General features: G+C 44.5%; 59 protein-coding genes (2 of these 59 running past the window's edge). 22 read left to right on the forward strand and 37 right to left on the reverse strand.

Annotated features, from left to right (window positions below; translation table 11 throughout):
• The 5 genes from AC59JT_RS03745 to AC59JT_RS03765 form a co-directional block, all read right to left on the reverse strand.
• A protein-coding gene (locus tag AC59JT_RS03745) for a TonB-dependent receptor domain-containing protein (RefSeq protein ID WP_497396268.1) crosses the window boundary here: on the reverse strand, positions 1-1,866 show its 5' portion. Its footprint begins 447 nt before the window's first position; 1,866 of the gene's 2,313 nt are visible here — the first part of the coding sequence; its start codon is at positions 1,864-1,866; the stop codon falls past the left edge of the window.
• Between the two features lie 115 nt (positions 1,867-1,981).
• Entirely contained in the window at positions 1,982-2,353 is a 372-nt protein-coding gene (locus AC59JT_RS03750; protein WP_497396269.1) for a hypothetical protein, read from the reverse strand.
• A gap of 187 nt (positions 2,354-2,540) precedes the next feature.
• Positions 2,541-2,903, reverse strand: a complete 363-nt coding sequence (locus tag AC59JT_RS03755) for a hypothetical protein (protein ID WP_497396270.1) — start codon at positions 2,901-2,903, stop codon at positions 2,541-2,543.
• A gap of 59 nt (positions 2,904-2,962) precedes the next feature.
• A complete protein-coding gene (locus AC59JT_RS03760; protein ID WP_497396271.1) occupies positions 2,963-3,865 on the reverse strand; it encodes a hypothetical protein in 903 nt (300 codons plus the stop codon).
• Positions 3,866-4,007: 142 nt separating this feature from the next.
• A complete protein-coding gene (locus tag AC59JT_RS03765; RefSeq protein WP_497396272.1) occupies positions 4,008-5,006 on the reverse strand; it encodes a fatty acid desaturase in 999 nt (332 codons plus the stop codon).
• A 184-nt stretch (positions 5,007-5,190) separates the two neighbouring features.
• Between AC59JT_RS03765 and AC59JT_RS03770 the strand changes: the two genes are divergently transcribed.
• From AC59JT_RS03770 to AC59JT_RS03780, 3 genes are all read left to right on the forward strand, one after another.
• Positions 5,191-5,604 carry an EamA family transporter gene (locus AC59JT_RS03770; protein ID WP_497396273.1) on the forward strand — a complete coding sequence of 138 codons (414 nt, stop codon included), beginning with the start codon at positions 5,191-5,193 and terminating at the stop codon, positions 5,602-5,604.
• A 50-nt stretch (positions 5,605-5,654) separates the two neighbouring features.
• Positions 5,655-6,812 (forward strand): MFS transporter, encoded by a 1,158-nt coding sequence (locus tag AC59JT_RS03775; protein WP_497396274.1) that lies wholly within the window; start codon positions 5,655-5,657, stop codon positions 6,810-6,812.
• Between the two features lie 71 nt (positions 6,813-6,883).
• A complete protein-coding gene (locus tag AC59JT_RS03780) occupies positions 6,884-7,078 on the forward strand; it encodes a hypothetical protein (protein WP_497396275.1) in 195 nt (64 codons plus the stop codon).
• Here AC59JT_RS03780 and AC59JT_RS03785 read toward each other — a convergent pair whose 3' ends face one another.
• Complete coding sequence (locus AC59JT_RS03785; RefSeq protein WP_497396276.1) at positions 7,079-8,734, reverse strand: ArnT family glycosyltransferase; 1,656 nt, start codon at positions 8,732-8,734, stop codon at positions 7,079-7,081.
• A 253-nt stretch (positions 8,735-8,987) separates the two neighbouring features.
• Between AC59JT_RS03785 and AC59JT_RS03790 the strand changes: the two genes are divergently transcribed.
• Genes AC59JT_RS03790 through AC59JT_RS03800 form a run of 3 tightly spaced genes read left to right on the forward strand, consistent with a single transcriptional unit; the run spans position 8,988 to position 11,196 of the window.
• Positions 8,988-9,521, forward strand: coding sequence for a DUF2911 domain-containing protein (locus AC59JT_RS03790; protein ID WP_497396277.1), 534 nt, complete (start codon positions 8,988-8,990; stop codon positions 9,519-9,521).
• Positions 9,522-9,568: 47 nt separating this feature from the next.
• Entirely contained in the window at positions 9,569-10,666 is a 1,098-nt protein-coding gene (locus AC59JT_RS03795) for a DUF3810 domain-containing protein (RefSeq protein WP_497396278.1), read from the forward strand.
• Between the two features lie 50 nt (positions 10,667-10,716).
• Complete coding sequence (locus AC59JT_RS03800; RefSeq protein WP_497396279.1) at positions 10,717-11,196, forward strand: hypothetical protein; 480 nt, start codon at positions 10,717-10,719, stop codon at positions 11,194-11,196.
• Positions 11,197-11,199: 3 nt separating this feature from the next.
• Here the strand turns inward: AC59JT_RS03800 and trxA are convergent, their stop codons facing one another.
• The 8 genes from trxA to AC59JT_RS03840 all read right to left on the reverse strand — a co-directional run bounded on the left by trxA (position 11,200) and on the right by AC59JT_RS03840 (position 20,615).
• Positions 11,200-11,496 (reverse strand): thioredoxin, encoded by a 297-nt coding sequence (trxA, locus tag AC59JT_RS03805; protein WP_497396280.1) that lies wholly within the window; start codon positions 11,494-11,496, stop codon positions 11,200-11,202.
• A gap of 360 nt (positions 11,497-11,856) precedes the next feature.
• A complete protein-coding gene (locus tag AC59JT_RS03810) occupies positions 11,857-12,228 on the reverse strand; it encodes a response regulator transcription factor (RefSeq protein WP_497396281.1) in 372 nt (123 codons plus the stop codon).
• Positions 12,229-12,254: 26 nt separating this feature from the next.
• Entirely contained in the window at positions 12,255-14,525 is a 2,271-nt protein-coding gene (locus AC59JT_RS03815; protein WP_497396282.1) for a PAS domain S-box protein, read from the reverse strand.
• Between the two features lie 86 nt (positions 14,526-14,611).
• A complete protein-coding gene (locus tag AC59JT_RS03820) occupies positions 14,612-17,644 on the reverse strand; it encodes a glycosyltransferase family 117 protein (protein ID WP_497396283.1) in 3,033 nt (1,010 codons plus the stop codon).
• A 352-nt stretch (positions 17,645-17,996) separates the two neighbouring features.
• A complete protein-coding gene (locus tag AC59JT_RS03825) occupies positions 17,997-18,230 on the reverse strand; it encodes a hypothetical protein (protein WP_497396284.1) in 234 nt (77 codons plus the stop codon).
• Positions 18,231-18,273: 43 nt separating this feature from the next.
• Positions 18,274-19,497: a metallophosphoesterase gene (locus AC59JT_RS03830; RefSeq protein WP_497396285.1), complete on the reverse strand. Its 1,224-nt coding sequence runs from the start codon at positions 19,495-19,497 to the stop codon at positions 18,274-18,276.
• A 99-nt stretch (positions 19,498-19,596) separates the two neighbouring features.
• Positions 19,597-20,256 (reverse strand): Pr6Pr family membrane protein, encoded by a 660-nt coding sequence (locus AC59JT_RS03835; RefSeq protein ID WP_497396286.1) that lies wholly within the window; start codon positions 20,254-20,256, stop codon positions 19,597-19,599.
• 23 nt (positions 20,257-20,279) lie between these two features.
• The gene (locus AC59JT_RS03840; RefSeq protein WP_497396287.1) at positions 20,280-20,615 is read right to left on the reverse strand and encodes an MmcQ/YjbR family DNA-binding protein; all 336 of its coding nucleotides are present in this window, start codon (positions 20,613-20,615) and stop codon (positions 20,280-20,282) included.
• 73 nt (positions 20,616-20,688) lie between these two features.
• Here AC59JT_RS03840 and AC59JT_RS03845 point away from each other — a divergent pair, with 73 nt between their 5' ends.
• Positions 20,689-21,462: an enoyl-CoA hydratase/isomerase family protein gene (locus AC59JT_RS03845; protein WP_497396288.1), complete on the forward strand. Its 774-nt coding sequence runs from the start codon at positions 20,689-20,691 to the stop codon at positions 21,460-21,462.
• 236 nt (positions 21,463-21,698) lie between these two features.
• Here the strand turns inward: AC59JT_RS03845 and AC59JT_RS03850 are convergent, their stop codons facing one another.
• The 3 genes from AC59JT_RS03850 to AC59JT_RS03860 all read right to left on the reverse strand — a co-directional run bounded on the left by AC59JT_RS03850 (position 21,699) and on the right by AC59JT_RS03860 (position 24,433).
• Positions 21,699-21,998: a hypothetical protein gene (locus tag AC59JT_RS03850; protein ID WP_497396289.1), complete on the reverse strand. Its 300-nt coding sequence runs from the start codon at positions 21,996-21,998 to the stop codon at positions 21,699-21,701.
• A 122-nt stretch (positions 21,999-22,120) separates the two neighbouring features.
• On the reverse strand, positions 22,121-22,969 hold the full coding sequence (locus tag AC59JT_RS03855) for an endonuclease/exonuclease/phosphatase family protein (RefSeq protein WP_497396290.1): 849 nt from the start codon (positions 22,967-22,969) through the stop codon (positions 22,121-22,123).
• 144 nt (positions 22,970-23,113) lie between these two features.
• Entirely contained in the window at positions 23,114-24,433 is a 1,320-nt protein-coding gene (locus tag AC59JT_RS03860) for an MFS transporter (RefSeq protein WP_497396291.1), read from the reverse strand.
• 61 nt (positions 24,434-24,494) lie between these two features.
• On the opposite strand from AC59JT_RS03860, the gene argH reads away from it, so the two are divergent.
• From argH to AC59JT_RS03875, 3 genes are all read left to right on the forward strand, one after another.
• Positions 24,495-25,832 carry an argininosuccinate lyase gene (gene argH, locus AC59JT_RS03865; protein WP_497396292.1) on the forward strand — a complete coding sequence of 446 codons (1,338 nt, stop codon included), beginning with the start codon at positions 24,495-24,497 and terminating at the stop codon, positions 25,830-25,832.
• A gap of 132 nt (positions 25,833-25,964) precedes the next feature.
• Positions 25,965-26,168 carry a YwbE family protein gene (locus tag AC59JT_RS03870; RefSeq protein ID WP_497396293.1) on the forward strand — a complete coding sequence of 68 codons (204 nt, stop codon included), beginning with the start codon at positions 25,965-25,967 and terminating at the stop codon, positions 26,166-26,168.
• A 2-nt stretch (positions 26,169-26,170) separates the two neighbouring features.
• Complete coding sequence (locus AC59JT_RS03875) at positions 26,171-26,863, forward strand: DUF1345 domain-containing protein (protein ID WP_497396294.1); 693 nt, start codon at positions 26,171-26,173, stop codon at positions 26,861-26,863.
• A 49-nt stretch (positions 26,864-26,912) separates the two neighbouring features.
• On the opposite strand, the gene AC59JT_RS03880 is transcribed toward AC59JT_RS03875, so the two are convergent.
• The 11 genes from AC59JT_RS03880 to AC59JT_RS03930 form a co-directional block, all read right to left on the reverse strand.
• Positions 26,913-27,134, reverse strand: coding sequence for a PspC domain-containing protein (locus AC59JT_RS03880; protein ID WP_497396295.1), 222 nt, complete (start codon positions 27,132-27,134; stop codon positions 26,913-26,915).
• Between the two features lies 1 nt (position 27,135).
• The gene (locus AC59JT_RS03885) at positions 27,136-28,422 is read right to left on the reverse strand and encodes a DUF2851 family protein (RefSeq protein ID WP_497396296.1); all 1,287 of its coding nucleotides are present in this window, start codon (positions 28,420-28,422) and stop codon (positions 27,136-27,138) included.
• 98 nt (positions 28,423-28,520) lie between these two features.
• Positions 28,521-29,585, reverse strand: a complete 1,065-nt coding sequence (locus tag AC59JT_RS03890; RefSeq protein WP_497396297.1) for a M20 family metallo-hydrolase — start codon at positions 29,583-29,585, stop codon at positions 28,521-28,523.
• 62 nt (positions 29,586-29,647) lie between these two features.
• Positions 29,648-30,565, reverse strand: a complete 918-nt coding sequence (locus AC59JT_RS03895) for a DUF72 domain-containing protein (RefSeq protein WP_497396298.1) — start codon at positions 30,563-30,565, stop codon at positions 29,648-29,650.
• A 124-nt stretch (positions 30,566-30,689) separates the two neighbouring features.
• A complete protein-coding gene (locus AC59JT_RS03900) occupies positions 30,690-32,285 on the reverse strand; it encodes an amidase (RefSeq protein ID WP_497396299.1) in 1,596 nt (531 codons plus the stop codon).
• Between the two features lie 138 nt (positions 32,286-32,423).
• Positions 32,424-32,843 (reverse strand): BLUF domain-containing protein, encoded by a 420-nt coding sequence (locus AC59JT_RS03905; protein WP_497396300.1) that lies wholly within the window; start codon positions 32,841-32,843, stop codon positions 32,424-32,426.
• Positions 32,844-32,959: 116 nt separating this feature from the next.
• Positions 32,960-33,721, reverse strand: coding sequence for an MBL fold metallo-hydrolase (locus tag AC59JT_RS03910; protein ID WP_497396301.1), 762 nt, complete (start codon positions 33,719-33,721; stop codon positions 32,960-32,962).
• A complete protein-coding gene (locus tag AC59JT_RS03915; RefSeq protein ID WP_497396302.1) occupies positions 33,718-33,990 on the reverse strand; it encodes a hypothetical protein in 273 nt (90 codons plus the stop codon). The genes AC59JT_RS03910 and AC59JT_RS03915 overlap by 4 nt, the downstream gene beginning before the upstream one ends.
• 20 nt (positions 33,991-34,010) lie before the next feature.
• On the reverse strand, positions 34,011-34,784 hold the full coding sequence (locus tag AC59JT_RS03920; RefSeq protein ID WP_497396303.1) for a hypothetical protein: 774 nt from the start codon (positions 34,782-34,784) through the stop codon (positions 34,011-34,013).
• A gap of 16 nt (positions 34,785-34,800) precedes the next feature.
• Positions 34,801-35,469, reverse strand: coding sequence for an outer membrane lipoprotein periplasmic chaperone LolA1 (lolA1, locus tag AC59JT_RS03925; protein WP_497396304.1), 669 nt, complete (start codon positions 35,467-35,469; stop codon positions 34,801-34,803).
• Between the two features lie 60 nt (positions 35,470-35,529).
• Positions 35,530-38,106 carry an FtsK/SpoIIIE family DNA translocase gene (locus AC59JT_RS03930; RefSeq protein ID WP_497396305.1) on the reverse strand — a complete coding sequence of 859 codons (2,577 nt, stop codon included), beginning with the start codon at positions 38,104-38,106 and terminating at the stop codon, positions 35,530-35,532.
• Between the two features lie 89 nt (positions 38,107-38,195).
• On the opposite strand from AC59JT_RS03930, the gene AC59JT_RS03935 reads away from it, so the two are divergent.
• A complete protein-coding gene (locus AC59JT_RS03935) occupies positions 38,196-38,843 on the forward strand; it encodes an ankyrin repeat domain-containing protein (protein WP_497396306.1) in 648 nt (215 codons plus the stop codon).
• Between the two features lie 9 nt (positions 38,844-38,852).
• Here the strand turns inward: AC59JT_RS03935 and AC59JT_RS03940 are convergent, their stop codons facing one another.
• Positions 38,853-39,395: a hypothetical protein gene (locus tag AC59JT_RS03940; protein WP_497396307.1), complete on the reverse strand. Its 543-nt coding sequence runs from the start codon at positions 39,393-39,395 to the stop codon at positions 38,853-38,855.
• Positions 39,396-39,484: 89 nt separating this feature from the next.
• On the reverse strand, positions 39,485-40,219 hold the full coding sequence (locus tag AC59JT_RS03945; protein ID WP_497396308.1) for a DNA-formamidopyrimidine glycosylase family protein: 735 nt from the start codon (positions 40,217-40,219) through the stop codon (positions 39,485-39,487).
• A 127-nt stretch (positions 40,220-40,346) separates the two neighbouring features.
• Here AC59JT_RS03945 and AC59JT_RS03950 point away from each other — a divergent pair, with 127 nt between their 5' ends.
• Complete coding sequence (locus tag AC59JT_RS03950) at positions 40,347-41,318, forward strand: TonB family protein (RefSeq protein ID WP_497396309.1); 972 nt, start codon at positions 40,347-40,349, stop codon at positions 41,316-41,318.
• Here AC59JT_RS03950 and AC59JT_RS03955 read toward each other — a convergent pair whose 3' ends face one another.
• Positions 41,319-42,164, reverse strand: coding sequence for a transglutaminase-like domain-containing protein (locus AC59JT_RS03955; RefSeq protein ID WP_497396310.1), 846 nt, complete (start codon positions 42,162-42,164; stop codon positions 41,319-41,321). It abuts the gene before it with no gap.
• A gap of 16 nt (positions 42,165-42,180) precedes the next feature.
• Entirely contained in the window at positions 42,181-42,900 is a 720-nt protein-coding gene (locus AC59JT_RS03960) for a proteasome-type protease (RefSeq protein ID WP_497396311.1), read from the reverse strand.
• A 232-nt stretch (positions 42,901-43,132) separates the two neighbouring features.
• On the opposite strand from AC59JT_RS03960, the gene AC59JT_RS03965 reads away from it, so the two are divergent.
• Positions 43,133-44,470: a sensor histidine kinase gene (locus AC59JT_RS03965; RefSeq protein WP_497396312.1), complete on the forward strand. Its 1,338-nt coding sequence runs from the start codon at positions 43,133-43,135 to the stop codon at positions 44,468-44,470.
• On the opposite strand, the gene AC59JT_RS03970 is transcribed toward AC59JT_RS03965, so the two are convergent.
• Entirely contained in the window at positions 44,450-44,851 is a 402-nt protein-coding gene (locus AC59JT_RS03970; RefSeq protein WP_497396313.1) for a response regulator, read from the reverse strand. The genes AC59JT_RS03965 and AC59JT_RS03970 overlap by 21 nt on opposite strands.
• A gap of 97 nt (positions 44,852-44,948) precedes the next feature.
• On the opposite strand from AC59JT_RS03970, the gene AC59JT_RS03975 reads away from it, so the two are divergent.
• Both AC59JT_RS03975 and AC59JT_RS03980 read left to right on the forward strand, forming a co-directional pair.
• Complete coding sequence (locus AC59JT_RS03975) at positions 44,949-45,341, forward strand: group III truncated hemoglobin (RefSeq protein ID WP_497396314.1); 393 nt, start codon at positions 44,949-44,951, stop codon at positions 45,339-45,341.
• A 5-nt stretch (positions 45,342-45,346) separates the two neighbouring features.
• Complete coding sequence (locus AC59JT_RS03980) at positions 45,347-45,613, forward strand: UBP-type zinc finger domain-containing protein (protein ID WP_497396315.1); 267 nt, start codon at positions 45,347-45,349, stop codon at positions 45,611-45,613.
• A 146-nt stretch (positions 45,614-45,759) separates the two neighbouring features.
• Here the strand turns inward: AC59JT_RS03980 and AC59JT_RS03985 are convergent, their stop codons facing one another.
• Together AC59JT_RS03985 and AC59JT_RS03990 are read right to left on the reverse strand one after the other, a co-directional pair.
• Positions 45,760-46,554, reverse strand: a complete 795-nt coding sequence (locus AC59JT_RS03985; RefSeq protein ID WP_497396316.1) for an SDR family NAD(P)-dependent oxidoreductase — start codon at positions 46,552-46,554, stop codon at positions 45,760-45,762.
• A 159-nt stretch (positions 46,555-46,713) separates the two neighbouring features.
• Positions 46,714-47,823 carry a DUF6515 family protein gene (locus AC59JT_RS03990; protein ID WP_497396317.1) on the reverse strand — a complete coding sequence of 370 codons (1,110 nt, stop codon included), beginning with the start codon at positions 47,821-47,823 and terminating at the stop codon, positions 46,714-46,716.
• Positions 47,824-48,041: 218 nt separating this feature from the next.
• On the opposite strand from AC59JT_RS03990, the gene AC59JT_RS03995 reads away from it, so the two are divergent.
• The 3 genes from AC59JT_RS03995 (at position 48,042) to AC59JT_RS04005 (ending at position 53,024) form a co-directional block, all read left to right on the forward strand.
• Complete coding sequence (locus AC59JT_RS03995; protein ID WP_497396318.1) at positions 48,042-48,503, forward strand: YciI family protein; 462 nt, start codon at positions 48,042-48,044, stop codon at positions 48,501-48,503.
• Positions 48,504-48,597: 94 nt separating this feature from the next.
• On the forward strand, positions 48,598-51,363 hold the full coding sequence (locus AC59JT_RS04000) for a TonB-dependent receptor (RefSeq protein ID WP_497396319.1): 2,766 nt from the start codon (positions 48,598-48,600) through the stop codon (positions 51,361-51,363).
• 212 nt (positions 51,364-51,575) lie between these two features.
• Complete coding sequence (locus tag AC59JT_RS04005) at positions 51,576-53,024, forward strand: beta-helix domain-containing protein (RefSeq protein WP_497396320.1); 1,449 nt, start codon at positions 51,576-51,578, stop codon at positions 53,022-53,024.
• A gap of 164 nt (positions 53,025-53,188) precedes the next feature.
• On the opposite strand, the gene AC59JT_RS04010 is transcribed toward AC59JT_RS04005, so the two are convergent.
• Positions 53,189-54,163 carry a GlxA family transcriptional regulator gene (locus AC59JT_RS04010; RefSeq protein WP_497396321.1) on the reverse strand — a complete coding sequence of 325 codons (975 nt, stop codon included), beginning with the start codon at positions 54,161-54,163 and terminating at the stop codon, positions 53,189-53,191.
• 178 nt (positions 54,164-54,341) lie between these two features.
• Here AC59JT_RS04010 and AC59JT_RS04015 point away from each other — a divergent pair, with 178 nt between their 5' ends.
• From AC59JT_RS04015 to AC59JT_RS04025, 3 genes are read left to right on the forward strand one after another with little or no spacing between them, the layout of a single operon-like run.
• Positions 54,342-54,737 carry a DoxX family protein gene (locus AC59JT_RS04015; protein WP_497396322.1) on the forward strand — a complete coding sequence of 132 codons (396 nt, stop codon included), beginning with the start codon at positions 54,342-54,344 and terminating at the stop codon, positions 54,735-54,737.
• 15 nt (positions 54,738-54,752) lie between these two features.
• Positions 54,753-55,325 (forward strand): dihydrofolate reductase family protein, encoded by a 573-nt coding sequence (locus AC59JT_RS04020; RefSeq protein WP_497396323.1) that lies wholly within the window; start codon positions 54,753-54,755, stop codon positions 55,323-55,325.
• A gap of 49 nt (positions 55,326-55,374) precedes the next feature.
• Positions 55,375-55,722, forward strand: a complete 348-nt coding sequence (locus tag AC59JT_RS04025) for a hypothetical protein (RefSeq protein ID WP_497396324.1) — start codon at positions 55,375-55,377, stop codon at positions 55,720-55,722.
• A gap of 39 nt (positions 55,723-55,761) precedes the next feature.
• Here the strand turns inward: AC59JT_RS04025 and AC59JT_RS04030 are convergent, their stop codons facing one another.
• Positions 55,762-56,937, reverse strand: coding sequence for a DUF418 domain-containing protein (locus AC59JT_RS04030; RefSeq protein ID WP_497396325.1), 1,176 nt, complete (start codon positions 56,935-56,937; stop codon positions 55,762-55,764).
• Positions 56,938-57,049: 112 nt separating this feature from the next.
• On the opposite strand from AC59JT_RS04030, the gene AC59JT_RS04035 reads away from it, so the two are divergent.
• Positions 57,050-57,164, forward strand: the beginning of a protein-coding gene (locus AC59JT_RS04035; RefSeq protein WP_497396326.1) for a hypothetical protein. The gene runs 458 nt beyond the window's last position; the window shows 115 of its 573 coding nt (coding positions 1-115); the start codon lies at positions 57,050-57,052; the stop codon falls past the right edge of the window.

Genomic DNA, 57,164 nt, shown 5'->3' on the forward strand with positions numbered 1-57,164 from the left:
AGGCGCATAGGTGATAGAATATTCAATACCACGATGACGGGTAGCGCCCGCGTTTTGGTTCTGGGTAGTATTATCGGGCAGTAGCTGACTGATAATTTCATTATTACCATCCATATTGTATAAACTCACCTCAACAAACATCTTCTTATCAAACGCCGCGAACCAGCCACCAACTTCATAATTATTAAACGTGGCCTGTTTAAGCTGTGTTAACTGGCGGGCATTGTATAAGTCGCCGGTTTCGGGTGGTTGAAAACCTACGCTGTAGTTGGCGTATAGGCCTTTGTTGTTTCCAAAGTTATAGGTTAAACCAAGCTTAGGTGCTACAATGTTAAATGTGTTGGTTTCCTGCTGCTTGTATTTGGTGCCGGCTGTAAGGTTATTATTAAAGTTGTAGTGCACGCGGTCATAACGCAGGCCAAGCACTACACGAAGCGGCTCAACGGGGTTCAGCTCATATTGGGCATATGCCGCGGTGTTGAATAGTTTAATACGGTAATCGTCAATATAAGTGCCGGTGTTGGTATACCCGGTGTAATAGTTATTGGCTACATCTTTGGTGATGTTCAAAAACTGCGCATAGTACGAACTCGGACTATTATCCAGGTAAGCGCCTGCAATTAAGCGTGAATTCAACCAATCAAAATTAACGCGATGCTGTACCAAAAAGCCATAGCTGTCAAACTTCAAATCGTTTTGCTGGCCGTTTGAACTTACGTATGCTCCCGAGCCGTTGCGCACATCGGCAATATAGTAACTCGGCAATTGCGCGGTTGAATTGCTGCGATAGAAGCCGGTTAAAAATGTGCTGCTCTTATCGCTCCAGCTATGATCTAAACGAATATTTGAACGGAAGGCGTTCACTTTACGGTAAGTAAAACGTTGGTTAGCGCCATAACTTTTGCTTAAAAACTTAGCTTCGCTCAGGCTGCCCGGGGTTTGGGTGTTTAGGTAGTTATAAGCAGCAGAAGCGGTAAGTTTGGTACGATCGGCCAGCTCATAGGTAGCTTTCAGGTTGGCCGAATACTTATCAAAATCCGAATAATCCTGCCAGCTATCGCGTTGTTTGGCAATATACCCACCTGCGTATAAGCCAAATTTGCCCGAGGTAAAACCACCATCAGCATCAACACGGCGATAGTTGTAATTATCGCCCTGGATAGATACGTTGCCCGCGTAACCGGCCGGCGGTCCCTGTGTAATAAAGTTAACCGCGCCACCAATGGCGTTACTGCCGTACAATGACGAAGCCGGACCCTTGATCACCTCAATATCCTTTACGCCCGACATGTTGATCTCATATAACGAATTATGGTTGAAAATACCCGTAGGGCGAATAGGCAAACCATCTTCCATATACAAGTACAGCGCGTTATAAGTAATAGGCTGGCGGATGGCCATGGTATGCTGCTCGTTACCCAGATTAACCATGTAAACGCCGGGCGTTTTGTTAAGCAACTGGTAAAGGGCGGTGGCCTTGGTGTCTTTAATAACCACCGAATTGATTTTGCTGATAGCGATAGGTGCGTCCTGGCGGGATTGGCCTTCGCGGTTGGCCGATACGATAACCGTTTGCAGGGATACGTTTGATGGCTCCAGCTCGACGCTTAGTTTGCCGCCGCTAATGTTAACCGTTTGGGTGGTATAACCAACTAAGGATAGTTGTATTTGCTTAATGGTAGCGTCTGCTAATGTAAACTCGCCTTTGGTGTTGGTTTGTGTTAGCGGACTACCTTGTACTTGCGAGACGGCCACGCCACGTAACGGCTCGTGCGTAACGGCATCGGTAACCGTACCGATCATGGTTTGGGCGTACGTGGGCAGGTATAGTAGTATCAGCAAAAAATATAAATAATATTTTTTCATATGTGTATAAAAGGAGAATCCCTCCTGTGATGTAAGAAAATAGGGTTGATTTTAGGCTACAGCAATAATGCTCCCGCGCAGCGGAAACAAAAAGAAGCCTCAATAAAGAAATGGATTAACCTATTTTAGGAGGGTGGAAAACAGCGCCCGAGTAAGGTACTGTTACAGGTGCCTGGTACGGCGTGGTTACAACTTTAATAACCTTTGTGTGGAATTTAACAGTAGTTTGTGAGGTAACACAAACTTCCTGGTAAAGACTTTTTTGAGTTTGGCGCTCTTCGCTTTTCTCTTTTTCCTGAACCTTTTTGATCTTGTCCAGGAAATAGCAGCGGCCATTACAATGCATCCAGGGCTTATCACGATTTTCGCAAAGCTGGGCGGCGATGTATTTTTTGTTTAACTCAAAACCCGCGTACACAAAAAAACGCGAAAAATTGGCCGACAATAAGGCAACCAATAATACATAAGCTATAACGCGTTTTAACATACTGCCGCAAAGGTAATTGGCAGCAAGGGGATATGCAAGTAGAAAACGTGTGACAATTATACATAACCCGCGTCATCGCGAGCGTAGCGTGGCAATCCCCTTGAGACTAGAATGCGCGCGGCCGTTCTAGTCTCAAGGGGATCACTACGCTCGTTCCTCGCTCGTGATGACGGGCGTGTTTATGTGTTTATTCTGTCGCTCTCACCAACTTCGTATGGATCTTACGGTCGCCAAACTGCACATCAACAGTGGTCGAGTCGCCGTAGTATTTACCGGTGTTAACTACCGGGTTATCGTTAACATCTATCTTGAAGGTAAAATCGGCGCCTTTAATCTTGCCGTCGTACATAGGTAGCTCGCCATTTGCGCTTGTAACGCTGCCGGTTAGTTTTTCGCCGTCAACTTTAAAAACGTAGGTAAGTGGTATTTCGCGGCCATCGGCAATTTTAAATGAACCTTTCCATTTGCCGTTAAGGTCGGCAAAAGCGGCGGCTATACATACGGTTAAACCGCCTAATACTAAAGCAGTAGTAAATATTCTTCTTTTCATAATTGGGTTTTATTTTATTTAAATGTAGTACTAATTACTTAAATAAAATATAGCGGCAATTATGGTACCTGGTAAAAATAAATGGGAGAGAAAACGCCTTCGCTGGTGGTGTAATAGCCCTTGCCATCGGCCGAAAACGCGATGGCTTCACCCTGCTTTTCGGCCTCATAGTTCATTTCGCGGGGTTTGCGTTGCAGGGTTTGCCAAATGGCTTCATCTTTTTTTCGTTTCCAGTAGTAAACTTTCCCGTAGCTTTTCAAAAGTACCTGCAGCCCGTCTTTACTGATGTCGCCGGATGTTATCCATTTTAAAGGCTTCACGCCTTCGAAGAATAGTTTAGTACGATAGGTAAGCGTTACGGTATCGTTGGCATTAAACTGTAATGGGGCTGTATAAACGCGCACGGTATCTTTACGCTTGGTTACTATATAAAAAAGCTTTTCCAACGGGTCTACCATCAGCGATTCCGCGTCATGGGCGCCGTCCGGGTATTCCAAATGCAAGGACGCAGGTGTAGCCTCCTTTATCTGGCCGTTTATTAAGGCTTTGGTTTCTGGTATACGGTAAATGCTGATATCGGGCCTTTCGGCATAATTGTCGCCAACATCGCCCAGGTAAAGGTAGCTTTTATTTTTTTGCGGACCGGGCCCCACGGCTGCGTCTTCGCAGTCTACCACCAGGAGGTTATGCATGGGGTCGGCTTTGCAAATTACGGTGTTAAGTAATTGCCCTTCGGATGACATGACAAAAAAACGACTGATGTCGCCACTGTCATTATGCACATAGTAAACATCCTTTTGAATGCCGGATGCCGCCATACCCGATACCTCGCGCATCGCTTTATCCTGCAAATGCCCCGTGCTCATGATCTGTCCCGCCAGGTAGCGGTGCCTGATAAATGCCCCCACAAACAGGAATATGACAACTGGAACAATGATCTGTAGCTTTCTTTTGCGGGTCATGCGATGGCAAAGGTAAACAGAAAAGATAATATCGGACATCGAATGCTGAATATCGGATATCGAAGCGGTTTACCCTTTATCATTCGATATTTAGTGTTCGGTATTCAAAACAAAAAAGGCCCTGTACAGGGCCTTTAAAAAATTACACGCTCATTTCCGCATCCGGTTTTGAAACGTCGGTAAGAGCTACTTTGCCGCGTTCTTTCCTTAAAATACGGTTAAATAGCGATATCTCTTTATCAAACAAAAAGCGGAAAAACAGCTTGGTCCATGATTTATGGTAGTACAGGGTTTCGTAATAGCCTGGTGCAGTTTTTTTAATTTCAGGCAGTTTGTTCCATGGGATAGATGGGAAGTCATGGTGTTCATTGTGGAAACCCACGTTAAAAGCTACCAGGTTTAAGCCGCCATAATAGCTGTAAGTTTCTTGCTCAACGCTGTGGGTTAAATAATGCTCCTGTATCCAGCGGGCGCCCAGCGGGTGTAAACCTACCGAGAAAGAGAAGCTTAACAACAGGTATGCTAAAGAATGCCATCCCATAAAATAATAAATAACCGCTGTAAAAGCCACGTTGGCCAACAGGTTAGCTACTATCCAGATATCAAAGGTTTGAATTTCGCGTAAGCGCGATAAACGAAACACCTGGAACAACGGGTAAAATAATAACCAAAGCGCTTTACCAATAAATGAGTTGTTGATCATTTTTGCTTCCCATTTATTGGGTAAGTCGGCATCAAGCTCATGCACACCCTGGAAAGAGTGGTGCTTAATATGGTAACGCTCAAATGAAATAGAGCTAGGAAATATTTGCGGCATGTTAGCCACAATACCTGCCCAACGGTTAGCCGATCGGTTTTTAAATAACAACTGGTGCGCGCACTCGTGTATCATTACAAACAGGGCATGATCGGCAAATGCGCCTAAAAGATAGGCGGCGCCAAACACCAGCCACCATGACTGATCGCGCAGTAACCAGGCCAGCACAACCTGGAATGCTACCAAACCGATAATGGCCCATATTGTAGCCGGATTTTTGCCAATAAGGCTACGCAGACCCGGAAATTCTTTTAATATTTTTTTGGTACGAATGCGGTGGGGTTCTGAATGCTCAGAGTAAACGAAATCAGTTCTTTTTGTCATAAAACCTTTGTAGCAGTATCAATAATTTAAGTGTGGTAATTGTTTATACCCTTGTTAAACTCCAAATATAACGTAATATAATATTAAATATAAATTATAAAATTTTATTTGTGGTTATAGCAGCAACAAGATGAGGCGGGCGTTGTTATATCAGTTATAACGCAAAAAAATACGTTTTCATATCATGTGGTGGATATACGCTTTACTATCGGCCCTGTTTGCCGCCCTTACGGCCATATTTGCTAAAATAGGGATTAAGGATGTTGATTCTGATCTGGCTACCGCCATCCGCACGGTGGTGATCATCATACTGGCCTGGTCTATTGTTTTTATAAAAGGGGCAAACACCGGCATCGGCAGCCTCACCAAACAAAACTGGACTTTTTTGATCCTATCCGGATTTGCTACGGGGCTGTCCTGGGTATGCTATTTCAAAGCCCTGCAATTAGGCAAGGTATCGCAGGTGGCACCCGTTGATAAGCTGAGCGTGGCGCTGGCCATTTTATTAGCTGCCGTGTTTTTAGGGGAATCGCTCACTATTAAAACTACTATTGCCGCCGTTTTGATCGTCAGCGGAACTTTGGTTTTGATATTTTAATTACACAGCCTCAACAGTTTTACTTGCAATTCTACGTATTTTTGCGGTCAGTGATCAAAGCAACTACAAAACCACGCACTCCGCAACAACTTCGTTTTGCCAATGCCGTTTTCTTCTTTATATCAGGTATCGGTTATGCTTCCTGGGCATCGCGCATACCAACTATGCAAAGCCAGCTGCATTTAAACGAGGCCGAATTGGGTGGTTTACTATTCGCTATGCCTATTGGTTTGCTGCTAACGCTGCCGGTTACCGGTTACCTGTTGGGCAAATTCAGCAGCCGCTCGGTAATGTTTTTTGGGGCCATGTTCTTTAGCGTGGTGCTGGCTTTTATTGGTTTTAGTACCCAGGTTTGGCACCTGGTGTTGGCGTTGTTTTGCTTTGGTGTATCGCGCAATTTGTTCAACATATCAACCAACGCGCAGGCCGTGGCGGTGCAGGCTTTGTATGATAGATCTATCATGGCATCATTTCACGGTATATGGAGCCTGGCGGGATTTGCCGGGGCTGCCGTAGGCTATGTAATGGTGTATTATAACATCGGCACTGCTTATCATTTATTGAGTGTTAGTATAGGGCTCATTATATTTACGCTTTGGTTCATATCGGGCACCATACACCAAAAGCCCATTCCGCAACCGCGGAAAAAAATATTTACCCTGCCCGAGCGCTCGTTGATAATCTTCGCGCTGATTTGCTTTGCGTGCATGGCTTGCGAGAATACGATGTACGATTGGAGCGGCATCTACTTTGAAAAGGTAGTTCACGTATCAAAAAACAGCGCTACCGTAGGTTTTGTGGCTTATATGATTGCCATGATGGCCGGCCGTTTTGTGGGCGATGCCGCGGTAAATAAGTTCGGGATAAAAAGCGTGCTGCGGTTTAGCGGTGTGCTTATATTCATTGGTTTGGTTTTATCGGTGCTGCTGCCTAACCAATGGGTAGCCGGCATTGGTTTTATTTTGGTAGGCCTTGGCGTATCATGCATAGTGCCTATGGTTTTTCAAATGGCGGGGCGGTCAACCACCATGAGCAGCGGTTCGGCGCTGGCATCTATATCTTCCGTTGGCTATTTGGGCTTTTTGCTGGTGCCGCCTTTGATTGGCTTTATTGCACAGTTGGCCGGTTTGCGTTGGTCGTTTGGTTTAATGTCATTAATGGGCGCCGCCATTATAGGGCTGGTTTACGCTATTAAGGAAGAAAAATAGCAATATCTGCACACGCTTCTTACAAACAAACTATTTAGCTGAACGTTATAGTAATGTAAGGGGATAACAGTATGAGCACTTCCGAAAAACATTTCAGATTTATTAACAGCAAAACGGGAAATGTTATTTTTTATCACTCGTTAAATGCTAACCTTAGTCCCGAAGAATTAAAAGAGGAACTTAAGAAGGTACAGGAGCGGGTAGCTTCGCAAAATAACGTGTACCTGGGCACGGTTTATTGGGAAGAGATACCTGAGGAAAAGTAATTATTTTGTGATCAGGTACACCTTATCCAGCACTTCGGCGCGCGTTTGCTTATTAATAAATTTAGGCAATATCCGTTCCTGCGGATAATTAATAAACGACTGCTCTATCTTGTACGGCACTTTGTGCTCATCTAAATAGTTAACCACTTCCTGGGTAGCATAAAACACGGCATTGGCAGGCGCCTTAAACGTGGCAAAATCTTCATAAAAAACAAAATCAACCGGCTTATTTATCTCAAACTGGAAAACGTTGTTCACCGGTTTGGTGGCGTATACAGGTCTGTTTTTAAAGCGGGGCTGATTTAAATATTTCGCCGCCGGTATCTGGCCGCTGTAATCCGCCAGCAAAGGATACAAGTTAGTAGCCAGGTAAAAGTTAGCGAACAATGCCGCCGCGCAAGCTAAAAAGAAGGCTTTTTTATTGGCTTCTTTAATTTGATTGTTGATGAGCGATATCAGCAAAAAGAAAGCGATACAGGCTATAGCGAACCACGCGCTACTATCTGGCTGTAAATAAAAATTGATGACGAATACGATGAGCGTTAGCGGTACGATATAGACCCAAAGCGCGGCCAGCCTGATCTTGTCTTCGCGGGGCGAGAGTTTTTGATAGCAGTATGGCGCCGTTATGATGGCAAACAAGGGGAAGATGGTATTGGTATAAAACGGAAGCTGAAAGCCGGATACGGAGAATAGCAGCAGCAATACTATCGCCCCGCTTAAAGTATAATATTCGGGCAATTTAACTTTGTTGATCACGCTCCTGACACGTTTATACAGCGCGAAATAAAACAGCAGGCACCATGGCGCGAAAGCCCAAAGCAAGGTATGCACATAAAAGAACACATCGCCCGATGATTTTTTTTGGTTGATGGGACCGCTGTTGGTAAAGCGCCCAAACTGGCTATCCCACAAAAACCATTTAATGCCCGACACATTATGTTTATGAAAAACCGTTTTTTCGGGATGGATGTCAAACTGTAGGTATAAGGCATAAAACTCGGGCAGCGTTACCAGCATCGTCAGCGCCAGCAAACCAAACCATTTAATGTTGAAAATGCTGAGGAAACGCCCCTGCATAATTAAATGTCCCGCCAGGGCACCCACAACAGGTATTAACAAAAATATACCCTTGGTCATGATGGCGCAACCCATGAGCAGGGCAGCCAGTAAAAAATCTTTAACGGTAAAGCGTTGATCAAGCGCGGCCACGTGGTAAATGGCACCGGTGATGAGGCCCATCAGGTAAGGTTCGGCGCGTACATCAGTATTGCCCATGAAAACGTACTGGGCTGTCATGACGATCAATACAGCAATGATACCGGCTTCCCAGTTGTAATACCTGCGGGTGAACAGAAACGTGTAAACCAGGCTGATGATGAAAAACAGCAAAGACGGCAGGCGATAGGCCCACACCGAAAAACCGAACAGCTTAAAGCTGATCATGATCATCCAGAATGGGAAATGCGGTTTATCAAGCCAATCCTGGTTATCGGTATAAAGCGAAAGCAGGTCGTGCTTATAGATCATGTTTTTGGCGATGGATGCGTACAGGCCCGGATCATCCGTAAAAAAGTTTACGTTGATGCCGGCCAGGCTAACCGCTAATGCCAATACAATGAGCAACAGGTAAAACAGCTTGTCCTTACTTATCATGCCAAAAAATAAAGTGTAATAATAGGGCTTTTAGCTGTGTGATGGAAAAAGTTGTGATGAAAAGGGCACAAAAAAACCCTTGCCTCACGGCAAGGGCCAACTCACAACAATTGTTTAACCTTAAGCTATGAAACCTAAGGGTATTCCTAACTGCAATGCAAGTTAATGTTATAACACAGGTGTAAACAGTTGGTTTTATTTAATTTGCAATTAAAAATCATCTATATTTATAAAAAAATAAACAACACTAATTATGAAAGCAACATTTCAATTAAAGGCACTTTCGGCCTTTGTATTTGCACTTTTAATTTCGGTTTCATCGTTCGCCCAACAACGCGTAGTTGCCAGTCCGCGCGATAGCGTATCAGGCAAAATAGGCGGTGCTACGGTAAGCATTAACTATGGTTCGCCATCGGTTAAAGGCCGTAAAATATTTGGTGGTTTAGAAGCTTATGGCAAACCATGGAGAGCAGGGGCTAACCAGGCAACTACTTTTACTACCGATAAAGCTATTAAAGTTGAAGGTAAAGACCTGCCTGCAGGTAAATACACCTTGTTTGCTGTACCTGCCGAAAGTGGTGAATGGACTATCATTTTAAATTCGCAAACTGGCCAGTGGGGTATTAAAAACGACCATAGCGCTAATTTCGATCCGGCTAAAAATGTGGTTGAGGTAAAAGTAAAACCGGCAACCGTGCCGCTAACCGAGCGTTTAAAATATGATATTGACCCTAAAGGTTTTGCCCTTACCTGGGAAACCACTAAGGTGTGGGTATCGGTTAAATAAACATACTCAAAATATAAAAAGGCTCTCTGTTAACGAGGGCCTTTTTTATGCGTATAAAATTATATTTGTACATGCCTTATAAGCTAAACTCAATACAAAAACGCCTGATCGCCATTGCCATATTGGCGGTGCTTATTTACTTATTAGGCATAGTTGAAGAGCATCCCGACACTATTGAGCGCTACTATTCAAAGGGTTTTTATGTGGCTATATGCTGTGCGCTGCACCCGTTGCTTAACATCATCCCCTTTAGTTTGGGCGATGTGGTTTATATCGGGGTTGTGGGGTACTTTGTTTACCTGGTGGGCAGGCTGATCTATTTATTATTTAAGGGGCGATTTAAGCTGGCAGGAAGATTGCTGGTGGGCCTCATCATCGGTATACAAAGTGCCTTTGTTATTTTTTATGTGTTTTGGGGATTGAATTATTTCCGCCCATCGGCCGCGGTACGGCTTGATCTGCGCGATACAAATTATACTACCGAAGCGTTGGAACGCGTTACCTGCATCATCATCGATAGCGCCAACGCCACCCGCGCACGCATAACCCATGCTGATACCGTGCAGGCCAATAGCGCTATTTACCAAACCGCGGTGCTGGCGGTGCGTAAGCTATCTAATGATTCGGCTAACTTTCGCACCTATCACCCTAAAGTAAAGCCATCCCTGCTTACTCCATTGATGAATTATTTGGGCACTTCGGGATATTATAACCCCTTTACTACCGAGGCACAGATCAATTACCAGATGCCGATCTTCGAACGATCGGTAGTGGCCTGCCATGAAATGGCGCATCAAACAGGTTACGGTGCAGAAGATGAAGCAAATTTTGCAGGTTTTTTGGCCGGCATAGGTTCGCAGGACCGATTATTGCGTTACTCGGCATATCATATGGCGCTGGATGAGTGTATGCACGCCCTGCGCTATCGTGATACGGTTGCCAATAACAGGTTGAAGAAACACATAACAAATACGGTACGTGCTGATTTCAGAGCCGAGCGGGCCTACTGGATGGGGTACCGGAATAAGCTGATGACCATGAGCAGTGTTTTTTATGACGATTTTTTGAAAGCTAATAACCAGCCTCAAGGCATGGAAACTTACAACGAAATGGTGTTATTATTAGTGGCCTGGTATAATAAGTAAAATAGCCGTTTTATTAAATTTTATTATTTTTAAGCCAATATCCCGATTGAATGAAAAAATACCTGCTCATTATATTATTTTTTGCATGCTGCATTAAGGTGCAAGGGCAAAGTATAAACCTGGTTAATTTAATAAACCTGAGTAACCTTAACAATAAACAGGCAGGCGAAACCATATTGGCAGGCAAGCTATTCAAGCTACAGTATGGCGAAGATAATCCCCAGGGTTTTGTGGTAGAACACTATCAAAGTAATGATAAAAAAGAAACCCTGATCATTGGCGATGGCTTTAAACAAGCTAACGGCGATGTATTGCGCACCGCAAGTTACGTTACTGATATACCACAAAACGTAGTGAACCTGATAGGCCAGGCCAAAACCTCTAACCTTAAATTGACTTTTACCGGGTCGGATAAATCAGATAATATCTACATCTACGATAACATGCTGTATCACGTAGTGATGAAAATAGCCATCAATAATTCAAAAGGCATAGTTGATATTGCGCAAAAAGTGCCTATTGCTAATTAGCGCTTAAAGATACTGTGTTATAATTTGCTGTAGCTGACTGGCCTGCATCACACCGCTTTGCCGCCATTTACTTTCTCCGTTTTTAAATATCATCAGCGTGGGTACGCTTTGTATTTTATAGGCATTAGCCACCTGTGGGTTTTTGTCGATATCTATTTTTATCACCGTTATTTGCTCGCCCATGCTGCTTTTAAGCTGCTGTAATATTGGTGGCATCATCTGGCAAGGGCCGCACCACTCTGCCGAAAAATCGATAAGCACAGGTTTGTCTGAAGCTATTATTTCCTGGAAGTTTGCCATAATGTTTTACTTTTAAGTTATAACAGCGGCAAGGGGGTAATGTTTCTTTGTGAGGATACTTGGATAAATGGTGTTTATGCCGCCGATTTCCCGCCACCCTTACTTACCACATAAAATCCCTTTTTGCATTTGGCACAGAAATATTTTTTGGTGGGGATGAAAAACAGGAAAGTTTTCATAAACCAGTTGCGTTTTAAACGATAATGATGCGGAGATCCACAGGTAGGGCAGTAGTGGAACTTTTGAGAATTGGATTTCGCTTTCAAAGGGGGCTAGGGGGCTGTTTACAAGGGCATTAAAACACAGCAAACATAAACAAATTATCCTATTTACAACAATACCAACAAATAGGTATTAACATTATTTTTCAACCAGGTGTTTTATCTTTTCCAGCAGCGCGTTCATCTCAAAAGGCTTGGCTAAAAAATCATCAGCACCGGCATCCATGGCTGATTGTTTAATATCGCGGCTGGCGGATATCATCAGCACCGGGAGGTGAGCGGTGGCTTTATCGCTTTTTAATTTGCGGCATATATCGCGCCCGTCTTCGCCCGACATCCAGATGTCTAACAGCAGCAGGTCGGGCAGGTCGTCTTCCAGTTTCAGCACTGCTGATCCATCGGGTGTTGACGACACATCATAACCTTCAAATTCAAGCATCATTTCAATGGCATCAACAATACCCGGGTCGTCATCGGCAATTAAAATTTTTTTAGGTAAGGGCTGGCTCATATAAACAGGTCTTAAATAACAGACAATTACTTTTCGGCTAAATCTTCGTAGTTAATTATAGGTAATGCGAAGCAAAAATCAGACCCTTTTCCGGCCTCACTATCCACCCATATACGGCCGCCTTCGCGCTTAATAATTTCTGCTGAAATGTATAACCCTAACCCCAAACCGGGGAAGGTATGCTGGTTATTTCCGCTAACGCGATAAAATTGCTCAAACACAAATTGTGTTTTATCGGCAGGTATGCCTATGCCATAATCTTTTACCGAAACTGTCACCTCGGCACCGTTTTGCAGGGTGGTTATGATCACCTCATCAGATTGCGGGGAATATTTGATGGCATTGGTAATTAGGTTGGTTATAACCTGGCTTACGCGCTCCTTATCGGCGTATATCTGCCCCAGGTCGCCAAACTTTTTTATGAGGGTATGCTTTTGCGTGGTATGCTGTAGGTCGTCAATGGTTTCGTTAACTACCTGGTTTAGGTCAAACCATGATTTGGTAAACTGCAACTTGCCCGAGTTGATCTTGGTAACGTCTAACAGATCGCCAATTAAGGCAGTAAGGCGGTTAACCTGGGCATCCATACGGTCAACCATACTAGCCTTTTTGGTTTCGCCTTCTTTGTGAAGCATGGCGCCCAGCACCTGCGCATACGCTTTTATACTGGTAACCGGGGTTTTAAGTTCATGGCTGGCCATGCCCAAAAAATCATCCTTTTGGCGTTGTAGTTGCTTTTGGTTATCAATATCGGTATTGGTACCAAACCATTTAATGATCTTGCCGTCGCTAACAAATGGAAGGGCGCGGGCAAGGTGCCATTTGTAGATGCCATTCCGGTCTTTTAACCTAAATTCATATTGATAAACATCGCCGGTTTGCAGGGAATGCGTCCAGGCAATAATGCAGCCCTCACGATCATCAGGGTGTACGCGTAATATCCAGGCCGGACCTAAAATTTTCTCGGCGTCAACACCAAAATAATCAAGCGTGCGGTCGTTCACATAGTCCAGGTCGCCGGCTGTGGTGGCCGTCCATAGTTGTACAGGCATAAAGCCGGTTACAAATTCAAACTGTTTTATCTGGTCGTTAAGTTCTTCGTTCTTTAAAAATAACTGCTGCTGGGCCAGGGTTTTTTCGGTAACATCGCTACAGGCGCCAATGTAGCCGGTAAAAATACCCTCGTCGTTATACTGCGGGTTCCCGGTGGCTATGCACCAGCGCAGATCGCCGGTTTTGCTTACTATCCTGAAATTCACTTCGTAAGGTCGTTGCGCAGCCAGGTCGGCCATGAATTTATCGGCGGCTCGTTCCCTATCATCGAGTAGCAAGGCGTTAAGCCAACCTTGTCCAAGTGTTTCCTCAAGGCTTTGCCCGGTCCAGTCTAACCAGGTTTGATTGGCATAGGTAATATTACCTTCTGTATCCGCCATCCATAACGAAATTGGTGCCGCCGCGGTGATATTTTGCAATAGTTGCTCACTATCAACCAAAGCTTTTTTATCGGCCATTTCGCGGCGCATATCGTGTGCTAAGCCAACCCTGCCTAATGATTTTCCTGTTACGGGATCATGTACCAGCATGGTGGTTACCTGTACGGGTATAGCTTCGCCGGTTATAAAATGGCGGTAGTTTATTTCGCCCGTCCAACGGCCATTTTTTGCAATGTTTTTATTAACGGTTTTAAGTTTTTCAATACCATCGGGCATTAAAAATTCTGTATTCTTTTTGCCCAGGTATTCCTCACCATCCAGGCCGATCAGGGCTTTACCCGCGGCGTTAAGATAGGTAATGTTATTATCCGCATCCGCCAGTACAACACAATCGGATGTGTGCTCTATTAAAGTTAAAAGCTTGTTTTGCTCGTTTCTCGCCGCTTTTTCGCCACGCAGGTCGCGTGCTACAGATGCCAGCGCTACAGGTTTACCCGTAACCGGGTCGTCAATACGGAAAGCGTTTAAATATATGGGTATCACCTCGCCGGTTTTGAAGTGGCGGTACTGACGCTCGCCTTCCCAGCGGCCGGTTTGCAGTATGCTTTGCAAGGCTTGCTCGGCCATTATGGCGTTATCAAACGGGACAAAATAATCGGCAGCAAGTACGTAGGCGTCCTCCGGCTTATCTATCCCCAGCAATTCATATCCCGCCTTATTCAAATACGTAACGCGCAAATCCAGATCGGTAACACCAATAATTTCGGCTGTGTTATCAATCAGGGTGCGAAAAACGGTCTCGTTTGGTTGAAACGGGGATATATGCTCGATGTTCATAATAGGCGCAAGCACTAATATACGCATATACGTTGTAACCAATTAATAGTTACATTAATGATACAAAAAAGGCCCCCGATTTACCGGGGGCCTTGATAATTAGTGTGTTTACTTTATTGCTGTGGTCCTAATACAGCGGCAAAGATGTTGGCATATTTGGTCACCTGTGCGCTAAACTTAGTAGCTAAAGCAGTTTGGTGATTATCACTTGCCATTTTGGCCAGGCCGTTTATCATTTGTATTGACATTTCAATATCGCGGGAGGTTAGGGTGTGGGCATTGCCGTGCAATTGTCTGGCCATATAGTCCAGGCGCTCCGCCAGGTAGTCATCCATACCGTTAACTATTTTGGTGGCCATGGTAATGTCCTTCAACTCGTAACATGTTTGAGCCATAAAGAATTTGCTACCTGTTGATGGGATATCAATATACAGGTAAGGCATTTCTTTATCATACTTGTGCAGCACGTTAAGCGCCAGGTCGCGGCGGCCTTCTTTAATTAATCCTTGCGCCAGATCAACAAATGTAGAGGTGATAACCGGGTAAAACATCAGGCGCGATTCATGATCCAAATACTTGGCCGTTTTATATTGGCCATATTTAAACTTGTTCATCACGTTATCGTACATCACCAGCGAGTTAACTTTTTCCGACTGATCGCGCACGGTAGTATCCGGCTTTAAAGGCAATAAACGCATGGTGAAACCTTCCTTATAAAGGTAGTTTTGTAACCCCATCATGTTTTCTAAACCGGCGGTAGCGGTGAAGCAAATAGGGCGTTTCCAGTTGTTATGTGCCAGTATATCATAAAAGGCCAGTTTATCTTTCATCATATAACGCGCGGAAAATTTGAATTTCATGGTATCAACAACGTTAGCCATTTGCGCGGGGCTTACTACGTTATTAGCCATCACATCGGCTTTATTAACGGTAAGCTTAAGGTTGCGGGTAGGCAGGTAATTGCCACTGTCGCCGCTTTGGTATTGTACTTTAGCAGCCTGGTCGTCTGATGTAATAAAATCAAAGGCTTCTTTCAATTCCACATCGCCCGGGATCTTAGCGTCCTGGTAATATATTACATCGCGCACGCCATCTTTAAACTTATCAAAAGGCATGGTGATAGGCAGTGGTTCAGATTCGTTCATCTTTTTCTGCATCTGGCGTATGTACCAATCGCCGGTAAACAGGCTCAGGTTAACCAGGCGCACATCAGGCCTAACGCCTTCAACTTCCTGCACGTACCATAACGAGTAGGTGTCGTTATCGCCATAGGTAAACAAAATAGCGTTTTTAGGGCATGATATCAGGTAGTTATAAGCCATATCATGCGCCACCATTTTGGTCGATCTATCATGGCCTTTCCATTCCTGGCAAGCCATTAATACAGGTGCGCCCAGTAAACATAAAGCAGTAGCAGCAAACGCGGCATTCTGCGCATTTAGTTTTTTACGCAGGAAATCGGCAATGGCCAACACGCCCAAACCAATCCATATCGCGAAAGCATAGAACGAACTTACGTACGAATAATCACGCTCACGCGGCTGTACCGAAGGTTGGTTAACATACATTACAATAGCTATACCTGTAAAGAACCACAACAGGGCAATAACCAACGCATCCTGCTTTTTGCGTTTAAAATGAAACCACATACCTATCAGGCCGATAGCCAGCGGCAGACCAAACAAAGGCATATAGTTGGTGCCGTTTAAAACCGATTTGGGAAGTTCTCTCGATTTATCGAATATACCGCTGGTCCAATCACCATCAACGTAGCCGGCAAAGCCACCCATTTGTTGCTGACCGTCCATCTCGTTAACACGACCAACAAAATTCCACATAAAATAACGTACGTACATTTGGTATACCTGCCAGCTGGCAAAAAACTTCAGGTTTTCGGCCATGCCTGGTTTTTCGGTGTCGCCCATTTGCAGCCATTGGCGGTAGAATAGCGGGTCCTGCCCGTCGCTGCTGTAAACACGCGGGAAAAGCGTGGTACGATCGTAAACATAATTAGTTTTCTTGCCGGTAATCTCGTATTTCTTTTCGCCTTTGCGATACAGGGTTTTACCCTCGGTTTGATCAATAATCTCCGAGTCGAAAAATGGTCCGGATATTAGCGGTGTTTCGCCGTATTGTATGCGGTTTAAGTAACCGTTAAGCGTAAAAGCGTTATCGGGGTGCGAGTTATTCAGGTTGGTGTTTGCGCTGGCGCGGATAGGGATATACACAAACGAACTGTAGCCGAAATATATAAATACCACGCATAAAAACGCCAGGTTTAAAGTAGGCTTATTGGTGCGGATACTGTAAATAATACCGCCAACCAAAAATGCTATCAGCAACACAAAGAAAACAAATGCCCCACTGCCAAAGCCGAAGCCCAGGTTGTTAACAAAAAACAGATCGAAATAAGCGGCCAGTTTAATAGTAAACTCGCGGATGCCAAACTGTACGGCACCCAATATCACAATACTCACTAAAAACGCCAGCCAGCCTTTTTTAACGGTTTGGTTTTTAACGCGGCGGAAGTAGTATACCAACGATATAGCAGGAATACTCAATAAGTTTAACAGGTGAATACCTATAGAAAGGCCAATTACATAAGCAATAAATATCAGCCATTTATCGGCACCGGGTTCATCGGCATGCGCTTCCCATTTCAATATCGCCCAGAAAACAATAGAAGTACACAAAGCCGATAGCGCGAATACGATAGTCTCTACAGCCGAGAACCAAAACGTATCGCTAAACGCGAATGCCAAAGCACCCACCAGTCCCGAGCCCATGATCAGTATAAGCCGTGTTTTTTCTTCCTTGATATCGCTGTTGTCCATTAGTTTTTTAGCCAACGCGGTTATCGTCCAAAACAAAAACATTACCGTAGCGGCACTGGCTATTGCCGAACCCATGTTGGTGTAATAAGGCACCTTGGTATTATCGCCCAATGATAGCAGCGAGAAAACCTTGCCGAGCATAGCAAACAGCGGATATCCCGGCTGATGTGATACTTGCAGCCTGTATGCGCACGAGATAAACTCGCCGCAATCCCAAAAGCTTACCGAAGGTTCAAGGGTTAAAGTGTAGGTGATAGCCGCTATAACAAAGCATAACCAACCCAGTAGGTTGTTAATTTTATTGTACTGCATGTTTGGTGTGGAGTAAAAGTTTTTTCAATGGCTCAAATATCACCCATTTTTGTAAAGTATGGTAACAAAAGCAACCTGTGTTTGCAGTTTTAACAATAATTAACGGTTTAAGGGCTGTTTGCTGATGGAAGTGTTAAAATATATTTAACGTTTTGGCGTTAGCTGGGGCACCTCGCTACTTACGTAATCGCTCTCCACGTGTCATTGCGAGGCACGAAGCAATCGCACAGAGAAAGGTCGTCGACTTAGCAAGCGTGCGATTGCTTCGTGCCTCGCAATGACAAAAAAAGCATATTAGGTTACTGTATATGCGTGTAGGTCATAACCTCGCGCTAAACAGGTGCCAGATCTATTATATCTTAATAACCTTACCACCCTTTTTCGGCACCTCTTTATGCTCCTCCAACAAACTTGGTATCAACTTCACAATACTTATTAAAGCTCCGCCGATGATCACCATGGCTTTAAAACCAAAGCGAACGAAAGGCTTCATTACTTCCCAATTCTCTTTCCAAACCTCGCTGTCGGTTTTAGTTTGTTTGCGGGTATTACGTGGTGCGGTATATTTTACGGGTTTGTTTGCCATAGCTTGTGTATTTATTATAAAAGCTACGGCGAAGCGGTTTTGTTTAAACTTTCTTTTTCTTTAAGGTGATAACAGTTATCTCAGGCCATATGCCCAACCTGCCCGAGAAAGCCAGGAAGCCAAAGCCCCGGTTTACATACAGGTAACGGTTCTGCTCGTGCGCCAATCCGGCCCAGTTTACGTAGCGGTATTGTACCGGGCTCCATCTAAAGCCTGCCGTTTCTACACCAAACTGCGCGCCATGGGTATGCCCCGATAGGGTGAGGTGTATATTGGTTTCGGGGTGGAACCGTACCTGTTCTTCCCAGTGGGTAGGATCGTGCGAGAGGAGGACCTTGAAGGCGTCATGAGGCACACCGTTCATCGCTTTTTTAAGGTCGCCCATTTGGATAAAACCGCGACCCCAGTTTTGTACACCGATGAGGGTTATTTTCTGGCCGTTTTTTTCCAGTTCGATATGTTCATCAAGCATCAGGCGGAATCCAATTTCACTATGATGTTGCTTGAGCCTGTCAAGGTTGGCGGCTTTTTGCTGCTCATTATCCCATTGTATATAATCTGCATAATCGTGATTACCTAAAATGGAATACTGGCCATATGGCGAACGTAGTTTGCTGAAATTTTTGATGTAAGGCGCTATTTCATCGGCGGTGTTATTCACCAGGTCGCCGGTGAAAACGAAGAGATCGCTTTTTTGAGCCTGGGCAAGGTCTATTCCCTTTTGTACGGCGTGTATGTTATCGAAACTGCCTGAATGGATATCAGATAATTGGGTGATAGTAAAGCCATCGAAAGCATCGGGCAGGTCATCATAGTAAATGGTTTCGCGGTGCACGCGGTAGTCGTATTTTCCCCATATCATCGCATAAAAAAAGCCAAGAAAAGGATAGGAGGCTATCAGGATAGCCAGTTCGCTAATAAACTTACGACGGCCCGGGAAATGCGATTTGGCTTTAGGGTGGGCTATTACATTATAGGTACCTACGCCCAACCGGCCCAGATCGCCGATAAACAATACCAGCGCAAAAACAATTTTGGTAACCAAAAAGGTTAAAAATAGCCCAAACGACCAGGTATGGATCAGCTTCATTCCGCGCAGACTACTTACAAAACCTATGGAGATAATGAACGCGGCGGTTACGCCTATGGATAGTATAAAAAAGCCCCAGCGGAGCATCTTGCCTGCGCGCTGGTTTCGCCAGTCTTTAGTAAAAGTTTTAAAACCCGAAAATACGTACCAATCCAGCAGCAGACTTGCCGCCGCCATTATCAAGAATATTTTGAAAAATCCGCCTCTGTGCATAGTTTTTATTAAGCTTCCGCAATTTATTAAAGGAAAGCTAATTGCAAAGTAAAATTTGCGGGTTTACAGCAAATTAGCAGCGTGGGTTGCATGCTTTTTGGCGAGGTAATTATTGAAACCGATAAATATCGCGCCCAGCACCAAAAACATCACCAAAATAAAAAATGAATTGATGAATACCTGCGCATAACCATATTGAGAGGCGTTGAGGAAGAAGTATGGATAATGATTGGTGATGGCACCACGGGTAAGCGCGTAAGCCAGGTATAACAGCGGAAAGTATGCCCAGGATACTAACTGGCGCCATTGAATGGGTTTACGCGGCACGAATGCAAACCAATACAACACATAAGCCAGCGGACTAACCGTATGCACCAAAAAATCCGCCAGTATAAACAAGCCCTCCAACTTTACTCGCCCCTTAAGCACGGTGTTATAAATTAAACCCACAATGATGATATAAACTGCAATAGCCGTTAATACGGACACCCGCGAAAAGAATCGCCCCCAGGCAGAGTCAGGTTTTAATAACGAGGTCATGGCTATGGCGATAAGCAAGTTGGTTTGAATAGTGTAATAGCTCATGATCAAAACAAAAGCCCCGATAAATGACGTTCCTGCTGCCATGTTTTTTTGGATAGACAAGCTGAATTGCAACACCAGCGCGAACCACACCATAAGCGCGAACAGTACGGTGCACAGGGTTTTTGTTTTGTTTTTCATGGTAAGATAAGTTGAAGTATGGGCTATGATTTTTTACGGGTCGATTTTTTGATCATCACCGTTTCGTAGGCGGTGGTGAGGGCATCTTGCAGCATATCCAACCGGGCCTCTTTTAATTCGAAAAAAGTGCAGCCCTGCAGGCCCCACTTATTGGGGACGGGGTAAATAACCTCGGGATTAAAAGCTAAGAATACCGATTGATCTATCGGCGTTAGTTTTACCATAGCGCGGTTCTCAGGCACCCAAAGCGTGGCAAACGTACGTTTGTTGGCACGGAAGGCGGGCCTGCCAAAATGGTCATACTCTTCGGTTCCGGGTAGCGATAAGGCAAACTGGCGTACGGTTTCTATGGCTATCATAAAACAAATGGCTGATAACTAAATTACTATTTTAAAATTGCTTTAACTTAGTACTGAAGATATTGTTTTAACTATGACCGATACGACCAACGGCAACATAAGCCTTATCATAAGCGATACAGGCATCGCAACCATCACGTTTTATCACCCGGCGCAAAACTCGCTGCCATCGCTTTTACTGGGCCAATTGGCCGAGGCTATTGACAATGCGGGTGCTGATGAGCGTACACGTGTTATTGTACTGCAAAGCCAGGGCGACCGCACCTTTTGCGCCGGTGCCAGTTTTGACGAGTTGCTGCAGATAAAAGATAAAGAAACCGGCGCCGTGTTTTTCTCGGGCTTTGCCCGGGTGATCAACGCCTGCCGCAAATCGCCCAAGATCATTATCGCGCGTGTACAGGGTAAAGCGGTTGGTGGTGGGGTAGGCCTTGCCGCCGCTGCCGACTATTGCCTGGCTACCGAAGCGGCAGCTATTAAACTAAGCGAGTTGGCTATAGGTATCGGTCCGTTTGTGATATCGCCGGCGGTTACGCGTAAGATAGGTTTGCCGGCATTTTCGCAGCTTACCATTCGCGCTACCGATTTTCAGACCGCGCAATGGGCCATGGAAAAAGGCTTGTATAATGAAGTATATTCCGACGTAGCCGAATTAGATAAAGCTGTGGACGAACTGGCTCATAAACTGGCAAGCTATCACCCCGAAGCCCTAACCGGCCTGAAACAAATTTTATGGGAAGGTACCGAGGATTGGGACGAATTACTACATCAACGCGCGGCCATCAGCGGCGTGTTGGTACTCTCGGACTTTACCCAGCAGGCTTTGCAGCATTTTTTGAATAAAAAGTGAGCCATTTTTAAAATTGGGGGTGCGCCACTTTTAAAAGGGTTAATATTGAGTATTTTTTAATGAATTGATATTGAGGCATTTATAAAATAGAGTGGGTGCGCCGCTTTGCGCCGCTTTTTTTGATAATTTATTGTATATCAGTTTTTTATGAAAAATTGCTGCGCCACTTGCGCCACTTTTAAAATGGCGCACCCCCACAAAAAAGGCCCCTTAATTTGAGGGGCCTTTTTTGTTTATTACCAGTGTCTGTGGTGAACCGCTACCGGGCGATGAACCACTACAGGTCGTGGCGCGTAATGACGGTAACCACTTCTGTAATATACGCTGCGATAGCGTGGTGCGGCATATCTTTCAACCACTACGGTACGTGGGCGGTGATAAACTACCGGGCGTTCGTAAACTACCGGTCTGTCAACTACCACCACTCTGCGTGGGGCCGGTGTGCCTATGCTAACACCTATACTTACTTGTGCGCTTGCAGCTTGTACTGAACAAGCTAATACCGCTGCTATGATTGATAATTTTAATGCTTTCATGGTCGTAATTTTTAATTAAACATCAATTGCGTTGTTTGTATAATTAAGACGACCCACAGCTAAAATGGTTTAAACATTTAGTTAATTACCCATGTAATTAGCTGTGTTTGTGTGTAATAAAATTACTTTTTGTAATCAACTTTTACCACTACCGGGTAATGGTCAGACGGTAAATGACCGTTAGCTGTGTTGGTTAAAATGGCATAACGCTGTACTGTAAAGTCCTTGGTTACAAATATGTGGTCTATGCGGCTTTTAGTAACAGTGTTTACTTTAAAGCTGTTAAAAGTGCCATTGTCAGCCAGTTTAATAGGTGCCAGCTCAAAACAGTCTCTCAGTACGCCTGATGTATTGATCAGCGTATAGCTTTCGTTGTTTTGGTCAACATTAAAGTCGCCGGTTAGGATGGTAGGGGTTTTGCCTGCCATTTGTTTAACCTTGGCCAGTACCAGTATTGAGCTTTGTTTACGGGCCTCAACACCTACGTGGTCCATATGCAGGTTAAAGAAGTAAAATTTGAAGCCTGTTTTAATGTCCTGCAGATAAGCCCAGGTGCAAATGCGCGGTAAAGCGGCATCCCAGCCTTTGTTAGGTTTTTCGGTATCGGTAGACATCCAGAAGTGGCCGTTGCTTAGCAACTTAAATTTGGTGGCTTTGTAAAAGATAGGGGCATACTCGCCGGCCTCTTTACCGTCATCGCGGCCCACGCCTAACCATTTATATCCCGGCAGGCTATCGGTAAGGTTAAGCAATTGATTGTGCAATACTTCTTGCGCGCCAAACACATCAAAATCGTTAAACTTGATAATGTTGGCTATAGTAGAGAAGCGGGTTGCCCAACCGTCGCCTTTGGCAGCATCGCCCTTGTTGTCATAACGGATGTTGTAGCTGGCAATGGTTAACTGTTGGCTGTGCGCCACGGTGCCTAATGCCAGTATGGCAAAAGCTAATAAAAGTAATTTGTGTTTCATGTTGAAGTATAATTTGGTGGGCTAAAGATGGCAATTATTGCGCTTAGTTTAGCATGTGTGTACAAAGTTAACAGATGGGTAACATGCTTGATAGTCCTAAATCTTGAGTCTTAAGTCGGTAGTCATTTGACTTAAGATTAGAACTCAAGACTCATGACTCACAACCTCTTCCTCCACAATTTTGGAATGCTTCCTGGTATCACGCATCGTGGTATAAACCAATAGCGAAACCAATATACAGCCCGTTACGTACCAGTAAAACCATTCCTGGTGCCCGGCTTCCTTAAATAACAGCGCGAAGGGCTCGGCTGTGCCGCCAAAAAGAGAAACCGCCACGCCATAAGGAAAGCCCACTCCCAAAGCCCGCACGTTAGCGGGGAAGAGTTCGGCTTTTACAACGGCGTTGATGGAGGTATAGCCGCTCACAATGATCAACGCGCACATGATGAGGGCGAAGGCGGTCCATACATCTTTGGTGTTGCCTAACAAGGTTAAAATAGGTACGGTCATGATCGCGCCCAGCACACCGAAGCCTATAAGTAAAGGCTTGCGACCTATCTTATCAGACAGTAAGCCAAACAAAGGCTGTAATAGCATAAATACAACCAGCGTCAAGGTTGATATCATAGTAGCCGATGCCTTGCTGAAACCGGAGGCGATGACCAAAAACTTTTGCATGTAGGTAGTGAACGTATAGAAAGCCACGGTGCCGCCCAGCGTTAGGCCTACAACCGTTAATACAGCTTTGGGATGTTGCGCTAAAGATCTCAACGTATCCAAAGCCGAGCGTTGTTTATCGTCGACTGTTAGTTTGACGGATTCCTGCAGGCTTCGCCTTAAATACATTACTACAATAGCCAGTACTGCGCCTATGGCAAAGGGTATCCGCCAGCCCCAGGCTTCTAATTGGTCCTCGGTCAGGAACATCCGTTGTAGCAATATCAGCACGCCCAAGGCTATCAGTTGCCCCATAATTAGCGTTACATACTGGAAGCTGGAGTAAAAGCCACGGTGTTTGCGCCCCGCCATTTCGCTCAGGTAGGTGGCGCTGGTGCCGTATTCACCGCCCACACTCAGGCCCTGCACCATGCGGGCCAGCACCAGTATGATAGGCGCGGCAATGCCGATGGTATTATAACCGGGCACAATGGCTATGATCAATGAGCCGATGCTCATCATTAACACAGAAGTGGTTAGGGCCTTTTTGCGGCCATGTCTGTCGGCATAGGTACCCATGATCCAGCCGCCGAATGGTCGCATCAGAAAGCCTACGGCAAATACAGCGGCTGTATTTAAAAGCTGTACGTTTCGGTTATCTGACGGGAAGAAACTACTTGAGAAATACAGTGCAAAGGCCGAATAGATATACCAATCGTACCATTCCACCAAATTGCCTAACGAGCCGCCTATGATTGAGCGTATGCGGGTAGAGGTGGTTTGCACAGGTATTTTATTGGTGATCATATCGGGTTGAATATCGCACAATATACGCAACAATCTATTCCAAAATTCCCATATTTGCACCATGAGTAAGCTTTGGCAAAAAACCACAAATGTTAACCAACTGGTAGAGCAATTTACCGTTGGCCGCGATACCGAATTTGACCAGCAAATGGCCGCTTTTGATGTATTAGGATCATTGGCGCACACCCGCATGCTGCAAAGCATTGGCCTGATGAGCGCCGAGGACCTTGAGCTGGTACAGCGCGAACTGAAAAACATTTATGCCGATGTGGAAAAAGGCGACTTCACAATTGAAGCCGGCGTGGAAGACGTGCATTCGCAGGTTGAAATGCTGCTTACCCGCCGCATTGGCGATGCCGGTAAAAAGATCCACAGCGGCCGCTCACGTAACGACCAGGTTTTGGTTGATCTGAAACTGTTCTTCCGCCACGAATTGCAACAGGTGGTTGAAGAAACCCATATCCTGTTTAAGCAACTGATAGAACTAAGCGAGAAGCATAAGAATGTTTTGCTTCCGGGCTATACGCACCTGCAGGTGGCAATGCCATCGTCATTCGGCCTGTGGTTTGGCGCTTATGCCGAAAGTTTGGCCGACGACCTGGAATTGATCCTGGCTGCTTATAAAATTACCAATAAGAATCCTTTGGGATCGGCAGCCGGCTATGGCTCATCGTTCCCGCTTAACCGCACCATGACCACCGAGTTGCTGGGTTTTGATAACCTGAACTATAATGTGGTTTATGCGCAGATGGGGCGCGGTAAAACGGAGCGGATCATCGCGCAGGCCTTATCATCTATAGCGGCTACACTGGCTAAAATGGCCATGGATCAAACGCTTTACCTGAGCCAGAACTTCGCCTTTGTAAGCTACCCGGATACCCTGACAACCGGCAGCAGCATTATGCCGCATAAAAAGAACCCCGATGTTTGGGAAATTATGCGCGGTAAATGTAACCGCCTGCAAGCCCTGCCTACAGATGTGGCATTGATGACCACCAACCTGCCATCTGGTTATCACCGCGAGATGCAGCTGTTGAAAGAACTGCTTTTCCCGGCCTTTGCCGAACTGAAGAGCTGCCTGCATATGGCCACCTTCATGCTGCAAAACATCACCGTAAATACCGATATATTAAACGACCCAAAATACGCCTACCTGTTTAGCGTGGAGGAAGTGAACCGCATGGTGCTTAATGGCACCCCTTTCCGCGACGCGTACAAACAAATAGGGCTGGATATTGAGCAAGGCAACTTTAACCCCGATAAAACCGTTAACCACACCCACGAAGGCAGCATAGGTAACCTGTATAACGAGCAGATAAGCGCCAATATGGAGGCTTTGGTAAACAGCTTTAAATTTGATAAAGTAGCCTGGGCGGTTGCGGAGTTGGTGAAGCATTAATAAAATAAGAATTACCCCAACTGTCATCTTGAACGCTAGTGAGGGATCTATACATACACTGAGTAACCCGTACTTGCCCGTGTATAGATTTCTCCTCGTACCTCGTCGAAATGACATTTTTAAATAATGATCATGAACGGACAAAACCGAAGCGACATATACCCCGGCCTTGAGGTTGATATCATCCTGAAGAAAGATCAGCGCAGCGGCACGCTTACCCGCGGCATTGTGAAAAATTTATTGACGAGTGCGGCTCACCATTCTCGTGGGATCAAAGTACGTTTAGAGGATGGGCAGATAGGCAGGGTAGCGTACATTGTAGATGAAGACGATTGATCATGGCAAAGAGTAAAGAACCTAACCGACAACTATTTTTCAGGCTCGATGCCCAGTATCGCCTGCTGATAGCGGTAATTGGAGGCGCGGCGGCATGGTATTTTACAAGGCAGCATCAATCTGTACCCGCAACGGTTTTAATGACCTGGGTGGCCTTTGCGTTGTCTGTTATCATTATGGAGTGGATCATTATTTTTACTTCTCACCCGCGCGAGGTACGAAAGATCGCACAGTTAGAAGATTCCAGTCGGACGTTTATTTTCTTGTTTGTTATTGTGGCCTCGGTGATCAGTTTGGGTGCTATTGTGTTTTTGTTGACTTCAGCAAAGGGACAAAGCGGTGAGGGGGTAGCATTCCCGGTTATCCTGTCGTTAACTTCGGTACTGGTATCGTGGTGGTTAGTGCATACGTTGTTTACCCTCCGCTACGCGCATTTATATTACACCACCCAAACCGAGGATGGCCATAAGAAAATATTAGGTGGTTTGAGCTTTCCGGGTGATGAAAAGCAACCGGATTATTTGGACTTTGTGTATTTTTCGTTCGTTATCGGGATGACCTTCCAGGTATCGGATGTGGAGATCAGCTCGCGGACTATCCGCCGGTTGGCGTTATTGCATGCGCTTGTTGCGTTTGCTTTCAATACGGCCATTGTGGCTTTGAGTATTAATATTGTTTCGGGGCTGATATCATAGGTAAGCTGCAGCCGGAGACGCAAAACATTGCGTCTCTACACAGTTCATATCAAAAATCAGAAAACCTCGTACGGGTACGTTTAACGTAGTTGCGGATATCCAGCACAATCCCGGCAAACAAATACATAATAAGTGGAAACCCTACCGCCAGGAACGAGGAATAAATAAAAAATAACCTGATCTTGGAGATAGATACATGGAAGCGCTCGCCCAGGTAGGTGCAAACCCCGAAGGAGTAACGCTCGAAAAAGGTAATTATACGCTGTATCATATCAAGCTATCTTAAGTATTTTATTTCCAACGCTGCATTGCAGGCATTTCTTATAATTACAATAATAGTTTTTTAACTCCAATAAGGCCTGCGACTCAAATGCCGTCGTCGCCTTAACCCCCATATCGTTAAAATCGGCAATAATATTATTGCTTTCGCCGGGCAGGTTTTCCAACAGTTTCAGGCTACGGTTTATGTAGTATTCCTGCTGGTTATGCTTACCATAGCTAAACAAAAATACAGCTAAAGTGTTTAAAAGCAATACATCAACAGACGCTGCGCCCAGTTTTTTTGAGCTGGCGGGGCTTTGCTTATCGAAACGATAATGCGTTTCCCAGTATGGATTCACTTCAATATCAGTAAACAAACGGCGTAAACCTGCCACATCTTTTATATCCAATATTTTTGAGAACAGGTGGTTGGATCCTACAATTAATGCAGCAAATTGCGCCAGGCGCACCGTAGGAAAATTTTGCGGGCGCATGCGCATAAACTTCCATAAGTGGTTTTCAATGGGCGTAAGGCTGTATTTTTTGCGTAGGTAATCGTATTCGGCTTTTAGTTTTTGGGGATACTCGTCCGTCCAATCCTCATTCAAAAAGCCTGCCTGCCCAAATAGCAATGCCTCTATTTGCAGCGCGTTGTTTTTGTTTTTGGCGAGGATGTTTTGCGGTAGCGATCGCGCCAGCAACTCAAACGGCAGCGCGTTAGTTTTAAAGCCGAAGTTAGCGGCCAAAAACTGGTAAAAGGTTTCTTCCCAATCGCCTCGGTTAACCTGCAGGCTGTTGATCACCGTTTCTGATTTTTTCTCCAATCGTTCCACCAAAACACGGGTAAACCAGGTACGCAATGTAAAGTCGTCCAATTTGCCTATGGTGGCTTCGCAAGGAATTATGGTTGGTGTGCCGAAAACCAGTTTATGGTAACGGGCGTATAATTCTTCGGGGATGCGGTCTTTTAGCTCGAGGGTGGGTAACTGCCTGCCGTTGGGAAGAGTTACCGGTTCATCATCGCGCAGCACTACGTGTAATATTACGTTTTCATATGCACCATCGTTAACATGGTTATGGCGCTTCCAGTCGGCCGATGAGAGATGAATCTCTACATTGCCTGCCCAGGTGGTTTCGCCAATGCGGATGCGGGCATTGCTAAAATCAGGTCCCGAATGGGTATTGTGTATGCCTGCCGAAAATATCTCGATGGGCTGACCATCAACAGTACGCAGATCGCCCCGCTCAAACAGGCGGAACTTCCATACGTAATGCAAAAAATCTTCGGTATAAAGCATTATCTAATATAAGCAGATAATTTGTTTTGCCAAATTTTTTAGCATTTTATTCCGAAGGCAAATGTAGAGACACAATATTTTGTGTCTCGCGAGAGAGGTTACACCAATTGCTCAAGCATTTTAACGTATAATTCTATCCCTTCTCTGATCTCATCCACATAAACATACTCATCGGCCATATGCGACCGTGCCGAATCACCGGGACCTATTTTGATAGATGTAATATCCAAAAGCGATTGATCAGATGTAGTGGGGGAGCCATAGGTTGTTCTACCCAAAACAACGCCCGCCTGAACTATCGGATGATCTTTAGCTATAGACGACGGTTTTAAACGCGTAGATCTCGGCGTAACATCACAGTTTACATGCTGGCGGATAATTTCCAATACTTCTTCATTACGGTAAGTATCGGCCACCCTAACATCTACTGTAAACGTACAAGTAGCCGGCACCACATTATGCTGCGAGCCTGAATTAATAATAGTAACCGACATTTTAACCGGTCCAAACAATTCAGATACCTTAGGAAATTGGTAAGTGCGAAACCATTCAATATCTTTCAGCGCTTTATAAATAGCGTTGTCGCCCTCCTCACGGGCAGCATGGCCGGCTTTGCCGTGGGCGACGCAATCCAACACCATCAGGCCGCGTTCGGCTATGGCTAGCTGCATCAGTGTGGGTTCGCCAACAATAGCAAAATCCAATGCACCGAGGTCAGGTATCACCAGTTCAATACCGTTCAAACCTGATATTTCCTCCTCAGCTGTAGCAGCGAGGCAGAAGTTATATTTCAGGTTAGTGCGATCATGGAAATACAAAAAAGTGGCTATTAACGACACCAAACATCCACCGGCATCATTACTGCCCAGGCCATATAATTTGCCATCTTCGGTCTTTGCATCATGCGGATCGCGGGTATAGCCGGTGTTGGGCTTCACAGTGTCATGATGCGAATTAAGCAAGATGGTAGGCTTTGCAGCATCATAATGCTTATTGTAGGCCCAAACATTATTTATCTTACGATGAGTAGCAACGCCATTCTCTTTCAGGAAAACTTCCAACAGATCAGCAGTACGATTCTCCTCCCGGCTCAACGATGGGATAGAGATCAGTTGTTGAAGTAGTTGTACAGCCTGTTGGTGTAAGGTATCAATGTTGGTCATCGTAACAAAAATATCGTTTTTAAACAAAAAGCCCTCTCCTTTAGAGAGGGTTGGGAGAGGTTTTAGTCAAACAATCCTTTATCTCTATCAATAAAATGTGGGCGTGGTAAACTTAAGCCCAGTTTCTGGTTCAGTTGGTCTGATACATAATCTGCCAGTTCGGGCGAATAGCGCTCGTCATGCTGGTGCATAAAAAACCAGACTGATTGCAGGCCTAGGTCGCGCCATTGTTTAATGCGATCAACCCATTCATCAACCCGTTGGTAATCGGTACGGTCAAGGCTGTTGCCTACAAAGCGAATGAACGCGTGCGGTGTAGGCAACTCCATATGCACACAATCCCGGCGACCGGAGGCATCGGTTATTACCGCACCATGGTTAAGTTGTTTTAGTAAGCCAAATATCTGTGCACGAGCTTCGGGGTTAGCAAACCATTCTTTATGCCGCACTTCCACAAACACCTGCACATCTGTAGGCAGGCGCTCTAAATAAGCCTTTAACTCCGGGAAGCTTTTAGGCGTAAAATTATCGCTCAACTGCAAAAACAGCGGCCCCAGCTTTTCGCCAAATGCCATAATGCCTTCGTAAAAAGTGGTGGTAATATCGTCCGCATTTTTAAGGCGACGAATATGGCTTATGCTTTGCGAAAACTTAGGGCAAAACTTAAAGTCGGGCCGTGTGTCGGCCTTTTCTTTCCATTTAGCTATGGTGGCTGGCGGATAAACGTTGTAGAACGTAGCGTTAAGCTCAATGCAATCAAAATGCTTTACGTATTCATCCAAAAAGTTAGCGTCTTTAGTTTTAGGCGGATATATTTTGCCTACCCATTCTTTACGGCCCCATTTGGCGCAACCTACGTGCACCTGTAATGGCGCGCCATTTTTAGCGGCGGCAAGCGTGTCAATAGTCAGTTGTGGATCAGCGGGTAGGGTAAAGTCTACCAGCGGTAATTCTTCAGGTGTTACCCGGCCAAATTCCATAGTGTAATAGTTTGTGGCAAGTTATAAAATGTACCAGGCATTTGGTAAAATAAATTGTAGAGGCGCAATATTTTGCATCTCTTGTTGATATTCATTTTTAGTAGAGACGCAAAATATTGCGTCTCTACAGCAGGTCTGGTTTAAACTTTGGTGCTTTGCGTTTTTTGGAGGCTTGTTCGTAGGCATAGGCAATGCTTAGCAGGTCACCCTCGCTGTAAGGAGTGCCGAAGAATGATAAACCCATCGGTAACTCGTTCCAGGCGCCCATAGGCACGGTAATATGTGGGTAGCCGGCCATCGCCGCAGGCGAAGAGAAAGAAAATCCGTTGTTGTAATCACCGTTAACCAGGTCAATACATACGGCAAAACCACTGGTAGGCCCAATAATGGCATCGAGCTTATCATCGCGTAGTATGCCGTCTATAATAGCGCCCACACCTTTAGTTAGTTTCACGGCGTCAAGGTATTCGGGTGTTTGCAGATCGCCTTTTTGCTGTGCCTGCTCCAGTATTTCCTGCTTGAAGAAAGGCATTGATTTGCTGGCGTTGCCTTTATTAAAGTTGATGACATCCTGCAGGTTTTTTACTTTGGATGTGGCGGTGCTGAGGTATTTATTCAAGCCATCTTTAAACTCGTATAATAAAACGTTAAAGGACGCGCCACCTGTTTTGATCTCTTTTTGCAGCTCAATTTCTATAATTTCGGCGCCTTGACTTTTAAGGATTTCTATAGCGGCTTTTAACAGGATCACCATTTCTTCATTTCCCCGCAACGCGTTTTTTTCAATGCCCAGGCGTTTGCCTTTTAAGCCGCTGGTGTTCAAAAAGCGGGTGTAGTCATTTTCGGGCTTGGTATTTTGGGTGTAGCTATCGTCCTGGTCGGCACCGGCAAGGGCACCTAGCAGTATCGCTGCATCTTTAACCGTACGAGCCATAGGGCCTGCTGTATCTTGTGTTATGGAAATAGGGATAATGCCCGACCGGCTTAATAAACCAACAGTAGGTTTTATCCCCACAATACCATTGCACGACGATGGGGATACGATAGACCCATTGGTTTCGGTACCTATTGCCACCGCACATAAACTTGCGGCCACCGCGCTACCCGACCCTGCGCTGGAACCGCTTGGATTACGATTCAGCACATAAGGGTTGCGCGTTTGCCCACCGCGGCTGCTCCATCCGCTGGTTGAGCGGGTAGAACGGAAGTTGGCCCACTCGCTTAAATTGGTTTTGCCTAGTATAACAGCGCCCGCCTGGCGCAGTTGTTTAATGATAAAAGCATCGCGTTTAGCAAAATTATCGGCCAAGGCTAATGATCCGGCGCTGGTGTGCATAGTGTCGCCGGTATCAATATTGTCTTTAATTAAAACGGGAATACCATGCATAGGGCCGCGCAGTTTACCGCTTTTGCGTTCTTTGTCCAGTTCGGCAGCTATTTTCAGGGCATCTTTATTTAGCTCTATCACCGCATTGAGTTTTGGCCCGGCCTTGTCAATGGCGGCTATGCGGTTAAGATACATTTGGGTAATGGCTACCGCGCTTAATGCGCCGCTTTTCATTTTTTGCTGCAGGGTATCTATCGTCGCCTCGCTTAAACTAAAAGCTTCGGGTGCTTCGGTATTTAAATTTGAGGATGTTGATGTGGCCGATGCCAGTGCAGGCGCGGCCAAAATAGCACCGGCCAGGGAGCCGGTTTTTAAGAAATTTCTCCTGTGCATAAAGCTTGTATTTTGGTTACTTAAAATACAAAAAAATATACACGTGTGCTACGGCAGTCAAATAAGTCGAAAAGCGATGAACCTATTTCCGCAGAAAACAAAAAACAGATGCCCCGATAGGTATCTGTTTTAATTTTTTTAGCCTGATATTTTATTATTCTCTGCAAAAGTTTGCAGGATAAATAAGGCCTGGCTGTTGTGTTCGGCTTTTAGGAAATCGGGTTGTTTTGGGTCGATATAACCGTCTAAACCTTTAATTGCCTCTTTATCCGATGTGGCAAAGCCCATGGCCCAATCCGGAAAGTTTCGTTGCTCAGACGGGCAGCTTATTAGCAGGATAATGTTTTTATGCCTTGTGTCTCTTTCAATAGCGCTATAAATAGCTTTTACGTCTTCTTCTTCTCCTTCAATCAGTTGTACAAAATTGCCGTCGCAATATAAAAGCAGGCCCGTAACATTTCTGTCTTTGTTGTTCTTTCTGCTGGTATTAAGTATATCCGTTAATTCGGTATCCGTAATGGCCTTCGCAGCAGTGCTCAAATAAACAATGTGATACATTGAGATTAGTTTAAATTTTTAGGGTATTAATATGCAATACTAACGAAAAACTGTATTTAGCGGTTTTTAATCGGGTTAAAAAAACAAAGTTATGACATCTTTTTTACAAATAACTGTTATATAGCTATTTGTAGTCCGTCGTAAGCTAAATGGATACCAGTAGGCAATTCCTTTTCGATATCCTGATGCTTACCAAGACGATGACTGATGTGCGTAAAGTACGTATTTTCGGCACCTATTTCTTCGGCAAAAGCTATAGCTTCTTCCAATGTAAAATGCGATATGTGCGTTTGTTTTTGCAGCGCGTTAAGCACCAAAACTTTACTGCCTTTTATTTTTTCTTTTTCCTGATCGGATATGGTTTTGGCATCGGTAATATACGTAAAATCATTAATACGAAAACCCAGCACAGGTAACTTATAATGCATTACCTCAACAGGTATAAAACGTATGGTGCCGATATTAAAAGGCTCCAAACCTATGGAGTGTATGTTAACCTGCGGGATGCCCGGGTAACGATACTCGGCAAAAACATATGGAAATTCGCGCATTAAAGCGGCTTGTACGCGCGGATCGGCGTAAAGGTCCATTGGTTGTTGTTGCTTGTAGTTAAAGGCCCTTATGTCGTCCATCCCGGCAATATGGTCCTTATGCTCGTGGGTGTAAACTATGGCATCCAGGTGTTGTACGTTGGCGCGCAGCATCTGGTACCTAAAGTCGGGCCCCGAATCAATAGCAACAATTTTATCTTCACTTTCAACCAAAACAGAACTACGCAGCCGCTTATCACGTTTATCCGTTGATAAGCATACCTCGCAACTGCAACCAATTACGGGTACGCCCTGTGATGTTCCGGTTCCTAAAAATGTTATGGTCAAAGCTCCAGCTTGGTTTGTTTTATTTGCTGTAAAAAAGTAAACTGTTTGTCGTCAAGCAAATTGATGTCAATCTCCAGGTCGCGTATTAATTCGGCCAGGGCCTGTATTTTGTTTTCAAGGTTTGAGAAGCGGTTAACCACAATTACTTTGCTGTTAAGCAATACGCAGGCGCCGGTTTTAAAGTTGCCTTTTTCATAACGCACCTTGTAGCCCGTTGTTTTTAACAACATTTCAAGCTTTTCAAGTGTATGTGTGGTAAAAGTAAGCATCAATTAAAAATAATTAAAAGCTATTTGGCTTTAGTTACCTCAGTTTTTTTATAGTCGCCCGTCTTTAATTTCCATAACACATAAATGCCACCTACAGGCACACCCATAATAAATGAAGAGCCCATTAAACCTAACGAAAGGTAATCAAACCCAAGTATGGGCTCCATTTTATAAAGGTTAAATACCAGGCCCTTTATAGGTATACAGCCAATAGCGCCAATATTTAATACAACAGCAATTAAGTAATAAAGCCATTTGTCGGCCATATTGCTGCGCGCTACCTTACGTATCACATAAAGGTTAAACAGCGGTATCAGCAAACAAACAACGCCAAATATCCAAAAATCGGTACGGTCGGGTATTTGGTCTTTTACCTTCAGTGCCATTATATCGGCAATTTTATTGCTTTTGTTGTCGAAAATAGCTTCAACCACACCCAGTTCTGTTTGGTTTGATACCTGGATAAGGAAAACCTTCGCTCCCGGTTTTGGGCTTATCCCTGGTTTATTATCGCCCGACCCCATGAACGAAAAAGTAAGGTTTTGGCCAAAATCCTCGGTTAGTTTGGCTCTGAAACGGTTAAGGCCTGCCTTAAGTTCGGTAGTATTTGGGGTTCTGCTCAGGTCCATCAGGCTTACGCACTTGTCATAATCGCTTTTCATCAGGTAGCCCATAAACTCTTCGGCCGGGCCACCGTATTTAGAACTATCGGTAAAGTTGCCAACGATCTGGCAACTGCCAAACAGGCTTATTGTGACAATAGTGATAATAACTGCGAACAGGGTTCTTCTCATTGGTTATGCGTAATAATTAAAGCTCTATTAACTCAACACCGGGGTGCGCTTTAAGGTCGAAACTAAATGTAGCATCGGTAACCGGGCTGTTAGGGGTAAAGCTACGTAAAGTGTAGTTATATTTACTGCCCCCGGTATCAAATAGCAATATGTTATATAATTGTTTTTTAGCCTTATCAATAGTAAGCCTTATTTTAAAGAAAGGGTTTTTACTGCTTTCGGGTGTTAACTCAATAATCTGGTAAATTACCCCCCCTGTTTTTTGTTCGCCAACATACAAGTATTTGTAACCTTTCTCGTAAATGGTAAATATCTGGGCAGGGTTAAAGCTTTCGGCAGCGGTGTTTACATTGCTTAGTTGTACTTCTTTTTCTTTTTTCAGGTAGGTCCATTGTTTTTTGCCGTTGCTGATGATCTCCTGCTCCACATCGGCTGCGCCACCTTTACCCTGCAGCGTTATTTTAAACCTGTTGGTTTTTGACTGGGTAATAATGGTGCCGCTTTGCGCTTGTTTTACGCCGGCTTGCGGGTTATCAACTGTAAAAATAAAATCGCTTTTCAGAGTGTTGTATGAGCGATATTTTTGGCTTACCTGGTTCAATATATTTTTTGCTGCAACATCTTTTTGGGCGAAACATTTGGAGCCCATAAACAGCAGTAATGTGTATACAAGTATTTTCTTCATATAGTATATGACTCTTTTTAGAAGAGAATGTTTAATGATTTTGAAATAGCCTGCGGCAAATTACTTGTCCAGCGTTTCCAAATACTGCATCAGCGAATACTCATCCGGGTACAAAACCTCGCGTGCTTTGCTGCCTTCAAACGGGCCAACAATTCCTGCAGCTTCCAGCTGATCGATGATGCGGCCCGCGCGGTTATAGCCCAGTTTTAGCTTACGTTGGATAAGCGACGTTGAACCTTGCTGGTGCATTACAATAAGGCGAGCTGCTTCCTCAAACATCGGGTCGCGATCATCCGGATCAAATTCTTTGGTTCCGCTTGCTTCGCCTTCGCCAATATATTCAGGCAATAGCAAGGCGGTAGGGTAGCCGCGTTGGTTGCCAATAAAGTCGGATATACGTTCCACCTCCGGTGTGTCCACAAAGGCACACTGCAGGCGAATCAGATCGCTGCCGGTACTGAATAGCATATCACCGCGACCGATCAGCTGATCGGCCCCGCCGGCATCTAATATCGTCCTCGAGTCAATTTTAGAAAGTACCCTAAACGCTAATCTAGACGGGAAGTTGGCTTTAATAGTACCCGTAATAATATTTACCGATGGCCTTTGCGTAGCTATGACCAAGTGTATACCCACCGCACGGGCCAACTGGGCTATACGTGCAATAGGTTGCTCAACCTCTTTACCGGCTGTCATCATCAAATCGGCAAACTCGTCAATCACCAGTACGATGAATGGCAGGTAGCGATGTTTTTCAGGGTTGCTTATTTTACGGTTGATGAATTTGGCGTTATACTCCTTCAGGTTACGTACCTGCGCGTCTTTCAGCAGGTCATAACGCTGATCCATCTCAATACAAAGTGAGTTAAGCGTGTTCACCACTTTTTTGGTATCGGTAATGATCGCATCTTCTTCATCAGGCAGTTTAGCCAGGAAGTGTCTTTCTATCTTACGGAAAAGCGTAAGCTCCACTTTCTTTGGATCGACCAATACAAACTTTAACTCGGATGGATGTTTTTTATAAAGCAGCGATACCAGTATGGCGTTAATACCTACCGACTTACCCTGACCTGTTGCACCCGCTACCAGCAAGTGAGGCATCTTGGCCAAATCGGCAATAAATACTTCGTTTGATATGGTTTTACCCAAAGCGATGGGCAGATCCATAGTGGTGTTCTGGTATTTTTCGGTAGCCAGGATGGAGCGCATGGAAACCATCTCGGGATTTTGATTAGGCACCTCGATACCAATAGTACCCTTGCCCGGCATAGGGGCAATAATACGTATACCTAAAGCAGCTAAACTTAGGGCGATATCATCCTCCAGGTTTTTAATTTTTGAGATACGTACGCCCGGTGCGGGGATAATTTCGTACAGCGTAACTGTTGGGCCTATCGTAGCTTTGATCTTATCAATCTCGATATTGTAGTGGTTAAGCGTTTCAACAATTTTGTTTTTGTTGGCTTCCAGTTCTTCCGAATTTACCGCTATTTTGGCCGAGCCGTAATTCTCTAACAGATCAAGCGTAGGCAGTTTGTACGATGCCAGATCCAGCTTATGGTCATAAGTGCCAAACTCATCAACCAATGCTTTGGCTTTGTCGTCATCGGTTTTCTCAACGTTCATTACCGGGCTTGGGCGCTCGGTTTCTAACGTTAGGGGTATATCGTCTCCAATTTCAGGGTCTTCGCTTTCGTTATCGGGAGTTAACACAACAGGCTCGTGGAAGGTTGGCTCGGGTGTTAGCGTTTCGGCGGCTATTGCCTGCGCGGCAAGGGTTTCGTGCACCGAAGGCTGATGCGTGAAAGCTTCGGGCTTCATTACGTTACTGCCTTTAGGCCACTCTACGGGGTGCGATATGTGCTCGTCCTCCAGTTCGATAGGCTCAGGGTCGGCGCCAGGCATATTGGCTAATAAAGGCTCGGATTTGGGCTTGCGTTCGGGGAGCTTAAAGTCAATGTTATAAGCAATGATAAGGGTGGTTAGCCCGGCAAATATCAGCACGCCTGCGGTGCCCGAGTGCCCTATCTGTACATCCATCAGCTTAACGCTCCAATACCCAAATTCGCCTTCTAAAAAGTGTGGTGTATCTGATATAAAAGCGTGGACAAAACCTAGCGTGATAGAAATAAAAATCAGCCCAAAAAGCGAATAACCCAACGTACGTACTACCGAGAATAAGCGCACTTTAAACAACATGCGGTAGCCTATCACAAAAAATACAAATACAAACAGGAAGGAGGCGATACCAAACCACTCGAATATGAATTGGTTGGATAGCAACGCGCCGAATTTACCCAGCCAGTTATCAACCGTTGGGTTGGTAACCCCTTTTTCAAGCAGTTGCATTTCGCTTTTAAACAGGTTGCTCCAGCCGCCGTTAGCAGGCTTTACATAGCTTTGATCCTGCTCCCAGGTAAACAGGTAGGAAGTGAACGCGATAAGGAAAAAAAGCGATACGATCAGGAAAAACAAGCCTATGATCTTTACCAAACGGCCATCTTTAAGGTCGAATTTTGGTAAACGCTCGGCGGCCGGTTTTGGCGAGCGTTCTCGTGGGCCTTTATCTGAATTTTGACGGTCTTTATTCTCGTCCCTGAAGCTGTTTGATCTGAATTGATTTCCTTTAACCGGCATCCCTTAACTATAGTATTATGCAAATATAAAGTTAATAGATAAAACAACTATGCAGTGTTATTTTTAATTTTTTAGTATTATTGATGTTAATGAATATTGAAAACCTTGAGCAATTTATTACCGAAGGCGATGTAGCCGGCATAAATGCCCTGCTAACACAACAGCCCGAATTGGCGACTGCTAAAACCAGTCACAATGTATCGCCGTTGATGCTTTCCTGTTATTACAAAAAGCCCGAGGTTACCGCCCTGCTGTTAAAATTTGTGGATGAGATCGATCTTTTTGAAGCATCGGCCGCGGGCAAGTTTGACGTGGTGGCTCACCTGATATTTACCCACCCCGATGCGGTAAATTTATATAACGATGATGGCTTTACACCGCTGGGGCTGGCCTGCTACTTCGGGCAGTTTGAGGTGGCGCGTTACCTTGTGCTAAAGGGCGCCGAGGTTAATAGCCCATCAAACAATGGCTTTAATGTATTCCCGCTGCACTCTGCCGCCGCGGGCAATTATACCAATATTGCCCGCATGCTTATTGAAAACGGCGCGGTAGTTAATATTAAACAACAGGCAGGCGTAACGCCCCTCCATTCGGCAGCGCAAAACGGCAATTTAGAACTGCTGATTTTACTACTGGAAAACAATGCCGACGTAAACGCCCGCATGGAAGGCGGCAAACTCCCCGCCGACCTTGCCCGCGAAAAAGGCTTTGATGAAATAGCCGATATATTGAGTTAACCCTAGCCTTTAGTGCCCCACAAATGCCGCGTAATTAGTTTTTGAAGTTTGCAGGTTAGCAACTTTAGCTACCGCGTTGGTCAAATTTAATATGGTTTGTTCGCCATATTTTTCTTTCAAACGTTTTACGTGCAGCCATTGCATGTAACGTAAAGGTATTTTGGTGACTTTTTGTTGAGTAAAGAAACTCGGATCTGTAGTTACTATAGCATCCATATCCTCGTAAAAATCAGGGTTTGAGGGTGGGGTTGAGGTCATGGTTGGAAACTCTTTGTTCCATTTGGCATAAAACTCGGTAAACTGTTTTTCTTTATCGGGGAAGTTGCCGTAAACCCAATCCTTAGAGGTGTTATATAAATAATCCAGGTAAACGCGCATGGTGCTGTACTCGGGGTTTTGCAACAGCGCATCCTTTATGCACTCGGTGTTGTTTTCAATAAGCGTGGAAATGCTTTGCGCGTTATTGCTGGTTAAAATTTCATTGATCGGGCATTGCGCCATTGCAGCAGTCATTCCGAATGCTAACAAGCAGGTTAGTAGTACTTTCCTCATAATAATGAACCTTTAAGTTTATTGGGTTATATAAAGCTAGAAATTAATTATAACAAATTTGTTACAATTTGAAAAAATATTTTTCAGCCTCAGTCAAACAGGTCCTGGCACTTATGGCAAAAGTAGGAGTGGCGCTTTGTTTTGCCTGTTAGTTTTTTGTGGAAAGGAATGGTATTGCGCGGACAAATATCCTGCTCATAAGCCTGTAGATGCTTACCGAGTTTATTTACTTTACGCCATTTTAAAAACTCTTTGGCAAAGCTGGTTAGTTCCCCAATTAAATCGCGCAGTTTTTTATCGGGGATGTGTGCTATGATACTTTCGGGATGTAGTTTGGCGCGAAAAAGCGCCTCGTTCTTGATGATGTTTCCCGAGCCTGAGAATATTTTTTGATCCAGCAGCGCGTCGCAGACCATCATTTTGGGTTTGGCCTTTAGCCGTTCAAAAGCTTTTTTGCTATCCCATTTTTTGCCCATGATATCGGCCGACCAATCGTAAATCTTATCCAAAGGTTCTTCAATCAGTTTAATGGCTGATATGTAAAAGTTCACCTCCTGCTCGCCAAACTGCATATGCAGCGATGCGTTCCTTTTAGTATGCTCGTTAATGCGGTACGATCCAAACAGCATCATATGCACCCTTACCGAAAATTTTGGAAATACCAGCAAAGTATGTTTGCCCCAGCTTTTAATATCCTTCAGCGTTTTACCGATCAGCATTTCGGTGTCAAAGCCTTTGGCGTAGCCATTGGCACCGGTTACTTTTTTGCCTTTAAAGGGCTTAAGCTTTTCTTTTAGGATGATGATTGACGGGCCTTCGGGCATAATGTGTTTTTATAGATAGACAATAAAATCCTGTGTTTGCTTGCCCGAAATGTTAAATTTTTAGCAATGCCGCTTGCACTATACTTATAATATTTATTTTAGGCCATTAAATACAACTAAACCTTATATGAATATCAAAATATCGCTGGCTTTAATATTAAGTCTGTTTAGCCTGAAAAGCTTTGCGCAGCAGGCTGATACTATAGTCACCTTTCACAAAAACTCCGGGCAAAAGGTAGCTATTTTAGACAGCGCCGATTTCATCCGCCAGATTTACCCAGATACCGAATCCAAGTTATTTGTGCTAAAAGAATATTATAAAACCGGCAAGCTGAAATTTGCCAGCAAAACCTCAAAAGCCGATCAGATCATATGGGAGGGCACTACGGTAAATTATTTCCCGACAGGAAAAAAACGCGAGGTAGCAAATTTTTCGGGCGGAAAGAAAACCGGCGATGCTTATGCCTATTATCCCAATGGCCGGCTATACACCCATAAGGTGTTTATCCCCGCTAATGATCCTGCTGCCCCGTTTAGATCAGATATCATTATCAAGGCCTGCTCAGACTCTACCGGCAAAGTTTTGGCCACCGATGGCAATGGCTATTACGTTGGTTATAATTTCGATTTCGATAAAATTGAAGAAGAGGGTGATTTGAAAAATGGTGTACGCAATGGTAAATGGAAAGGCGACAAATCATCCAAAGACACCAAATGGGTTTTTGCAGAAGAATGGGCGGATGGTAAACTCGTAACAGGCGAGTCAATTGTAAATGACAAGGATAAATACACCTACACCCAGCGCGAAATAGCCCCGCAATTTAAAGGCGGTATGGGCGAGTTTTATAAAATGGTGAGCAATAAGTTGCAATACCCACAATATGCCCGCGCTTACGAAATAAGGGGACGCGTGCTTATAAATTTTGTAGTGAACAAAGATGGCTACCTATCTGATTATAAAATATTACAAAGCCCGCACGATGTGCTAAGTGTTGAGGCATTAAGGGTTTTGCAGGCCCTCCCTAAATGGGAACCGGGCGTGCAATATGGCAGGATAATGAGGGTTAATTACACCATTCCGTTTGTTTTTAACCTGTAGCTACAGGTACGATAAACCCTTCAAAACTTTACTATCATAATACACCGGCTCAAAACCATCCTCAGCCACTTCGCAACTTACGGTCATGCCGGTAAAGGCTACGCCGCCAAAAAGATTGGCTATGGCGGTATCGGCAGCATCGCGGCCGGTGGCTATTTTCACCAGGCCGTTAAGGGGCACCAGTTTGGTGGCATCAAATAATATCCATTCGCCATCTAGATAAACTTCAAAGCAGGCATGAAAATCGGGTGGCTGTAGTTGGTAGGCATAACCCGTAAAATAGCGCGCAGGTATGGTAAGCGCCCGGCAAAGTGCTATCCCCAGATGGGCAAAATCGCGGCAAACACCCTTCTTTTGGTTAATGGTATCAAAGGCCGATGTTTGCGCTGTGGTGGTGCCGCTTAAATACTGCACGTTATTGTGTATCCAATCGGTAACGGCCAAAGCCTGGGCAAAAGGGTTGCTGATATTTCCGAAAAGCTGGTTGGCCAGGCCGTATAACTTGTCCGACTGGCAATACCGGCTGGGGTACAGGTAAGTTAAAATATCGGGCGCGAACTGTGCAACCGGTGTTTCGGGGCGATTGGTAAAATCAACCAGTTGGCAGCAATTATCAACCAGCGCTTTATAGGTAACAGTGATCTTGCCCGGTTCCGATGCTTCGAAGCGTATTGGGCGGTTATCGTTACCGGGGGATGCCAGCTCTTCTACCTTTATGTAAGGCGATAAGGTAAGCTCTTCACTTAATACCGTTTGTTGAGGGCTGCGCAGTGCGGCTACGCTTAGTATCAACGTACTCGCCGAGCTCACTTGATATTCCATCCCGGTAAATACGTCGAATTTCATATATATGCTTTATTAATCAGGGTAACTTGTCAAACGCGGCATCCATCCAGTCTTCTGATATGCGTGCCAGCGCTTCTTTTAATTCTTCGGCCCATTGGGCTGATATGGTTTCAAGGTCGCGTTTTTCATAGCGTTTTTCAACGATATGAAAACTGTCCCGTTTATACAGCGCCACATCTATCGGGAAATCAACATTGTTGGAGCTTACCCGGGTTGAATCAAACGACAGGAACCCCGCCTTCAATGCTTCCCGCAGGCTCGAGTCCTCGTTCAACGTTCTATTCAAGATCGGCTTACCGTGGCCCGAGTTACCGATGATAATAAACGGCGCGCCCTGTCCCAATTCAACCCAGTTACCTTCGGGATAAAGCAAAAACAGTTTATGTTCGTCATCATCCTTTAGCTGCCCGCCTATAATGCTGTGCAGGTCAAAATTAAAACCCGCTTTCTCCAGCGATGCCTTGTCCTCGTTGGCTACACGTTTTATCTGCTCGCCAAAGGCATTAACAGCTTTGTATAGCTTGTTATACTCGGTGGTCTCTAAAAGCTCGGTAAAATACACAATAGCCTTATCGCGGGTTGATCGCAGGCCGCTTGTCATTATAAAAAGCGAAAAACCATCTTTTTGTTCTATCGTGATCTTCTTTTTTACCGTAGTATCTGTCCCCGATGTAATGCGCGTATCAGCAATAGCCAGCAGGCCTTCTTTCACTTTAATTCCCAGGCAATAAGTCATGGCGTTGTATCTTGAAATAATAAGTAAAATACCGGGGGCAAAGTAATAAATAATGCCGCATTTAGCCCGAAAAATCTATCAAAAATGTTATACTTATTAATTTATAATTTATTAACGCATAATAGTTATTTTAGTGCTGATTAAACTGTACAGAACACCCAATACCCCTGATAACGCGCTGTAACCCGATAAGGTGCTGTATATCACGGCTTGTATATAGCTATTTACTAAAATGAAGATTCACTTCTTTACCAGAATCGATTCGCCTTACCGGTCTTCTTTTAGGAGCTATTCTACTTTGCAAAACCTTAGAGTTGTAAAAACGCTTAGTTTAATTTACCTGGGCGTAAGCGTTTTTTTACGCAGCCTGGTTATTGCCGGTGCCGTACCGCTCGAAAGCGTAAACCATGTAGAGCATTACAGCCTTGCCAATTGGATAGCCATAGGTACAACCCCTGTTTTTTATATCATCAGTAAGTTTTTAATAGCCAATTTTGATGACAAAGTAAACAAGCAACTGCTTATACGTGCCTTTACCCTGGCGTTTGCTTTGTTTATTATGATATCGTTTATGCGAGCTACGTTTTTTACCATGTACAACCCGCGTAATACGCTGGTGATGTATTTAATGGGGCTTATTTTAACGGGGGTTTTTTTTACGTTCGAGTATTTTGAGTCGATATTCCTGGCTATTATAACCGGCATTTATTTTACGCTGATGATTCCGCTCTATCAGCATACCGTGAGCGAACTTATGATGAATAACCTGGCATCGCTGGTATTATTGATCATGTTTTTTTGCTTGTCGCGATACTCGTTCTCCTACCGGGCCGATAATTATTTGAAGCTGAAAGCTATTGAGCAAAAGAACCATGAGATAGAGGAAGCCATACGCGCTAAAAACGAAATACTGGGTGTGGTAGCTCATGACTTGCGTAACCCGCTTAATGCCATTAAAACCGTAACCATGTTAATGGAGATGGACAATAAGCTGGATGAGGAAGACCGCGAGCATATGGAAGTGATCAAACATTCGTGCGATAAGGCGGCATCTATTATCAACGACTTGCTGGAGACAGCGCACAGCGAAGCACCTTCGGATTTTGACGTACAAACCATTGAGCTTAACCAGTTTTTATTAAAGATTGTTGATGAGTGGGTGAAGGGCAAAATGGGCCACGTTAAGATATTGTACTACGGTTTAAACGAAAAGGTTTTTGCCAAAATAAACTCTGAAAAAATGGAGCGGGTGATGGATAACCTGATCAGCAATGCCATTAAATTTTCGGGCCCTACCAATCATATCGAAATTGCGTTGAATGCCACGCATGATGATGTTACGATTGATGTGAAGGATTTTGGGATGGGTATCCCCGAAAAGCTGTTGCCCTATATTTTCGACAGGTTTTCGCGCGCCAGTCGTAAAGGTTTGCGGGGCGAGGAATCGGTAGGATTGGGGCTAAGCATAGTGCGCCAGATAGTTGAAAAACATGGAGGCGAAATAGAGGTACACAGTACCGAGCAAAGCGGCACTACATTTACTATTAACTTAAACCGCGTTGCCGCATAGCTTATCGCTGGTGCTTTCGGCATCCGCCAGCAAATGATTTACGTTTTCACGTATCTCGTCCATATCAAACGGTTTGGCTATTAACATATCGGCGCCATAAGTACCTAATGAGTTTAATACGCGCGGATAGGCCGATATCATCATTACCGGTATATGCGCTGTTGCCGGGTTGGTTTTTACCTGGTGGCAAAGTTCGCCGCCGTTAACACCAAAAAGTATATAATCTAAAATAACCAGGTCGGGATTTGCCGCGCTTACCGATTGGCAAATGTTGTCGGTATAGGTAATGCACTCCACTTCGTGCCCGTCAAAGGCCAGCATTTCTTTCAGTACGTCCAGTATATCCTCGTTATCATCAACTATTAATATCTTCTTAGCCATAATAAACCTTGTTTTTGGTGGTGTTATAACAGTTGCGTGCGTATCTTTGTTTAGTGTTTTTTGTATTTAATAAACACTTGTTGATTACCAGTTGGTTATGGAAAAGCTGCCCGAAATATTGAGTTTGGATGATATTAAATTGCTGGTTGATACCTTTTACGACCGCATACGCGAAGACGCGCTTTTGGGCCCTATATTTAATGAAAAGATAGGGGACCGCTGGCCGCAACACCTGGAAAAAATGTACACCTTTTGGCAAACGGTTTTATTGGGCGAATGCACCTACATGGGCAGTCCATTTCCGCCGCATGCAAGATTGCCGGTAGACCATACTCACTTTGCTGCCTGGATGGCTCTTTTTACCCGAACTGTAGACGAGCTATTTACCGGCACTAAAGCCGAAGAAGCCAAATGGCGGGCCGGTAAAATGGCCGAAATGTTTGCTGCCAAAATAGATCATTTAAGAAACAACCCTTTAGGGATATTATAAAAGATATGGGAAACACCTGCCAACATATTACCAACCTGGAAAGCATTAAACAAGCCGAAAAATACGAGTGCGCCGAATGCGTTAAACACAATGGCCGCTGGCTACACCTGCGCACCTGCCAAACTTGCGGCGTAACGCTGTGCTGCGATAGCTCGCCTATGAAACATATGACGGCCCACTACCATGAAACCGGCCACCCCGTAGCCGCGTCTGCCGAGCCAGGGGAGAAGTGGGTGTGGTGTTACCAGGATGAGGTGTTTGCGGAGTATTAGTTAATTATAAAACTAACACGTCATTACGAGCGAGGAACGAGCGTAGTAATCCCCTTGAGAAAGGTTGCGCGTTGACTTTCTAATCGGGGATTACTACGCTACGCTCGTAATGACGTGCTTGGTTTTGACGAGTCTGGCTTGAGCACTTAAAACGCCGTCTTCAACAAACCACCCTCAGCCCGTATAGCCGCACCATTAGTAGCTGCTGCCAGCGGGCTTGACAAATAAACCACCATATTAGCCACTTCATCGGTAGTTAAAAAGCGCTGAATGATTGATGTAGGGCGCATGGTTTTAAAGAAATCCTCTTCCACCTGCTCCACAGTTTTGCTTTGATCCTTAGCCAGGTTATCAATAAAACCACCCACACCTTCGGACAGGGTAGGGCCAGGCAATACCGAGTTTACCGTTACGTTGGTGCCTTTGGTTAGTTCGGCAAGGCCGCGGGCAATGGCCAGTTGGGCTGTTTTGGTCATTCCGTAGTGTATCATCTCGCTTGGTATCTGTACGGCCGATTCGCTCGAGATAAAAATGATACGGCCCCAGTTCTGCGCCAGCATTTTATCGAAATAGGCACGTGACAGGCGCACACCACTTAATACGTTGATCTCGTAAAAACGCAGCCAATCCTCATCACTGATTTCGGCAAACGCTTTGGGTTCAAATATGGCTACGTTATTGATCAGTATATCAACATGAGGTACTTGTTTAATGAGCGCGGCAATATCATCAGGTTTGGTAAAATCGGCCACTGCGCCGGTAATGTTTTGGTTGCCGGTTTCAGTTTTTATTTGTTGGATAGCGGCATCCACGCGTTGTTGGGTACGGCCGTTAACGATTACTTGCGCACCTTCGGCAGCTAATTGTTTGGCTATTGAAAAACCTATACCGGCAGTTGATCCGCTTATCAGCGCTATTTTATCTTTTAGTTGTAAGTCCATTTTACATTGTTGTTTGTTAGTCAAAGTAACAACGTATGGGCTAAATGTTTGTCAGCCTATATTCATACTACTGTTGGTACTACGCAATATTTTAGGCCAACAAAAAGGGCGAACATTTTACAATGCCCGCCCTGATTGGAATAATCAAACTAAAATATCTTAATTGCCGGGTCCATCTGCAGGCGTACCTACAACTTTATAAGCTTTATTACCATTAACATCGCGTGTTTCCTGGTAGTAAAAATCATCGGGAGATACGAAGTAGCTTTGGCCACCTAATTTTACCTTGCGGGTATCCATCGGCAAATCGCTTACCACATCGCCAATTTGAGGCTCCTCAATTGTTGGGCCGGCCATGTCTTCCATATTGCTGGTATCCAACTGGCCATCTTTACCGGCTACCTGGTATACGGTAGATCCGTCATCGCGGCGTACAGCCTGGTAGTAAACACCATTTAGCTCATAATACTGTTCGCCGTTAATTACGATAGATTCGGCTTTGGCCGGCAGGCTATTTACCGAAGCGCCAAGCGGTGGTTCAACAACCGTATATTGGTTGTTATAATTTTGGTAGAAATAACCATCGCTGTAATAATATTGAGCATTACCCCAATAGAACGGATAGTATCCGTAAGGCAAAACACCCAGGCTAAAACCTAAACGTGGATAGTATAAGCTACCATAAAAGCCGCGGTTATAGTGGTAAAAGCCATTATAAGCACCATAAGTATTTAATCTGCCATAATAACGGCCGCCATAATAACCACGGTTGTAGCTATAAGCACTGCCCGGATAATAACGGCCACCGCGATAGTAACCACGGTTGTAAAAACTGCTGTTATAGCCTGGTCTGTTATAACGGCTGGCTATGTTAGGGCGTGAGTAGGTTTGTCCGCGTGAACCTGAGTAAGTACCGCCGCCGAACAGCTGGTTACGGCCGCTGTAGCCACGTGATGTAGCTACGTTGGGTTGCTGATGCATTTGTCCGCGCGGGCTTGAATAGCTGCCCGAAGCTTGTGGCGCGACACTATTGGTTGACCGGCCACCGCCCGAAAATACACTGCCACGGCTGCTGCTACCGCCGGAGAAACCTCCGCCACGGCTGCCACCGCCGCCACCGGAAGAAACGCTTCCGCCACCGCCACCACGACTGCCACCGCCACCACTGGCGTGCGCCCCACCACGTTGGGCATTAACCGGCATAGCCAAAAACACAAGCATCAAACCACTCAGGGCCGGTAATGCTAATTTTCTATATATACTTTTCATAGTTTGTTAAAAAAAATAATGGTTAGCAAAAGCATTGCTGCTTTATACCTATAGACTAATATTTTGTAAACGGTTTAATCGTGCTAAAATTATTTTATGTTTAGCTATTCATCATTGCATCGTTTTGACAATGTATACCAATTTGCCTATATTGTAATGACGAAATTTTATGTATCATCGTTACAGTAACCAATAAATTTTAACTCAAAACTTTCATCATGATAAAAAGAACCGCGTTAATAGCCCTTTTATGGCTGGCCTGTGTAGTCGTTAAAGCCCAAACCAAACCTGTATACGACGAAGCCCTGGCCACTAAACTAGGTGCCGATCAATACGGCATGAAAAAGTATGTAATGGCGTTTTTAAAAACAGGCCCCACCAAAATTGAAAGCAAAGAGGAGCGCACCAAAATTCAAATGGCCCACTTAAAAAATATTATGCGCCTGGCGGATGAAGGCAAGCTGGTTGTTGCCGGTCCGTTTATGGACGGCGGAGACGTGCAAGGCATATTTATATTTAATGTTAACTCTATAGAGGAGGCAAAGACCTTAACCGAGACCGACCCGGCCATAAAGGCGGGTATTTTGACGATGGAGCTGCGCCCCTTTTATTGCAGTGCTGCCCTAATGGAAATCAATAACATCCACAAAAAAGTAGAAAAAAAGAGCGTGGCCGAATGATAACTTATTGTTAAATAAACATTAGTATTTGATAATCTACTGTTAACATAGACTTAATAGTGCGGGGATACTTTTGCCGTAATATTTAAAGTTTATGTTAAGAGCAAAAATATCAACCCTATTAACCTTCGCAATTGTATTAATCACCTCAAGTGTATTTGCCCAAACAGGCAAAATTGCAGGTAAAATCACCGACCAAAAAACCAGTGAAACCCTTATTGGCGCTACGGTTACTATTGAAGGCACTACCACCGGTGTAGCTGCTGATGTAGATGGAAAGTACATCCTATCAAACATTAAACCGGGTACCTATACCCTGCAATTTCGCTTTATAGGTTACCAAACCAAGTCGATATCAGACGTGGTGGTAAAAGCCGACGAGGTTACCAATCTTGACGTTACTTTGGCCGACGAGTCACAAAAATCTCTGAACGAGGTTGTGATCAAGGCCACTTATCGCCAGGCATCGGTAGCATCATTATATGCTGCGCAAAAAAACAGCGTATCTATATCAGACGGTGTTACTGCCGATGTGATCAAAAAATCACCTGACAGAAACACTGCCGACGTTTTAAAACGTGTAAGCGGCGCTACCGTGCAGGATAATAAATTTGTTGTTGTACGTGGTTTGAGCGATCGTTATAACTCGGTAATGCTGGATAACGCTTCGTTACCAAGTACCGAGCCTAACCGTAAAGCTTTCTCTTTCGATATTGTTCCTTCAAACCTGATCGAGAACTTAACTATTACCAAAACTGCTACGCCAGATCAAACCGGCGAGTTTGCAGGTGGGTTGATCAACATTACCACTAAAGATATACCTGATCAAAACTTTGTTTCGTTTAGCATAGGCGAGGGTTATAACACCGCATCAACCTTTAAAAACTTTAAAAGCGGTACCCGTAACGCTACCGATTACTTTGGTTTTGATAATGGCCAGCGCTCGTTGCCTAACGGCTTTGTAAATTATACCAGCATATCAAACGGCCTTACACCCGAGACCAATATCCGGATGCTGCGCTCAATTACTAAGGATTACAATATTTATAATAACACCGCCCTGCCAACCCAAAGCTACCAGTTAAGCCTTGGTAAAGCTAAAGACTTTAAAAGCGGAAGCCGTTTAGGTGCAATTTTAGCTTTAACCTACCGTAACTCGCAAACCATACAAAATGAGGTGTTGCGCGATTACTATGATTATCACTACAGCGATAACGTTTACAAATTCTCAACCAACGTTGGTGCGGTGTTAAACCTGGGTTACACCTTCGGTAAAAACAAGATCACTTTCAAAAACTTGTACAACCGTATTTATGATGATTCGTTCCTGTCAAGGGGCGGTTACAACACCAGCTCAACTGCTGATGTAAAATACTTTGCTTTTGACCTTTTGCAAAAAGGCTTATTAAAATCAACCTTAGAGGGTAACCACCCGTTGGGCGACAACGGTTCAAAACTTAACTGGAACTTAAGCTACAACAACGTAGTGAACGATCAGCCGGGTCAGCGTAAAATCAGCTACTCAAAAAACTTAGGTCAGGATGTGCCTTACCAGGCTAACGTTTCAACCCTGGGTAAAGAGAATGCTACCCTGTATGCTAAAATGAATGAAAATTCATACTCAGCCGCGGCTAACTACTCGTTACCGGTTAAAAAACTGAGCGGTACTTTCAAAGCAGGTGCCAGCACTTTCTATCGCGACAGAAATTATGATGTACGTTTCATCGGCCCGGTTATCAGAAACAATGATCCTGACTTTGCTGATCCTATCAAACGCCGCCCGTTGAATACTTTGTTTGCACGTGACGTGGTTGATGCCAACGTTTACAAACTGGAAGAGATCGACGGTCGCCCGGATTCATACAACGCTAACTCGTTAACTAATGCGGGTTATTTAATGATGGATAACAAATTTGGTAAATTAAGATTAACCTACGGTGCACGTGTTGAGCAGTTCCGTTTAGATCTTACCCCGGGTGCGCCAAACCTGCAAAAAGTTAAACAAAATTATACCGACCTGTTGCCATCGGCTAACATTACTTATAGCTTAACTGATAAAATCAACTTACGTACTTCATACTCTCGTACATTGGCTCGTCCGGAGTTCAGAGAGTTATCGGTTACGCAGTATTATGACTACGAGATCCTTGCTTTCCAACAAGGTGACCCTAAGCTGAAACGTGCTAACATCGATAACATCGATTTACGTTTTGAGTTATACCCTTCTGCCGGTCAGATACTATCGGTATCAGGTTTCTACAAAAAATTCACCAACGCTATCGAGACCTTTAACAGTGATGCCGGTTCAACCCGTACCATTACCTACTTCAACTCACAAAAAGCTAATGTTTATGGTGTGGAGTTCGAGGTTCGTAAATCACTAGATTTCATCGTAGCTAACGATTTCTGGAAAAACACTATCGCTTACGCTAACCTTGCTTTGATCAAATCAACTGCGGTTAACCCTACAGATGGTAGCTTAAACTTCCTTGAAAAAGAAAGACCATTGGTAGGCCAGGCACCATACGTAATAAACGGTGGTTTACAACACAGCTTTGCTAACGGTAAATACAACTTCAACGCCTTGTATAACAGGGTAGGCCGCAAGTTGGCTGTTGCAGCTGGTGCAGCTTTCCAGGGTATTTGGGAAGTGCCGCGTGATGTGATTGACTTGCAATTGGGCATGAAGGTGATGAAAAGCAAAGGCGAGATCAAATTTACCGCAGGTGATATTTTAAACCAGGGTGTTACTTTTTACTACGACATGAACAAGGATAAAAAGTACAACGCGGGCGATTTTACCCAAAGCAGCTTCAAACCGGGTAGTAACTTTTCACTACAGTTTAACTACACGTTTTAACAAATACACATAACAAAAAAGGGGCTTTAGGCCCCTTTTTTTATGCTGAGAATATTGGATGTAAAGTGCCCGGCAATAGCATTGGTGTTAAAGTAGTGTTAACTCAAAGGTTGCTCATTTAATATAGAGATAAAGTAACAGTAATATTAAGTTCAAGCTTGATCTGTTCTTTTGATCATAAATTAAAATAACCATAACGTAAAAAAGACACGATGAAAAAAATTGTATTATTAGCAGCCTTGGGCGTAAGCTTGTTCTTAGGAAGCTGTTCAAAAAGCTCTGTTGATCCGGGTGATATAAACCCACCGGTTAATGGTGATGGTAACGTGGTAACCGTATCAAGCGATATAACTACTAACACTACCTGGACATCAGACAAAATATATTTATTAAAAGCTAAAGTTTACGTTACTGGCAACGTTACTTTAACTATACAACCGGGTACCATTATTAAAGGTGATAAAGCTGCTGCTGCTGCTTTGATCATTACCCGCGGCTCAAAAATTGAAGCGGTTGGTACTGCTGATAAACCAATTGTATTTACATCAAACCAACCTGCTGGTGGCCGTTCTCAAGGCGACTGGGGTGGCGTAGTATTATTAGGTAGTGCTCCTAACAATTTAGGTACCGCTGTGCCTATCGAAGGTATATCTGATGCTACTGATAAAGCTAAACACGGCGGTACTAACGCCGCTGATAACTCAGGTACTTTAAAATATGTACGTATCGAGTATGCCGGTATTCCACTGGGTGCTGATAACGAGCTTAACGGCTTAACTTTTGGTAGCGTTGGTTCAGGTACTACTATTGATTATGTAGCTGTTTACCGTTCAGGTGATGACGCTTTTGAGTGGTTCGGTGGTAATGTTAACGCTAAACACTTAGTAGCTATTGATACCTGGGATGATGACTTTGATACTGATAACGGTTGGGCTGGTAAAGTTCAGTTTGCTGTAGCTCAGCGTTTAGCTGCTACTGCCGACGTATCTGGTTCAAACGGTTTCGAGTCTGATAACTTAAGCACCGGTACTAACGTTACGCCACAAACAAGCGGTGTATTTTCAAACGTTACTATCTTAGGCCCGAAAGAAAATGCTTCTTTCACAGCCATCAATGCTAACTTCCAGCACGCTGCACAGATCCGTCGTAACTCTTCTATCAGCATCTTCAACTCAATATTTGCAGGTTACACTGAAGGTATTTTCTATGATGACGCTCTTCCTGCTGCAGCTCCTGAAAACTCATCAGCTAACTACTTAGCAGGTCGTTCAGGTTTCGCTAACAACTTAGTATTAGGTAGCAACAGCAAATCAAACCAGATCAAAGCTTCAAACGCTACTATTTTAGCTACGCTTACTACTGGCTTAACTGCTAACAACACTTTCACTCCTGCAACTTACGGTGGTGATATCTATACAGACCCTTACAAATTTGGTACTGACTTAGCTCCGGCTGCTCGTGCAGGTGTGCCTAACTTCACTCAAAAAGCAGGTTCGGTAGGTTTAACAGGTGCTATCTTCACTGATACTAAATTAGGTGGCGGTTTCTTCGAAACTGTAGCTTACAGAGGTGCTTTTGACGGTACTACCGATTGGACTACTGCCTGGGTTAACTACAATGCTCAACAAACTGCTTACACTACTCCAGGTGCTGTAAAATAATATAAGTAAACTTTCATAAAAAAGCCCCGCGACGATTGGTTGCGGGGCTTTTTTGTTTTATACTGGCGCGACAAAGGCCGTGCTGCTACGGTGTTATAATACATCAAATAAAAACGCCTCGCATTCATTGCTACGAGGCGTTTTGGTTTTATGCTGGCGCGATTTTAAGCCGCCCCGCGATTATATTTATGCTTATAATCGATAGGCGAGAGGCCGGTTATCTTTTTAAATACCGTGCGGAAGGTTTTTACATCAACGTAACCAATATCATACATCACCTCGTTAATATTTTTACGGGTGTTCTCCAGGTCTTTTTTTGCGGCTTCAATTTTTACCCGCTGAATGTATTCGGCAGGCGTGTTGTTGGTAGCTTTTTTAAACCTGCGTGCGAAATGACGCGTGCCTATGGCAAATTTAGACGCCAGTTCTTCAACAGATATCTTTTCGGTCAGGTTTTGCTCAATAAATTCCTGCGCTTTGCGGATGGGCTCGTCCTCATGCTTTTTCTGCCCGTTAAACATGATGAACGGCGATTGCGTTTTACGGTCTATCTCTATGGCGAAGAATTTCGAAGCACGGATAGCAAGCTCGCGACCGGTATATTTTTCTATCAGGTGCAGCAGCAGGTTCCAGTACGAGCTGGCACCGCCGCTTGAGTACAGGCCATCAATTTCGGTAACAATACTGCCATCGGCCACGGTCACTGTCGGGAACATCTGGCGGAAACTATCGGCAAACAACCAATGGGTTGAACACTCCTTACCATCCAGCAAGCCGGTAGATGCCATCAGGAACGCGCCAAGGCATAACGAAGCTACCTCCGCACCATTGTTATATTGCTCGCGTATCCAGGGCAAAAAATCTTTGTTTACTTCCAGCGCATGTTGCATATCGCCAAACAGCGCGGGGATAATAACCAGGTCGGTTTTCTTTACCTCGCTGCATAGCTTATCAGTATTAACCGCAAAGGTGCCGCCGTTTAACGGTATCTGTTTGGCCAGGCCCACCAGTTCAACATCAAAAGCGGGCTCTTTACCGGCTTCCTGTAAAAAATGGTTAATGGTGGTTAACATGTAGCGCGGATCGACAATGGCCGGCGCCACAGCTTCAAACGGTACTAGTATTGATACGTGTTTCATTGTTTTTTGTGAGTGCGTGTTACATCAAATTTAACCAATTACTTTTTACAATTAATAGCTGTGGGTGCTAAAGTCGCATTTAAACCCTAAACATGTCCTGATTGCACGTTACCTGTTGTGTGGTACCGGGCTACATTTGTATCAGTAAAAACAACAATCACTTTAAAACATAATCAACATGAAAACAACAAAAATTTTATTCTGGGTTTTTAACGGCTTGTTTGCCTTTATGATGTTAGGCTCGGCCATACCCGACGCTTTGGTGCAGGACCTTGCCGTAAAAGGTATGCACGAAGGGCTCGGTTATCCTATTTACTTTATTCCGTTTATTGGTGTGGCCAAAATACTGGGTGTAATAGCTATTCTTATCCCCGGCTATCCGCGTATTAAAGAGTGGGCTTATGCCGGCCTGATGTTCGACCTGATAGGGGCCACCTATTCACTTTTTGCCGCGCCGCCTGAAAAACTGGAAGGATCGCCTTTCTTTATGTTTATCCCCTTAACAGTTGGTGTGTTGGCCTACATCTGGTATCGCAAAAAAATAGCAGGCACAGCCGCCGCCAACTTAAATTAATAAGCTAAGCCCGTAATGCGCAAACTCATTGTATCTATAAACGTAACGCTTGACGGCTATATGGCGGGGCCGAACTGTGAGCTTGACTGGCATTTTCAAAGCTGGACGAGCGAAATGGCCCGTGCCCAGTGCGACCAATTAAGCCGGGCCGATACTATATTACTTGGGGCGGTAACTTACCGGGCTATGGCCGCTTACTGGCCAGCCGTAACTGGTAACGGGGCTTTCCCACGGGATGATTACGCGTTTGCTGATATGATGAACCGTTATCAGAAGATAGTTTATTCGCGCTCCATGAATATGTTGGCTTGGGATAACTCGAGCCTGATCAGCGGAAACCTGCGCAAAGAGGTGCTGCAGATGAAGAAACAGGCAGGGAAAGATATTATGGTTTATGGCAGCGGCAGGCTGGTAGGTGCGCTGATGAATTATGAGCTTGTGGATAAATATGTGTTATGGATGCACCCGGTTGTGTTGGGTAAAGGTAAGCCCTTGTTTAAGCAAGTAAAGGATAGGCTGAACATGCGTTTGGATAAGGTGGAGCAGTTTGCTTCGGGCGTTGTAATAATGCATTATAGCCCGGCTTAAAGGGCTTGGCATTAATCTTGTTTTATAGTTATGATATAAAACTTGAACTATGCAACTATCAGATGATGAATTTCGCGAGGAGTATAAGCCCTTGCACATTCCGGCAAGCTATTTTGCCGAAGATACACAGGAAAACAAGGTTATTTACGCGCTTGCCCAGTTAGGCGAAGGCACGGCGCCCCAGGTTATTAATAAACTGGAAGAGCTTGAACCCGGCCTTAAAAGCGACGCGCTTATCGTTTTTACTAAACAGGTGCTCAAAAATTTGTACGATAAAGGTTTGCTGAAAGGAGAGGAGCTGCATGGCGAAATGCATTATAACCTGAGCAAAATTACCGAATCAAACGACCACGACGGCGGTGTAAACCCCGATAAACTGGCGCCGGGTTTGGATTAAATTAAAAGAGCGATCAGGTTTATTGATCGCTCTTTCTGTTTATACCTCCGGCTGCTTTTTAATTGGCAGGCGCTTACCGTAGGTTAACTGTCGCCATATCCATTCCACCGGTCCGTAGTTATAATGTTTAAGCCACCATTTGCTTACAAATATCTGTATCACAAAAATCAATACCGCTGCGCCAAAATAAACCCAAAACGGCTTGGTATTAAAAATCCCGAAGCCCACATTTAAAAACAGGAACCAGGCCAGTACGTTTTGCACCATGTAATTGGTTAAAGTCATTTTGCCCATATATTGCATGGCGTTAAAAAAGCCTTTTAACCGCCCGTTAACATATATCCAGCAAATGCCGGTAAGTATCATCATCATGGTGCCAAATATGGCCCAGTAAAAAGGTTTGAAATAGGTTAGTGCGGGCGATTTATATTGAAACATCATCCCCACACCAACGCTGGTAATAATACCGAAGGCAAGACTGCTGAAAAAGACAATTTTAAGGGGCTTTTTCAGCTCATGAAGCCGATTAAAGATGTCGAACTTCTGCGCAGCAAAGCCCAGCAACATGCAGGCAAACATCATTACGTGCACATTAACGGCATACGATGGGTAAAGCACTTCCATAAAATAGGTACCCTTTAAATGCGCCGCGAAAATATCAAGCGGGGTATGGCTGTATAGTTGCGGCAGGTAGTATTTATCTACCGCGGCCTGGTAATCATAAGGAATAAAATGGCTCACCGCGGCTACTATAAATGGCAGCGCAACCAACAGCGCAACGGCCAGCCTTAAAGCTGTTTTGCCCGAGCATTTGTAAAACAACATGAGTATTAAACCCAGTATAGCGTAATCCTTCAAAATATCGCCAAACCAAAATGCCGAGTTAACCAAAGCTATCACCAAAAGCCAAAACATCCGCCTGCTAAAAAACGCGATGGGGCTTTTGCCTTTAGCAGCAATGTTATCCATCACCACGGCAAAGCCATAGCCAAACAGAAGGCTAAGCATGGTCCATGATTTGGCAGCGAAGAAGGCCTGGTGAACGCCCTGCAATATTTGCGAGACGAGATCGGGATTGTGTTTAACGGGTTTGCCAAAATAATAGTAATCAGTATAGTTACCAATTACTACGCCCAGTATGGCCCAGCCGCGTAATATATCAACAATAGCGGTGCGTTTGCTATCGGCAATAGGTTTTGCAGTTTCTGTTTGCATGGTTGCGATATCAGTTAATGGTGGTTTAAATATAGATAATTTTTTAAGGGGATTGTTACAATGGCTATAGCTATAAGTATATTAGTGAGGCTTTATTTGGTGGCCGATAAGAATGAAAAAACTTGGTGTTTTATTGCTGATTGTTTGTTTAACTCCAATTACAGCCGGGGTATACGGAGTTTTGCATGATCAGTTCACATATACTATCTGTGACGAATATTATACGC

The sequence above is a fragment of the Mucilaginibacter sp. A3364 genome (assembly GCF_059690715.1).

Bases quoted from the DNA above. Each gene is read 5' to 3' on its own strand.
- AC59JT_RS03750 (WP_497396269.1), bottom strand. From the start codon at position 2,353: ATGTTAAAACGCGTTATAGCTTATGTATTATTGGTTGCCTTATTGTCG.
- AC59JT_RS03755 (WP_497396270.1), bottom strand. From the start codon at position 2,903: ATGAAAAGAAGAATATTTACTACTGCTTTAGTATTAGGCGGTTTAACC.
- AC59JT_RS03760 (WP_497396271.1), bottom strand. From the start codon at position 3,865: ATGACCCGCAAAAGAAAGCTACAGATCATTGTTCCAGTTGTCATATTC.
- AC59JT_RS03765 (WP_497396272.1), bottom strand. From the start codon at position 5,006: ATGACAAAAAGAACTGATTTCGTTTACTCTGAGCATTCAGAACCCCAC.
- AC59JT_RS03770 (WP_497396273.1), top strand. From the start codon at position 5,191: ATGTGGTGGATATACGCTTTACTATCGGCCCTGTTTGCCGCCCTTACG.
- AC59JT_RS03780 (WP_497396275.1), top strand. From the start codon at position 6,884: ATGAGCACTTCCGAAAAACATTTCAGATTTATTAACAGCAAAACGGGA.
- AC59JT_RS03785 (WP_497396276.1), bottom strand. From the start codon at position 8,734: ATGATAAGTAAGGACAAGCTGTTTTACCTGTTGCTCATTGTATTGGCA.
- AC59JT_RS03790 (WP_497396277.1), top strand. From the start codon at position 8,988: ATGAAAGCAACATTTCAATTAAAGGCACTTTCGGCCTTTGTATTTGCA.
- AC59JT_RS03795 (WP_497396278.1), top strand. From the start codon at position 9,569: ATGCGTATAAAATTATATTTGTACATGCCTTATAAGCTAAACTCAATA.
- AC59JT_RS03800 (WP_497396279.1), top strand. From the start codon at position 10,717: ATGAAAAAATACCTGCTCATTATATTATTTTTTGCATGCTGCATTAAG.
- trxA (WP_497396280.1), bottom strand. From the start codon at position 11,496: ATGGCAAACTTCCAGGAAATAATAGCTTCAGACAAACCTGTGCTTATC.
- AC59JT_RS03810 (WP_497396281.1), bottom strand. From the start codon at position 12,228: ATGAGCCAGCCCTTACCTAAAAAAATTTTAATTGCCGATGACGACCCG.
- AC59JT_RS03815 (WP_497396282.1), bottom strand. From the start codon at position 14,525: ATGCGTATATTAGTGCTTGCGCCTATTATGAACATCGAGCATATATCC.
- AC59JT_RS03820 (WP_497396283.1), bottom strand. From the start codon at position 17,644: ATGCAGTACAATAAAATTAACAACCTACTGGGTTGGTTATGCTTTGTT.
- AC59JT_RS03825 (WP_497396284.1), bottom strand. From the start codon at position 18,230: ATGGCAAACAAACCCGTAAAATATACCGCACCACGTAATACCCGCAAA.
- AC59JT_RS03830 (WP_497396285.1), bottom strand. From the start codon at position 19,497: ATGGCGGCGGCAAGTCTGCTGCTGGATTGGTACGTATTTTCGGGTTTT.
- AC59JT_RS03835 (WP_497396286.1), bottom strand. From the start codon at position 20,256: ATGAAAAACAAAACAAAAACCCTGTGCACCGTACTGTTCGCGCTTATG.
- AC59JT_RS03840 (WP_497396287.1), bottom strand. From the start codon at position 20,615: ATGATAGCCATAGAAACCGTACGCCAGTTTGCCTTATCGCTACCCGGA.
- AC59JT_RS03845 (WP_497396288.1), top strand. From the start codon at position 20,689: ATGACCGATACGACCAACGGCAACATAAGCCTTATCATAAGCGATACA.
- AC59JT_RS03850 (WP_497396289.1), bottom strand. From the start codon at position 21,998: ATGAAAGCATTAAAATTATCAATCATAGCAGCGGTATTAGCTTGTTCA.
- AC59JT_RS03855 (WP_497396290.1), bottom strand. From the start codon at position 22,969: ATGAAACACAAATTACTTTTATTAGCTTTTGCCATACTGGCATTAGGC.
- AC59JT_RS03860 (WP_497396291.1), bottom strand. From the start codon at position 24,433: ATGATCACCAATAAAATACCTGTGCAAACCACCTCTACCCGCATACGC.
- argH (WP_497396292.1), top strand. From the start codon at position 24,495: ATGAGTAAGCTTTGGCAAAAAACCACAAATGTTAACCAACTGGTAGAG.
- AC59JT_RS03870 (WP_497396293.1), top strand. From the start codon at position 25,965: ATGAACGGACAAAACCGAAGCGACATATACCCCGGCCTTGAGGTTGAT.
- AC59JT_RS03875 (WP_497396294.1), top strand. From the start codon at position 26,171: ATGGCAAAGAGTAAAGAACCTAACCGACAACTATTTTTCAGGCTCGAT.
- AC59JT_RS03880 (WP_497396295.1), bottom strand. From the start codon at position 27,134: ATGATACAGCGTATAATTACCTTTTTCGAGCGTTACTCCTTCGGGGTT.
- AC59JT_RS03885 (WP_497396296.1), bottom strand. From the start codon at position 28,422: ATGCTTTATACCGAAGATTTTTTGCATTACGTATGGAAGTTCCGCCTG.
- AC59JT_RS03890 (WP_497396297.1), bottom strand. From the start codon at position 29,585: ATGACCAACATTGATACCTTACACCAACAGGCTGTACAACTACTTCAA.
- AC59JT_RS03895 (WP_497396298.1), bottom strand. From the start codon at position 30,565: ATGGAATTTGGCCGGGTAACACCTGAAGAATTACCGCTGGTAGACTTT.
- AC59JT_RS03900 (WP_497396299.1), bottom strand. From the start codon at position 32,285: ATGCACAGGAGAAATTTCTTAAAAACCGGCTCCCTGGCCGGTGCTATT.
- AC59JT_RS03905 (WP_497396300.1), bottom strand. From the start codon at position 32,843: ATGTATCACATTGTTTATTTGAGCACTGCTGCGAAGGCCATTACGGAT.
- AC59JT_RS03915 (WP_497396302.1), bottom strand. From the start codon at position 33,990: ATGCTTACTTTTACCACACATACACTTGAAAAGCTTGAAATGTTGTTA.
- AC59JT_RS03920 (WP_497396303.1), bottom strand. From the start codon at position 34,784: ATGAGAAGAACCCTGTTCGCAGTTATTATCACTATTGTCACAATAAGC.
- lolA1 (WP_497396304.1), bottom strand. From the start codon at position 35,469: ATGAAGAAAATACTTGTATACACATTACTGCTGTTTATGGGCTCCAAA.
- AC59JT_RS03930 (WP_497396305.1), bottom strand. From the start codon at position 38,106: ATGCCGGTTAAAGGAAATCAATTCAGATCAAACAGCTTCAGGGACGAG.
- AC59JT_RS03935 (WP_497396306.1), top strand. From the start codon at position 38,196: ATGAATATTGAAAACCTTGAGCAATTTATTACCGAAGGCGATGTAGCC.
- AC59JT_RS03940 (WP_497396307.1), bottom strand. From the start codon at position 39,395: ATGAGGAAAGTACTACTAACCTGCTTGTTAGCATTCGGAATGACTGCT.
- AC59JT_RS03945 (WP_497396308.1), bottom strand. From the start codon at position 40,219: ATGCCCGAAGGCCCGTCAATCATCATCCTAAAAGAAAAGCTTAAGCCC.
- AC59JT_RS03950 (WP_497396309.1), top strand. From the start codon at position 40,347: ATGAATATCAAAATATCGCTGGCTTTAATATTAAGTCTGTTTAGCCTG.
- AC59JT_RS03955 (WP_497396310.1), bottom strand. From the start codon at position 42,164: ATGAAATTCGACGTATTTACCGGGATGGAATATCAAGTGAGCTCGGCG.
- AC59JT_RS03960 (WP_497396311.1), bottom strand. From the start codon at position 42,900: ATGACTTATTGCCTGGGAATTAAAGTGAAAGAAGGCCTGCTGGCTATT.
- AC59JT_RS03965 (WP_497396312.1), top strand. From the start codon at position 43,133: ATGAAGATTCACTTCTTTACCAGAATCGATTCGCCTTACCGGTCTTCT.
- AC59JT_RS03970 (WP_497396313.1), bottom strand. From the start codon at position 44,851: ATGGCTAAGAAGATATTAATAGTTGATGATAACGAGGATATACTGGAC.
- AC59JT_RS03975 (WP_497396314.1), top strand. From the start codon at position 44,949: ATGGAAAAGCTGCCCGAAATATTGAGTTTGGATGATATTAAATTGCTG.
- AC59JT_RS03980 (WP_497396315.1), top strand. From the start codon at position 45,347: ATGGGAAACACCTGCCAACATATTACCAACCTGGAAAGCATTAAACAA.
- AC59JT_RS03985 (WP_497396316.1), bottom strand. From the start codon at position 46,554: ATGGACTTACAACTAAAAGATAAAATAGCGCTGATAAGCGGATCAACT.
- AC59JT_RS03990 (WP_497396317.1), bottom strand. From the start codon at position 47,823: ATGAAAAGTATATATAGAAAATTAGCATTACCGGCCCTGAGTGGTTTG.
- AC59JT_RS03995 (WP_497396318.1), top strand. From the start codon at position 48,042: ATGATAAAAAGAACCGCGTTAATAGCCCTTTTATGGCTGGCCTGTGTA.
- AC59JT_RS04000 (WP_497396319.1), top strand. From the start codon at position 48,598: ATGTTAAGAGCAAAAATATCAACCCTATTAACCTTCGCAATTGTATTA.
- AC59JT_RS04005 (WP_497396320.1), top strand. From the start codon at position 51,576: ATGAAAAAAATTGTATTATTAGCAGCCTTGGGCGTAAGCTTGTTCTTA.
- AC59JT_RS04010 (WP_497396321.1), bottom strand. From the start codon at position 54,163: ATGAAACACGTATCAATACTAGTACCGTTTGAAGCTGTGGCGCCGGCC.
- AC59JT_RS04015 (WP_497396322.1), top strand. From the start codon at position 54,342: ATGAAAACAACAAAAATTTTATTCTGGGTTTTTAACGGCTTGTTTGCC.
- AC59JT_RS04020 (WP_497396323.1), top strand. From the start codon at position 54,753: ATGCGCAAACTCATTGTATCTATAAACGTAACGCTTGACGGCTATATG.
- AC59JT_RS04025 (WP_497396324.1), top strand. From the start codon at position 55,375: ATGCAACTATCAGATGATGAATTTCGCGAGGAGTATAAGCCCTTGCAC.
- AC59JT_RS04030 (WP_497396325.1), bottom strand. From the start codon at position 56,937: ATGCAAACAGAAACTGCAAAACCTATTGCCGATAGCAAACGCACCGCT.